General features: G+C 67.9%; 55 protein-coding genes and 2 pseudogenes. 23 read left to right on the top strand and 34 right to left on the bottom strand.

Annotated features, from left to right (window positions below):
• Positions 1–84: 84 nt before the first annotated feature.
• On the bottom strand, positions 85–1,701 hold the full coding sequence (locus ACFWZ3_RS16030) for a M48 family metalloprotease (RefSeq protein ID WP_439708691.1): 1,617 nt from the start codon (positions 1,699–1,701) through the stop codon (positions 85–87).
• A 126-nt stretch (positions 1,702–1,827) separates the two neighbouring features.
• On the opposite strand from ACFWZ3_RS16030, the gene grxC reads away from it, so the two are divergent.
• The 3 genes from grxC to ACFWZ3_RS16015 all read left to right on the top strand — a co-directional run bounded on the left by grxC (position 1,828) and on the right by ACFWZ3_RS16015 (position 3,813).
• The gene (gene grxC, locus ACFWZ3_RS16025; protein WP_439708677.1) at positions 1,828–2,091 is read left to right on the top strand and encodes a glutaredoxin 3; all 264 of its coding nucleotides are present in this window, start codon (positions 1,828–1,830) and stop codon (positions 2,089–2,091) included.
• On the top strand, positions 2,088–2,489 hold the full coding sequence (locus ACFWZ3_RS16020) for a carboxymuconolactone decarboxylase family protein (protein WP_439708676.1): 402 nt from the start codon (positions 2,088–2,090) through the stop codon (positions 2,487–2,489). Before grxC ends, ACFWZ3_RS16020 begins: the two co-directional genes overlap by 4 nt.
• Before the next feature lie 310 nt (positions 2,490–2,799).
• A complete protein-coding gene (locus ACFWZ3_RS16015) occupies positions 2,800–3,813 on the top strand; it encodes an isocitrate dehydrogenase (RefSeq protein ID WP_439708675.1) in 1,014 nt (337 codons plus the stop codon).
• Between the two features lie 254 nt (positions 3,814–4,067).
• Here ACFWZ3_RS16015 and ACFWZ3_RS16010 read toward each other — a convergent pair whose 3' ends face one another.
• From ACFWZ3_RS16010 to ACFWZ3_RS15975, 8 genes are all read right to left on the bottom strand, one after another.
• Entirely contained in the window at positions 4,068–4,526 is a 459-nt protein-coding gene (locus ACFWZ3_RS16010) for a carboxymuconolactone decarboxylase family protein (protein WP_439708674.1), read from the bottom strand.
• A gap of 41 nt (positions 4,527–4,567) precedes the next feature.
• Positions 4,568–5,467 carry an RNA polymerase sigma factor SigJ gene (gene sigJ, locus ACFWZ3_RS16005; protein ID WP_439708673.1) on the bottom strand — a complete coding sequence of 300 codons (900 nt, stop codon included), beginning with the start codon at positions 5,465–5,467 and terminating at the stop codon, positions 4,568–4,570.
• 57 nt (positions 5,468–5,524) lie between these two features.
• Positions 5,525–6,451, bottom strand: coding sequence for an aspartyl/asparaginyl beta-hydroxylase domain-containing protein (locus ACFWZ3_RS16000; protein ID WP_439708690.1), 927 nt, complete (start codon positions 6,449–6,451; stop codon positions 5,525–5,527).
• A 548-nt stretch (positions 6,452–6,999) separates the two neighbouring features.
• Positions 7,000–7,908, bottom strand: a complete 909-nt coding sequence (locus ACFWZ3_RS15995) for a cation diffusion facilitator family transporter (RefSeq protein ID WP_439708672.1) — start codon at positions 7,906–7,908, stop codon at positions 7,000–7,002.
• Positions 7,909–8,001: 93 nt separating this feature from the next.
• Positions 8,002–8,517, bottom strand: a complete 516-nt coding sequence (locus ACFWZ3_RS15990; protein ID WP_439708671.1) for a Slp family lipoprotein — start codon at positions 8,515–8,517, stop codon at positions 8,002–8,004.
• Positions 8,518–8,580: 63 nt separating this feature from the next.
• Positions 8,581–9,501 carry a 23S rRNA (adenine(2030)-N(6))-methyltransferase RlmJ gene (locus ACFWZ3_RS15985; RefSeq protein WP_439708670.1) on the bottom strand — a complete coding sequence of 307 codons (921 nt, stop codon included), beginning with the start codon at positions 9,499–9,501 and terminating at the stop codon, positions 8,581–8,583.
• Positions 9,502–9,616: 115 nt separating this feature from the next.
• Positions 9,617–10,543 (bottom strand): EamA family transporter, encoded by a 927-nt coding sequence (locus ACFWZ3_RS15980; protein WP_439708669.1) that lies wholly within the window; start codon positions 10,541–10,543, stop codon positions 9,617–9,619.
• A gap of 270 nt (positions 10,544–10,813) precedes the next feature.
• Positions 10,814–11,728, bottom strand: coding sequence for a peptidylprolyl isomerase (locus ACFWZ3_RS15975; protein WP_439708668.1), 915 nt, complete (start codon positions 11,726–11,728; stop codon positions 10,814–10,816).
• A 242-nt stretch (positions 11,729–11,970) separates the two neighbouring features.
• Here ACFWZ3_RS15975 and ACFWZ3_RS15970 point away from each other — a divergent pair, with 242 nt between their 5' ends.
• The gene (locus ACFWZ3_RS15970) at positions 11,971–13,113 is read left to right on the top strand and encodes an OprO/OprP family phosphate-selective porin (protein ID WP_439708667.1); all 1,143 of its coding nucleotides are present in this window, start codon (positions 11,971–11,973) and stop codon (positions 13,111–13,113) included.
• Between the two features lie 90 nt (positions 13,114–13,203).
• Here the strand turns inward: ACFWZ3_RS15970 and ACFWZ3_RS15965 are convergent.
• The 4 genes and pseudogenes from ACFWZ3_RS15965 to ACFWZ3_RS15950 form a co-directional block, all read right to left on the bottom strand.
• A pseudogene (locus ACFWZ3_RS15965) lies at positions 13,204–14,250 on the bottom strand (sulfate/molybdate ABC transporter ATP-binding protein); the annotation flags it as partial.
• A 181-nt stretch (positions 14,251–14,431) separates the two neighbouring features.
• On the bottom strand, positions 14,432–15,292 hold the full coding sequence (cysW, locus tag ACFWZ3_RS15960) for a sulfate ABC transporter permease subunit CysW (RefSeq protein ID WP_439708666.1): 861 nt from the start codon (positions 15,290–15,292) through the stop codon (positions 14,432–14,434).
• 14 nt (positions 15,293–15,306) lie between these two features.
• On the bottom strand, positions 15,307–16,113 hold the full coding sequence (gene cysT, locus ACFWZ3_RS15955; RefSeq protein WP_439708665.1) for a sulfate ABC transporter permease subunit CysT: 807 nt from the start codon (positions 16,111–16,113) through the stop codon (positions 15,307–15,309).
• A 1-nt stretch (position 16,114) separates the two neighbouring features.
• Positions 16,115–17,113: a sulfate ABC transporter substrate-binding protein gene (locus ACFWZ3_RS15950; RefSeq protein ID WP_439708664.1), complete on the bottom strand. Its 999-nt coding sequence runs from the start codon at positions 17,111–17,113 to the stop codon at positions 16,115–16,117.
• 706 nt (positions 17,114–17,819) lie between these two features.
• Between ACFWZ3_RS15950 and ACFWZ3_RS15945 the strand changes: the two genes are divergently transcribed.
• The 7 genes from ACFWZ3_RS15945 to ACFWZ3_RS15915 all read left to right on the top strand — a co-directional run bounded on the left by ACFWZ3_RS15945 (position 17,820) and on the right by ACFWZ3_RS15915 (position 24,495).
• Positions 17,820–18,230: a (R)-mandelonitrile lyase gene (locus ACFWZ3_RS15945; protein WP_439708663.1), complete on the top strand. Its 411-nt coding sequence runs from the start codon at positions 17,820–17,822 to the stop codon at positions 18,228–18,230.
• 58 nt (positions 18,231–18,288) lie between these two features.
• Positions 18,289–19,341, top strand: coding sequence for an NAD(P)-dependent alcohol dehydrogenase (locus ACFWZ3_RS15940; RefSeq protein ID WP_439708662.1), 1,053 nt, complete (start codon positions 18,289–18,291; stop codon positions 19,339–19,341).
• Positions 19,342–19,389: 48 nt separating this feature from the next.
• A complete protein-coding gene (locus ACFWZ3_RS15935) occupies positions 19,390–19,833 on the top strand; it encodes a DNA-3-methyladenine glycosylase I (RefSeq protein ID WP_439708661.1) in 444 nt (147 codons plus the stop codon).
• A 260-nt stretch (positions 19,834–20,093) separates the two neighbouring features.
• Complete coding sequence (locus tag ACFWZ3_RS15930; RefSeq protein WP_439708660.1) at positions 20,094–21,983, top strand: TonB-dependent receptor plug domain-containing protein; 1,890 nt, start codon at positions 20,094–20,096, stop codon at positions 21,981–21,983.
• Positions 21,984–22,046: 63 nt separating this feature from the next.
• Positions 22,047–22,634 (top strand): YfiR family protein, encoded by a 588-nt coding sequence (locus ACFWZ3_RS15925; protein WP_439708659.1) that lies wholly within the window; start codon positions 22,047–22,049, stop codon positions 22,632–22,634.
• Positions 22,631–24,118 (top strand): sensor histidine kinase, encoded by a 1,488-nt coding sequence (locus ACFWZ3_RS15920; protein WP_439708658.1) that lies wholly within the window; start codon positions 22,631–22,633, stop codon positions 24,116–24,118. Before ACFWZ3_RS15925 ends, ACFWZ3_RS15920 begins: the two co-directional genes overlap by 4 nt.
• A complete protein-coding gene (locus ACFWZ3_RS15915; RefSeq protein WP_439708657.1) occupies positions 24,118–24,495 on the top strand; it encodes a response regulator in 378 nt (125 codons plus the stop codon). Before ACFWZ3_RS15920 ends, ACFWZ3_RS15915 begins: the two co-directional genes overlap by 1 nt.
• Before the next feature lie 25 nt (positions 24,496–24,520).
• Here the strand turns inward: ACFWZ3_RS15915 and ACFWZ3_RS15910 are convergent, their stop codons facing one another.
• On the bottom strand, positions 24,521–25,477 hold the full coding sequence (locus ACFWZ3_RS15910; protein ID WP_439708656.1) for a hypothetical protein: 957 nt from the start codon (positions 25,475–25,477) through the stop codon (positions 24,521–24,523).
• 107 nt (positions 25,478–25,584) lie between these two features.
• Between ACFWZ3_RS15910 and ACFWZ3_RS15905 the strand changes: the two genes are divergently transcribed.
• The 3 genes from ACFWZ3_RS15905 to ACFWZ3_RS15895 all read left to right on the top strand — a co-directional run bounded on the left by ACFWZ3_RS15905 (position 25,585) and on the right by ACFWZ3_RS15895 (position 29,009).
• On the top strand, positions 25,585–27,597 hold the full coding sequence (locus ACFWZ3_RS15905) for a PAS domain-containing protein (protein WP_439708655.1): 2,013 nt from the start codon (positions 25,585–25,587) through the stop codon (positions 27,595–27,597).
• 96 nt (positions 27,598–27,693) lie between these two features.
• Entirely contained in the window at positions 27,694–28,092 is a 399-nt protein-coding gene (locus ACFWZ3_RS15900; RefSeq protein ID WP_439708654.1) for a PadR family transcriptional regulator, read from the top strand.
• A complete protein-coding gene (locus ACFWZ3_RS15895; protein ID WP_439708653.1) occupies positions 28,092–29,009 on the top strand; it encodes a sensor domain-containing protein in 918 nt (305 codons plus the stop codon). The genes ACFWZ3_RS15900 and ACFWZ3_RS15895 overlap by 1 nt, the downstream gene beginning before the upstream one ends.
• Positions 29,010–29,163: 154 nt before the next feature.
• Here ACFWZ3_RS15895 and ACFWZ3_RS15890 read toward each other — a convergent pair whose 3' ends face one another.
• On the bottom strand, positions 29,164–29,457 hold the full coding sequence (locus ACFWZ3_RS15890) for a hypothetical protein (RefSeq protein ID WP_439708652.1): 294 nt from the start codon (positions 29,455–29,457) through the stop codon (positions 29,164–29,166).
• A gap of 103 nt (positions 29,458–29,560) precedes the next feature.
• Between ACFWZ3_RS15890 and ACFWZ3_RS15885 the strand changes: the two genes are divergently transcribed.
• The 4 genes from ACFWZ3_RS15885 (at position 29,561) to ACFWZ3_RS15870 (ending at position 36,883) form a co-directional block, all read left to right on the top strand.
• Positions 29,561–30,169 (top strand): class I SAM-dependent DNA methyltransferase, encoded by a 609-nt coding sequence (locus ACFWZ3_RS15885; protein ID WP_439708689.1) that lies wholly within the window; start codon positions 29,561–29,563, stop codon positions 30,167–30,169.
• Positions 30,170–30,253: 84 nt separating this feature from the next.
• Positions 30,254–32,194, top strand: coding sequence for a PAS domain S-box protein (locus ACFWZ3_RS15880; RefSeq protein WP_439708651.1), 1,941 nt, complete (start codon positions 30,254–30,256; stop codon positions 32,192–32,194).
• Positions 32,195–32,348: 154 nt separating this feature from the next.
• Positions 32,349–35,141, top strand: coding sequence for a PAS domain-containing protein (locus ACFWZ3_RS15875; protein WP_439708650.1), 2,793 nt, complete (start codon positions 32,349–32,351; stop codon positions 35,139–35,141).
• 74 nt (positions 35,142–35,215) lie between these two features.
• Positions 35,216–36,883 (top strand): M28 family metallopeptidase, encoded by a 1,668-nt coding sequence (locus tag ACFWZ3_RS15870; RefSeq protein WP_439708649.1) that lies wholly within the window; start codon positions 35,216–35,218, stop codon positions 36,881–36,883.
• 203 nt (positions 36,884–37,086) lie between these two features.
• Here ACFWZ3_RS15870 and ACFWZ3_RS15865 read toward each other — a convergent pair whose 3' ends face one another.
• From ACFWZ3_RS15865 to ACFWZ3_RS15825, 9 genes are all read right to left on the bottom strand, one after another.
• On the bottom strand, positions 37,087–38,442 hold the full coding sequence (locus ACFWZ3_RS15865) for a hypothetical protein (protein ID WP_439708648.1): 1,356 nt from the start codon (positions 38,440–38,442) through the stop codon (positions 37,087–37,089).
• A gap of 127 nt (positions 38,443–38,569) precedes the next feature.
• Entirely contained in the window at positions 38,570–39,151 is a 582-nt protein-coding gene (locus tag ACFWZ3_RS15860; protein ID WP_439708647.1) for an alpha-ketoglutarate-dependent dioxygenase AlkB, read from the bottom strand.
• A 7-nt stretch (positions 39,152–39,158) separates the two neighbouring features.
• Entirely contained in the window at positions 39,159–40,124 is a 966-nt protein-coding gene (locus ACFWZ3_RS15855) for a cation diffusion facilitator family transporter (protein ID WP_439701653.1), read from the bottom strand.
• A 2-nt stretch (positions 40,125–40,126) separates the two neighbouring features.
• The gene (locus ACFWZ3_RS15850) at positions 40,127–40,864 is read right to left on the bottom strand and encodes a DNA-formamidopyrimidine glycosylase family protein (protein WP_439708646.1); all 738 of its coding nucleotides are present in this window, start codon (positions 40,862–40,864) and stop codon (positions 40,127–40,129) included.
• A 137-nt stretch (positions 40,865–41,001) separates the two neighbouring features.
• On the bottom strand, positions 41,002–41,718 hold the full coding sequence (locus ACFWZ3_RS15845; protein WP_439708645.1) for a DUF72 domain-containing protein: 717 nt from the start codon (positions 41,716–41,718) through the stop codon (positions 41,002–41,004).
• Positions 41,719–41,858: 140 nt separating this feature from the next.
• Positions 41,859–42,635, bottom strand: a complete 777-nt coding sequence (locus ACFWZ3_RS15840; RefSeq protein ID WP_439708644.1) for a class I SAM-dependent methyltransferase — start codon at positions 42,633–42,635, stop codon at positions 41,859–41,861.
• A 204-nt stretch (positions 42,636–42,839) separates the two neighbouring features.
• Complete coding sequence (locus ACFWZ3_RS15835; RefSeq protein WP_439708643.1) at positions 42,840–43,112, bottom strand: hypothetical protein; 273 nt, start codon at positions 43,110–43,112, stop codon at positions 42,840–42,842.
• A gap of 23 nt (positions 43,113–43,135) precedes the next feature.
• Positions 43,136–43,555: a CBS domain-containing protein gene (locus tag ACFWZ3_RS15830; RefSeq protein ID WP_209621474.1), complete on the bottom strand. Its 420-nt coding sequence runs from the start codon at positions 43,553–43,555 to the stop codon at positions 43,136–43,138.
• A gap of 434 nt (positions 43,556–43,989) precedes the next feature.
• Positions 43,990–44,487, bottom strand: a complete 498-nt coding sequence (locus ACFWZ3_RS15825; protein WP_439708642.1) for a hypothetical protein — start codon at positions 44,485–44,487, stop codon at positions 43,990–43,992.
• A 125-nt stretch (positions 44,488–44,612) separates the two neighbouring features.
• Between ACFWZ3_RS15825 and ACFWZ3_RS15820 the strand changes: the two genes are divergently transcribed.
• From ACFWZ3_RS15820 to ACFWZ3_RS15810, 3 genes are all read left to right on the top strand, one after another.
• Entirely contained in the window at positions 44,613–44,795 is a 183-nt protein-coding gene (locus ACFWZ3_RS15820) for an oxidoreductase-like domain-containing protein (protein ID WP_439708641.1), read from the top strand.
• Positions 44,796–44,863: 68 nt separating this feature from the next.
• Entirely contained in the window at positions 44,864–45,976 is a 1,113-nt protein-coding gene (locus tag ACFWZ3_RS15815; RefSeq protein WP_439708640.1) for an FAD-dependent oxidoreductase, read from the top strand.
• 201 nt (positions 45,977–46,177) lie between these two features.
• Complete coding sequence (locus tag ACFWZ3_RS15810; RefSeq protein WP_439708639.1) at positions 46,178–46,696, top strand: hypothetical protein; 519 nt, start codon at positions 46,178–46,180, stop codon at positions 46,694–46,696.
• Positions 46,697–46,702: 6 nt separating this feature from the next.
• On the opposite strand, the gene ACFWZ3_RS15805 is transcribed toward ACFWZ3_RS15810, so the two are convergent.
• A complete protein-coding gene (locus tag ACFWZ3_RS15805; RefSeq protein ID WP_439708638.1) occupies positions 46,703–47,650 on the bottom strand; it encodes an HDOD domain-containing protein in 948 nt (315 codons plus the stop codon).
• 254 nt (positions 47,651–47,904) lie between these two features.
• Between ACFWZ3_RS15805 and ACFWZ3_RS15800 the strand changes: the two genes are divergently transcribed.
• Positions 47,905–48,897 (top strand): LLM class flavin-dependent oxidoreductase, encoded by a 993-nt coding sequence (locus ACFWZ3_RS15800; protein WP_439708637.1) that lies wholly within the window; start codon positions 47,905–47,907, stop codon positions 48,895–48,897.
• A 55-nt stretch (positions 48,898–48,952) separates the two neighbouring features.
• Here the strand turns inward: ACFWZ3_RS15800 and ACFWZ3_RS15795 are convergent, their stop codons facing one another.
• The 8 genes from ACFWZ3_RS15795 to ACFWZ3_RS15760 all read right to left on the bottom strand — a co-directional run bounded on the left by ACFWZ3_RS15795 (position 48,953) and on the right by ACFWZ3_RS15760 (position 53,464).
• On the bottom strand, positions 48,953–49,384 hold the full coding sequence (locus ACFWZ3_RS15795; RefSeq protein ID WP_439708636.1) for a hypothetical protein: 432 nt from the start codon (positions 49,382–49,384) through the stop codon (positions 48,953–48,955).
• An 8-nt stretch (positions 49,385–49,392) separates the two neighbouring features.
• Entirely contained in the window at positions 49,393–49,728 is a 336-nt protein-coding gene (locus ACFWZ3_RS15790; protein ID WP_439708635.1) for a hypothetical protein, read from the bottom strand.
• Between the two features lie 75 nt (positions 49,729–49,803).
• Positions 49,804–50,532 carry a di-trans,poly-cis-decaprenylcistransferase gene (locus ACFWZ3_RS15785; protein WP_439708688.1) on the bottom strand — a complete coding sequence of 243 codons (729 nt, stop codon included), beginning with the start codon at positions 50,530–50,532 and terminating at the stop codon, positions 49,804–49,806.
• Between the two features lie 63 nt (positions 50,533–50,595).
• The gene (locus tag ACFWZ3_RS15780) at positions 50,596–50,901 is read right to left on the bottom strand and encodes a winged helix-turn-helix domain-containing protein (RefSeq protein WP_439708634.1); all 306 of its coding nucleotides are present in this window, start codon (positions 50,899–50,901) and stop codon (positions 50,596–50,598) included.
• Between the two features lie 64 nt (positions 50,902–50,965).
• On the bottom strand, positions 50,966–51,565 hold the full coding sequence (locus tag ACFWZ3_RS15775) for a hypothetical protein (RefSeq protein WP_439708633.1): 600 nt from the start codon (positions 51,563–51,565) through the stop codon (positions 50,966–50,968).
• 256 nt (positions 51,566–51,821) lie between these two features.
• Positions 51,822–52,091 carry a hypothetical protein gene (locus ACFWZ3_RS15770; protein WP_439708632.1) on the bottom strand — a complete coding sequence of 90 codons (270 nt, stop codon included), beginning with the start codon at positions 52,089–52,091 and terminating at the stop codon, positions 51,822–51,824.
• A 311-nt stretch (positions 52,092–52,402) separates the two neighbouring features.
• Complete coding sequence (locus ACFWZ3_RS15765) at positions 52,403–52,882, bottom strand: nuclear transport factor 2 family protein (RefSeq protein ID WP_439708631.1); 480 nt, start codon at positions 52,880–52,882, stop codon at positions 52,403–52,405.
• Between the two features lie 219 nt (positions 52,883–53,101).
• Positions 53,102–53,464, bottom strand: coding sequence for an HIT family protein (locus ACFWZ3_RS15760; protein ID WP_439708630.1), 363 nt, complete (start codon positions 53,462–53,464; stop codon positions 53,102–53,104).
• Between the two features lie 153 nt (positions 53,465–53,617).
• On the opposite strand from ACFWZ3_RS15760, the pseudogene ACFWZ3_RS15755 reads away from it, so the two are divergent.
• Positions 53,618–53,870, top strand: a pseudogene (locus tag ACFWZ3_RS15755) (integrase core domain-containing protein); the annotation flags it as partial.
• 609 nt (positions 53,871–54,479) lie between these two features.
• On the opposite strand, the gene ACFWZ3_RS15750 reads toward ACFWZ3_RS15755, so the two are convergent.
• Positions 54,480–54,839, bottom strand: a complete 360-nt coding sequence (locus ACFWZ3_RS15750) for a hypothetical protein (protein WP_439708629.1) — start codon at positions 54,837–54,839, stop codon at positions 54,480–54,482.
• Between the last annotated feature and the right edge of the window lie 248 nt (positions 54,840–55,087).

Genomic DNA, 55,087 nt, shown 5'->3' with positions numbered 1-55,087 from the left:
CACCTGCCCCCGCGTTCGCGGGGGAAGCTCGGGACCGCGCTTCTTGTGCAAGGCCCGGAGACGTGGCTCTCGTGAGGCGCCGGGCTACTGGCTCCGCCCGTCCGGATTGTCCACCGTCTGCACCTTGCGCTTGCGCAGTTCCAGCACCAGCGGCGTCAGGTCGGCGATGCGTGCCTGGATGCGCGCGCGGGCGTAGTAGTCCAGGTCGTCGCGCTTGAGCAGCCGCTTCAGTTGCTCCATGGCATCGAACGGGCGGCCGGAGAGGTAACTGGCGTCCGAATAGGCCTCGCCGGCGCGTACGCTGTCGCCGGCCTTGTCGCTGGCGCGTGCGTAGCTGCGGTAGATGTCCGGTTCGTCGGCGTTGTCCAGCAGCGGGCGCAGCAGGGAGGCGGCGAGCGTCGCCTGGTCGGTATCGCCCCCGGCGGTCAGCGCCTTGGCGTAGGCCAGCGCGACCGCGCGATTGTGCGGCGAGCGGGTGTTGAGGCGGGCGTAGCGCGCCAGGGCGTCGGCACGCTGGCCATCCTGCAACTGCGCGTCGGCCATCGCCAGGTTGAGGATCAGGTTGTCCGGGTGGGCCGCGAGCAGGGGCTTGAGCTGCGCGATCGCCGGCGCGCCGGCGCCGCTGCGGGTCAACGCGAGCGCGTAACCATAGCGGGTGGCGGGGGTATCGAAGCCAGTCGTGCCGAAGCTCGCGTCGTAGAAGTGGACCAGCTTGGAAGCGTCGCCGGCCAGCACGCGGGTGCGCTCACGCATCATCGCGTAGGTATCCAGCCCACCTTTGGCCGGGGCGGCGGCAAGCAGCGCGGTCGGGTCCTTCACGTAGGCGATCGGCGCGGTGGTCTTCTCCCAGTCGCCGCGTACCAGCGTGGTACCGCTCGGGCGCAGCTTCTGCGCGGCCAGCAGCGTGCCCGCACGCGACTTGGCGTCGCTGATGCGCGCGAGCGTCACCGGGTGGGTCTGCAGCAGCGCGGGCACGTCGGTACCGCCGGAACCGGCGCGCAGGGTGTCCTGCATGCGCTCGAAGAAGCTGGCCATGGCGCGCGGGTCGAAGCCGGCGTTAGCCAGCGTCTGGATGCCGACGCGGTCGGCCTCGATCTCGTCCTTGCGGGTAAAGTTGATCGAGCGTTGCGCGATCAGGCCCTGGCCCGCAGCCAGCACCGCCATGGGCGAGTCGCCGCTGTGCGAGCTGGCGCCCGCGGCGACCGCGCCGAGCAGCACCAGCGCCATCAGCGGCGCGTCCTTCTTCGAATCCTCGAACGCGCGTTGCAGATGGTTCTGCGTAATGTGGCCGATCTCGTGGGCGATCACGCCGGCCAGCTCGCTTTCGCTGCGGGTGATGGCGATCAGGCCGGAATTGACGGCGATGTACCCGCCGGGTGCGGCGAAGGCGTTGATCTCCTCGTCCTTGACCACGAAAAACGTGAAGCGGTCTTTCGGACGGTCGCTGCTGGCCACCAGACGGTAGCCGAGGTCGTTGAGGTAGTCGTCCAGCAGCGGGTCTTCGACCACCATGTCCAGCGAGCGCATCTCGCGCAGCATCGCGGCGCCGTAGTCCTGGGCGTCCTGCGGAGAAATCAGCGCGTCGGCCGAGCTGCCCAGGTCCGGCAGCCGGATGTCCTCCTGCGCGCCCGCGCCGAAGGCGAGGCAGGCGGTGACCAGCGCGGTGAGCAGGCGGGGGGCGAGTCGTGGTGCCATGGCCATAGGTGGGCGACAATACATCAGTACAGACCGCCGGTACCGGCGTCGGTTCATCGCCCGTTGCTTGCAAACGGACGGCCCGGACCTCATGTAAAGGCCCGGTTCCAAAGTTCCCCCGGAGCGTTCGTCATGCCCAAGATCGAGGTCTATTCCACCGCCGTGTGTCCCTACTGCGTGGCCGCCAAAAACCTGCTCAAGTCCAAGGGGCTGGAGTGGAACGAAGTACGCGTGGATGCCGACCCGGCCCAGCGCGAGCTGATGCTCCAGCGCAGCGGCGGTCGCCGCACGGTGCCGCAGATCTTCATCAACGACCAGCACGTCGGCGGCTACGACGACCTGGTCGCCGCCGACCGAAGTGGCAAGCTCAAGCAACTGCTGGGCGAGGCCGCATGAGCGACGCCGAGAAGAGCAAGGACCGCGTGGCGGAATTCACCGCGTTCCGCCAGCGCATGAACGAGCGCATCCTGTCCGAGGACAACCAGGTCGTACGGCGCTTCTTCGCGCTGGACACGCAGACCTACAAGCCAGGCGCGCTCGACGTGAAGACCAAGGAGCTGCTCGGCCTGGTCGCCTCGATGGTGCTGCGCTGCGACGACTGCATCAGCTACCACGTGGCGCAGTGCAAGGAGGCCGGCGTCACCCGCGAGGAGTTCTTCGAGACCTTCAGCGTGGGCCTGGTGGTGGGCGGTTCGATCGTGATCCCGCACCTGCGTCGCGCCGTGGATTTCCTCGATCGACTGGAAGAGGGCGAAGCACCCGGCGAGGGTTGCACAGACCACGCGCAGGCCTGAGTAGGGTGGGCTTCAGCCCACCTCCCCCGGTTGCCGTGGATTTCCCGATCGGCTGCAAGGCGCCGCCAGTGTCGATCGCCCTTAGTTTCAGCACGGTGGGGCTTCGGCTTACCTTTCCGGCCGGTTTCGATGGGCTGAAGCCCATCCTACGCACCCACGGTGCGATGAACCGCAACGCTCCATGCGAGGATTTGCAACGCCCTGGCGCGCCCTGCCTGCTGCCGGCACGGGGTCGCATCGGCGATAATGGGGCTCTTTGCCGCGCGCATTTCCCGCCGCACGGCCGCGATCAGTCCCCAAGGAGTCTCCCATGAGCAAAACCATCGCCGTGATCCCGGGCGACGGCATCGGTCCGGAAATCATGACCGCCACCCTGCGCGTGCTCGACGCGCTGGACTGCGGCCTGAGCTACGACTTCGTCGACGCCGGCATGGTGGCGCTGGAGAAGCATGGCGACCTCCTGCCCAAGCCGACCCTGGACAAGATCGCTGAGCACAAGGTCGCGCTCAAGGGCCCGCTCACCACGCCGATCGGCGGCGGCTTCACCTCGATCAACGTCACCTTGCGCCGCCATTTCGACCTGTACGCCAACGTGCGTCCGGCGACCAGCTTCCCCGGCACCAAGGCGCGCTACGAGAACATCGACATCATCACGGTGCGCGAGAACACCGAGGGCGCCTACCTGGCCGAAGGCCAGAGCGTGTCCGAGGACGGCGAGATCGCCACCTCGATGATCCGCGTGACGCGCAAGGGCTGCGCCCGCATCGTGCGCTACGCGTTCGAGATGGCGGTCAAGAAGGGCCGCAAGAAGGTCACGGCGGTGCACAAGGCCAACATCATCAAGACGGCCTCGGGCATGTTCCTCAACGTGGCGCGCGAGATCGCCAAGGAATACCCGCAGATCGAGTTCAACGAGATGATCGTGGACAACACCTGCATGCAGCTGGTGATGCGTCCCGAGCAGTTCGACGTGATCGTGACCACCAACCTGTTCGGCGACATCCTGTCGGACCTGTGCGCCGGCCTGGTCGGCGGCCTGGGGCTGGCCCCGGGCGACAACATCGGCGAGCACGCGGCGATCTTCGAGGCCGTACACGGTTCCGCGCCGGACATCGCCGGCAAGGGCATCGCCAACCCCTGCGCGCTGCTGCTGGCCGCGGCCGACATGCTCGATCACCTGGGGATGGTCGACAAGGGCACCCGCCTGCGCAACGCCATCCGCGAGGCCATGGCCAACGACCATGACCACGTCACGCCGGACTTGGGCGGCAAGGGCAACACGCAGAGCTTCGGCGAAGCGATTGCGAAGCGCGTGACGGGCTGAGTTTCGCTACGCAGTGATTGACGGCCGCGGCTCATCCGCGGCCGTTTTTCGTTTGGGTTTCCGCAAGAGCCTGGGATCGCTCGCTCCGGTTGCCCCCATCCGCCTGTCGGCACCTTCCCCCGCGATGCGGGGGAAGGCTCGGATTGAGGTACAGCTCGGGCTGGGAGACGCGAGGCGGCCTGCATCTGAGCCATCCCCCGCATCGCGGGGGATGGTGCCGAAGGCGGATGGGGGCGCTTTCGCGCGCAACCGGCTCAGTGCATCCCGGGCTTGTAGTTCCCACCGACGGTGCGGCCGGCGATATTGATGCGGTTCCAGCTGTTGATCGTCACGACCAGTAGCGTGAGGTCGACCAGCGCCTCCTCGTCAAAGAGCTGTCGGGCCTGCTCGTAGAGCGAGTCGGACACTGCGTCGTGCGAGTTCAGTTCGGTCAGCTCCTCGGCCCAGGCCAGGGCGATGCGTTCGCGCTCGCTGAACAGGGTGGTTTCGCGCCACGCCGGCAGGACGTACAGGCGCTGCTCGGTTTCGCCCGCGGCGCGGGCGTCCTTGCTGTGCATGTCCAGACAGTAGGCGCAGCCGTTGATCTGCGAGACGCGCATGAGCACCAGGTCGATCAGGCGCGGCTCCAGGCGGCCGGCGTCGTGGACCTGCTTGCCGAGCTGGACCAGCGGCATCATCGACTTGTAGTGGCGTTGGATGGCGAAACGGGACATGGATGACTCCTTGGCTTGAAGGGCGGCCCGGAATGGGCCGTTCAATGCAAGGACGCGGTGGCCGCCGATTTCGTGACCGCCAGCAGGCGCGCCAGCTTGCCGGGGTGGCGAAGCCCGTGCATGGCGGTGATGCGGTCGCCCTCGCACTCGACCCAGACGACCGAGCTCAGCGTGTCGCCCGTGAACATCAGCAGGGCCGGCGCGCCGTTGAGGGTCGTCAGTTCGTAGCGCGGTTCGTAAGGCTCGAGGTTGCCGGCGATCTGCAGGTACAGTCGGGCCAGCCGCTCGGCGCCGTACAGCGGCCGCAAGGTGGCGCGCACCACACCGCCGCCGTCGCTGATCTGGATGGCATCCTCGGCGAACAGGGCGCGCAGCGCGTCCAGGCTGGGCTGGGCCATCGCCGCCACGAAGCGCTCGAGCATCCGTCGCTGCGCCGCCGCATCGACGTTGAAACGCGGCCGGCCTTCGCGCAGGCGTGCCTTGGCGCGGTGCACGCGCTGGCGGCAGGCGTCCTCGGCGATGTCGAGGATCGATGCGGCCTCGGCGTGGCTGTAGTCGAACACTTCGTGCAGCAGGAAGGCGGCGCGCTCGTCCGGGCTCAGCCGTTCGAGCAGCAGCAGAAACGAGAGCGTGATCGACTCGCCGCGCTCGAGGGTCGCTTCGGGGTGATCCTCGTCCGGTACCAGCGGTTCGGGCAGCCAGGGGCCGGTGTAGTGTTCGCGTTCGGACTTGGCACGCCGCAGGCGGTCCAGCGCCAGGCGCGTGGTCACGGTGACCAGCCAAGCCTCGGGGTCGTCCAGCACGGCCGTGTCCTGCGCGTGCCAGCGCAGCCAGGCGTCGTGCAGCACGTCCTCGGCATCGGTCGGCGTGCCGAGCATGCGGTAGGCCAGGCCGAACAGGCGGGGGCGGTGTTGCTGGAAAAGTGCGGTCTGGGCATCCATGGAGTTTCTCCTGTGGGATGTGGCCAGGACGCGCGAGCGGCGCAGAACGTGACCGGCTTAGCGCACCAGCGGCCAGGGCGCCAGGAACACCAGCCACATCAGCAGCACGATGCCGGCATACTTGAGCGCGCGAAACAGCTTCGGGTGCCGGCGCTTGAACGCCTTGCTGCGCTCGCGGCTGCGCTGGTTGAGCGCGAACATGCGGTTGACGAAGCCGACCTTTTCCACGCCGTTGTCCGCGTTCGGCGAGGCGGTGATCTTGCCCATGAACGCACCCACGCGATGGTTGATCGCGCCCATCCAGCGCGTGCGCAGTGGGCGCTCGACGTCGGCGAACAGGATCACGCGCGTCTGGTCGGTCTTGTTTTCGACCCAGTGCACGTAGGTCTCGTCGAACACCACGTCCTTGCCGTCGCCCCAGGCGTGCTCCTCGCCATCGACGAAGATCCGGCAGTCGCGCGAGTTGGGCGTGATCAGGCCCAGGTGGTAGCGCAGGGAACCGGCGAACGGATCGCGGTGCGGGTTGAGCTTGCTGTGCGGTGCCAGCGTGGCGAACATCGCCGCCTTGATGCTGGGGATGGCGTTGAGCAGTTCGACCGTCTTCGGGCACAGCGCCTCGGCCGAGGCGAGCGGCTCGCCGTACCACTTGAGGTAGAAACGCTTCCAGCCCTGCTTGAAGAAGCTGTTGAAGCTGGCGTCGTTATGCTTCCCGGCGGCGCGGATGTGGCCCTCGTCGAACAGGCGCAGCGCCTCCTCCCGGATGGTCTGCCAGTTGGCCTGCAAGAGGTCCAGCTGCGGGAAGCCGCGGCGGTCCAGGATCGGCCGCGCCGGTACCGCCGAAAAGGCGTACATCAGCAGGTTGTACGGCGCGAAGATCGCCGAATGGTCGACCAACTGGCGATCGAAGCGCAGCCGCGCCCGCCCGCGCAGGTGCACCAGCAGCACGCAGAGCGCGAACAGCAGGAGCAACAGCAGGACGATCAGGCGGGGGGTGAGGATCATGGGGCTGGATCGCGGATGGGTCGGTTCATTCTACGCCGGCGAACGCCTTTGGACGGAGCGCCGGCCTGTCCCTCCCGCTGCCGGGGAGAGGGCTGGGGTGAGGGGGCGACCTCGCGGCATGAGCGGGTCGAAGCGCGGCTTTGCTCCCTCTCCCCCCCCCCGGGGAGAGGGTTGGGGTGAGGGGACACTCTTGCGTTGGGAATCGATCGAAGCGTGGCTCTGATGGATTCCTTGCGAGCCCCGGCCCCTTACCTCAATCCTCTCCCCGGAGGGGAGAGGAAGCGAATGCAAAGAGCCATACCCAAGCCCTCACCTCAATCCTCTCCCCGGAGGGGAGGAGGCGAATGCAAAGAGCCATACCCAAGCCCTCACCTCAATCCTCTCCCGGGAGAGGAGAGGAAGCGCATGCAAAGAGCCATACTCAAGCCCTCACCTCAATCCTCCCCCGGAGAGGAGAGGAAGCGAACGCAAGGAGTCATTCCCGAGCCCCCACCTCGATCCTCCCAGGCCGGAGGGAAGCAGGGTCAGGTTTAGTCGACCAGATCCGGCTCGAAGAAGCTCCAGCGGATGTCGGGAAACTGCGCTTTCATCGCCCGCTCCACGGTGTTGATCGCTTCGATCATCGCGCGATCGCTGGCGCACGCCTCCATCTTCGCCTTGACCGACACCATCACGTCCGCGCCCATCTGCAGCGTGATCAGGTTGAGCACCTTGGCCACTTCCGGGCGGTTTTCCAGGAAGGCCATCAGCTCGGCGCGCCGGCGCGGTTCCACGCCCTGGCCGATCAGCAGGGCCTTGACCTCGACCGCCAGCGCCACGGCCACCACCACCAGCAGCACGCCGATCGCGATCGTACCCATGGCGTCGAACAGCAGGTTGCCGGTGAGCATGGTGGCGCCCACGGCCAGCGCAGCCAGGCACAGGCCAATCAGTGCCGCGAGGTCCTCGCCGAAAATCACCAGCAGCTCGCTGGAGCGGGTCTCGCGGAACCAGGTCCACAGCCCCTGCTCGCCGCGCGCCTTGTTGACCTCCTGCATGCAGCCGCGCATGGAGATGCCCTCGGCAACGATGCCGAACACCAGCACGCCGAGCGCCAGCCAGGGCCACTTGAGCGGTTCCGGATGGCTGAGTTTGTGCACGCCCTCGTAGACCGAAAACATGCCGCCGACGCTGAACAGCAGGATCGCCACCAGGAACGACCAGAAGTACAGCGCGCGGCCCCAACCCAGCGGGTATTCGTCCGACGGCGGTTTCTTCGCCTGGCGCATGCCCAGCAGCAACAGGCCCTGGTTGCCGCAGTCGGCCAGCGAGTGCACCGCTTCGGCCAGCATCGCCCCCGAGCCGGTCAGGAAGGCGGCGACCAGTTTCGCGATGAAAATTGCAAAGTTCGCGCCGAGCGCGAGGAAGATCGCCTTGAGCGAATTGGCGTGGCCGGACATGCGTAGGTTCCTGCGGGTGGCCGGTCAGTTTAAGGGCATGCGCCCGCGGCTGGGGCGAACGGCCATCCCCACCGTTCGTCCCGGGCGGGCAGCTCAGCGGATCCCGACGCCCACGCCCACGCCGAAGTGCACGTTGTTCTTGCCCTTGTTCATCTCGTCGGCGGTCCACACGTGCGACTGGTTCACCTGCACCAGCGGGAAGACGTAATCCGCCTGGCCGACCTTGCCCGCGCGGCTGCCGTTGAGCTCACCGTTGACCGTGATCAGCCCGCCGGAGGGATAGTCGAGCGATTCGACGTAGCCCGGCATGACCGCGATGAACCGGCCATTGCCGCTGTCGTTGGCCTGCGGCCGCTGCGACTTGTCCAGCGGGTAGGCGAGGATTTCCACCTCGCTATGGTCGGCGAGGTTGGTCACGCCAACGATGCGGCCGCCCCAGATCACCTGTTTGCTGGCGAACTGTTCGGGTGATTGCGCGACCTGGTACGGCGCGGCGCTCACCGCGTCGGCGACGGGCTTGTAGATCGGCGCGGGGGCGCAGGCGGCGAGCATCAGCAGCGTGGCGGGCACGAGCGAGCGGAACGTGATCGAAGCGAGGCGGATGCGCATGGCGGGCTCCTGACCTTGGCGAAGAAAGGGCGCGGCGGGATGTCGCCGCGGTCCGGAGCGAGCTTAGCGGCGGCCGTGTGAACGCGGTAGCGGCGAGGGCGGCGGCGCGGCGCCTTCCTCGAGCAGCCAGTCCAGCCGCCATTCGGCTGGGCGCTCCTGCGCCAGCAGCCGGGACAGCGCGCGCAGCGGCTCGCGCAGGGTCTCGTCCAGCTTCCAGGGCGCGTTGAGGATGACCATGCCCGAGCCGTTCAGGCGCAGCGGCGAGTCGTCCGGGTGCACCAGCAGCTCCGCGCGCAGCACGCGGCGGGCGCCGCAGTGGCCGAGCCAGCGCAGGAACGGCTGCACCTGGCTGCGCAGCTTGATCGGGTACCACACGGCATAGACACCGGTGGGCCAGCGCGCGAGTGCCCCCTTGAGCGCCTGCTCGATCAGCCGGTACTCGGCCTCCTGCGCCTCGTACGGCGGGTCGATCAGCACCAGGCCGCGTTTCTCCTGCGGCGGCAGCAACGCCTTGAGCGCCTCGTAGCCGTCGCGCTGGTGCACGTGCATGCGCTTGTCGCCATGGAACAGCTCGCGCAGGCGCGACGCCTCCTCCGGCTGGAGCTCGCACAGTTGGGCGCTGTCGCTCTGGCGCATGGCCATCGCCGCCTGCAACGGCGAACCGGGGTAGAGCTTCAGGCCATGCTCGTTGCCGGGCATGGACAGCAGGCCATCCAGCCAGTGCCGCAGCAGCGGCGGCAGCGGGCCACCGCTGCTCGCGTGCGGGCCGACGTCCGGGAACAGCAGCCGACCCACGCCTTCGCGCCACTCGCCGGTCTTCTCCGCCTCCTTGCCCTCGAGCGCGTAGCAGCCGCTGCCCGCATGGGTGTCGATCACGGCGAACGGCGTGGGCTTGGCCTTGAGCGCATCGATCAGCGCGGACAGCACGACGTGCTTCAGGACGTCGGCGAAATTGCCGGCGTGATAGGCGTGGCGGTAATTCATGGCCGAAGTATAGAGGCCGGCTCGTCCATCTACCTGCAGGAGCGCACCCTGTGCGCGACGTAGGCCTCCAATTCGGTCGCCCGGTCGCGCACAGGGTGCGCTCCTGCAGGCCGATTCACTCGGCGGTGTTGTGGGACTCGCTCACGCCCAGCAGCTCCGGCTGCGCCGGCTCCTTGCGGCGGCTCAGCCAGGGATGCACGAACACCGCGGCCAGGATCACCGCCACGCCCAGGTAGAACGGCCAGGCCAGCTCGCGCTGTTCGCCCAGCAGCACCACGGCCAGCACGATGGCGTACACCGGTTCCAGGTTGGTCACCATCTGCGTGCCGAACGCGCTCAGGTGGCGCAGCGCCACCAGCGCCAGTGCGAACGGCAGCAGCGTGCAGCCGAAGGCCAGCAGTACCAGCAGGACGGCGTCATGCAGGCCGGGCAGCACGAAGGCGTTGCCGGCATGCGGCAGCAGCGGCGCGAGCAGGCCGAGGAACAGCGTGCCGGTACCCAGTTCCAGGCAGGTCACGGTAAGCGGGTCGCCGTGTTCGACCAACCGCTTGTTGCACGCGCTGAACAGCGCCACCAGCAGCGCCGAAGCGGTGCCCACCACGAGCCCCAGGCGCATCGCGACCGGCACGCCGCCGACCACCATGGCCACGCCCGGCACCACCGCGACCCCGAGCAGCAGCTCGCGCGGATCGAAGCGCCGGCGCGCGATCCACGGTTCCACGAAAGCCAGGAACACCGGCCCCAGCGCGATGCAGGTCGCACCCACCGAAGCGTTGGAGAGCTTGATCGCCGCATAGAAGGTGAGCCAATGCAGCGACACCAGCACGCCGATGCCGGCATAGGCCCAGCGCAGCCGCGCGGGCATCGCCTTCAGTCCACGCCAGACCCGCGGCGTGGCCACCAGCGCGAGGGTCACCAGCAACATGCGCCACCACACCAGCGACGCCGCCGGCAGCGTGATCAGCTTGCCCAGAATCGCGGTGAAACCCCACAGCACCACGCAGAAGTGGATCTGCAGGCGGGCCTTGGCAGTGGCTTGCATGGGGAGTGTCGCGCGAGGGGGAGGCGCGCATTGTAGGTGGACGGGCGCGGGAATGTTCCGGCTTTTCGCTGGCCGCTTTTGAGGGAGGGCAGGGGTGTCGGCGGCGCCGAACCCTCACCCAACCCCTTTCCCGGAGGGAGATGGCCGGTCGCTGCGTTGCCCTCAAACCACATTCAAATCCCCCTCCCTCCGGGAGAGGGGGCGGACAGGCGGGTGAGGGGTCGGGCGGAGCGTCGTGCGCGCGCACCCGAGTACCGCCCACTCTCTGAGCTACTTACCTTCGCGCGACGGAATGCCGATGCTGCACAGGTCGATCGCGCCCGCCGGGTTCGTATAGAACGCATCGCGCCGATTGCGCTTGGCCTCGACCAGCCTGGCGAAGGTGGGGCTGTCCGTACGCAGCACCTCGATCTTCGGCCGCTCGGCCTTGGGCATGTCCGCTGCCAGGCGCAGGGATTCGATCTTCACGCGCTGCGACTTGTCCGTATAGAACCCCATCGGCGCCGGCCCGCGGGGCAAGGCCGAGAGCAGCTCGATGCCGTCGATGACGCGGCCGGCGACCGCCAGGTTGCGGTCCAGCCCGCGCGGTGCCTGGCCGATGATCGCGTAGAGCGCGCTGCCGTTGCCGGTTTCCGGCCCTATGTCGCGCGCCACGCCGACCGTGCCGTAGCAATGCGCGATCCACTCGCGGCCGGACGCCGGATCGCGCGCCACCGGGAAGCCTTCGGAGAAGCCCACCTGCGGCGCATAGACATCGCCATCGGGCAGCGGCGTCCATTCGAGCTTGGCATCGATCGCGCGGGTGAACTCCGGCGGCAGGGTCTTCTTCGCGCTGCCCAATGGCTTGATGTGCGCCTTGTCCTCGTCGTCGGCGGCCGGATCGTCCCATTGGGTGACGAAGTTGTCCTGCACGCGCACGATCGCCAGGCCGTCGAAGTAATGCTCGTGCGCCATCGTGCGGATGTTGGCTGCGTGCAGCGGGGTGAAGTCCGGCGCCAGCTCGATCAGCACGTGGCCGCCGGGCAGCTTCATGTCGAGCAGGTTGGCCGGGTCGGGCGTGCGCCATTCCTGCGGCCGGGACTGGGCCAGCAGTTCCTTCGTGGTCGGCGTGGGCTTGGCTTCGTCGGCCAGCGCGGGCAGGGCGAGAAGGCTGGCGAGCGTGAGGGCGAGAAGCGTACGGCGCATGCTTGGGTTCCCCTGCGTAGATGAGGTCCGGAAGCTTATAGCGTTCCCGCCACGCATGCGGGCGCCAACGGCGAAGCGATCAGCCGGAGGCGTGGGACAATGCGCGCTTTCGCCGGCGCCCGTTTCGCTTTCGTCAATCACTTGCGTCACCGCCGGCGAACGCGGGGTGGATCGCAAGCTAACCAGCGTCCTGTTATTCCTGCCTCCGAAAGCCAAGGGCTTCTCTTTCGATGGGAGCAATCATGCGTCTACGTATCCTGGCCGCCGCCGCGCTGGCCTGCGGGCTGGTCCAACCGGCGCTCGCGGGTGATTCGGACTCCTGGCCCACCAGCGTGGAGCTGGGCAACGGCGTCAACGCCGGCCTGAAGGGTCTGCTGCAGTACGACCTCAACCAGTTCACCGACGACCGCATGCCCGACGGCAGCGACCGGTTCGACGACGCGCACACCTGGCGACGACAGGAGTTCAATCTCTACGTCGAGAAAAAGGGCGTCTTCACGATCAACGCCGGCTACGACTTCCAGTCCAACAGCTGGGTCGACAACTACATCGGCCTGGAAACCAGGGCGGGCCGCTTCCGCCTCGGCCAGTTCAAGACGCCGGTGGGCTGGGAGGACGGCAACACCTCCACCAGCAACGTGACCTTCATGGAGCGCAGCCTGCCCGAGCAGGCGGTGCACGAAGGCCGACGTGTCGGCGTCGACTGGTTCTACCAGGGCATCCCGCACTGGTTGCTGCAGGTGGGGTTCTTCACGCGCCACGATCTGAACGACGATGCCGCCGGCGAAACCTTCGCCGGTCGCGTCGTGTACAACCCGGTGCAGGAACAGGGCGAGGTGGTGCACCTGGGCCTGACCGCCTCGCGCGAGTTGCGTGACGACCGCACCGGCCGCATCCGCGCGCGCCCGGAGGTGAACCTGACGCCGGTGCGCCTGGTCGACACCGGCACGCTGCTGGGTGTCGACCGGCTCGATCGCCAGGGCCTGGAAGCGGCCTGGATCCACGGCCCGATGCTGCTCCAGGGCGAATACCTGGCGATGCAGGCGATCCGTCCCGGCCTGCGCGACTTCCACGCCCGCGGCTATTACGTGTTCGGCACCTGGGCGCTGACCGGCGAATCGCGCGGCTACAAGACCGGCTCGGTCGCGGGCCTCACGCCGCAGCATCCCTGGGGCGCGCTCGAGCTGGCACTGCGCTACGCCACGCTCGACCTGGACGACGGAGCGGTGATGGGCGGGCGCGAACACGACTGGACGCTGGGCCTGAACTGGTACATCAGCACCCACTTCAAGCTGCAGGCCAACCTGATCCGCGCCTTCAGCGACCGCGGCAACCTACCGCTGGATCCCACCATCTACGCGATGCGCGCCCAGCTCAGCTTCTGAGCGCTTGATCGGCAGGCGGACCGGCGGGCTCACGACGCCGGCCCGCCAGAGCCAGCGGTCTTCGGCGACCGGCTTGCCGTCATGGTCCAGCGGGAAGATCACTGCGTGGCTGGGCGAAACATACAGCTGCGCCCCGGCCTGCAATCCCATCCGCGCCAGGTCTTCGCTGGCGATGTCGGCTTCCAGTGGTTGGTCCAGCGCGGCCACGTCCAGGTCCAGGTGTGCCACGCTGCCGGCGAGATAGACGTGGCGCAGGCGCGCGCGCCACGCGCCGGGTACTGGCGTGGTCGACAGGGTCAGGTGTTCCGGGCGCACGTAGGCCATCGCCCGGGTGTGCTCGCCGGCCCACGGCTCGTCGGCGAAGATCCAGCCGCCGGCGAGGAAGCGCGCTCCCTCGCGGCGCAGGGTCAACCGGTTCGCCTTGCCGATGAACTCGCACACGAACGGCGTGGCCGGTTGCTGGTAGATCTCCCGCGGCGTGCCGACCTGCTCGATGCGCCCGCGGTTCATCACCGCGATGCGGTCGGCCAGTTCCAGTGCTTCTTCCTGGTCGTGGGTGACGAACACGGTGGTCAGGCCCAGCTCCTCGTGCAGCCGGCGCAGCCAGCGGCGCAGCGTCACGCGCACCTGCGCGTCGAGCGCGCCGAAGGGTTCGTCGAGCAGCAGCAGGTCCGGCTCCACCGCCAGCGCGCGGGCCAGCGCCACGCGCTGGCGCTGGCCACCGGACAACTGCGACGGGAAGCGCTTGCCGAAACCGTCAAGCTGCACGCGCTTGAGCAATTGTTCGACGCGCGCTTCGATCTCGTGGCGCTTCGGACGCGTGCGCCGCGACCGCACGCGCAGGCCGAAGGCCACGTTCTCGGCCACGGTCAGGTGGCGGAACAGCGCGTAGTGCTGGAACACCAGCCCGACGTTGCGCTCGCGCGGCGCGGCGGCCAGATAGTCCTTACCGTTGAAATTCACCTGTCCGCTTTCCGGATAGTCCAACCCGGCGAGGATGCGCAGCAGCGTGGTCTTGCCCGAGCCGGAAGGACCGAGCAGCGCCAGGAACTCACCCGGCGCGATCGACAGGCTGACGTCGTTGAGTGCCGGGTAATCGGAGAAGCGGCGGTTGAGGCGGGTCAGTTCGAGGGTCATGCGTCGTCTCCGGGAAAGCCGATATCGAAGAAGGATTCGGGCGTCGTCCACGCACCTGTAGGAGCGCCCTTGGGCGCGACCGTGCTGTCCGCGGTCGCGCCCACGGCCGCTCCTACAAGGGAGTGACGATGCAGGAGCGCACCTTGTGCGCGACCGCCATCTGCGTGCATGCGAAGGCCCATCACCGCCCACCCGGCGCGTGCGAGGCGATCTCGTCGCCATAGCGCCATTCGAGCGCGGTCTTGATCGCCAGCGTCACCAGCGCCAGCAAGGCCAGCAGCGAAGCCACCGCGAAGGCACCCACGTAGTCGTACTCGTTGTAGCGCATCTCAACTTCCAGCGGGATGGTCGTGGTCAGCCCGCGGATGTGCCCGGACACCACCGACACCGCGCCGAACTCGCCCATCGCGCGCGCATTGCACAGCAGCACGCCGTAGAGCAGCGCCCAGCGGATGTTCGGCAGCGTCACGCGGAAGAACATCTGCCAGCCGTTGGCACCGAGCACGCGGGCCGCTTCCTCTTCCTCGTTGCCCTGCGCCTGCATCAGCGGGATCAGCTCGCGCGCCACGAACGGCAGGGTGATGAACATCGTCGCCAGCACCAGGCCTGGCACGGCGAAGATGATGCTCACGCCATGCGCCTCCAGCCACGGCCCGAACCAGCCCTGCGCGCCGAACAGCAGCACGTAGACCAGGCCGGAGATCACCGGCGAGACCGAGAAGGGCAGGTCGATGAAGGCGCCGAGCAGCGACTTGCCGCGGAACTCGAAGCGCGCCATCACCCAGGCCGCGGCAATGCCGAACACCAAGTTCACCGGCACGGCGATCGCCGCCACCAGCACGGTCAGCCAGATTGCCGAGCGCGCCTCGTCCTGGCCGATCGCGTCGAAGAAGGCGCCCGCGCCCTGGCGGAAGGCCTCGACGAACACCGCCGTCAGCGGCAGCAGCAGGAATACGATCAGGAACGCCACCGCGGCGAGCGTGAGCAGGGTCCGCCCGAGCAGGCGCGGCCAACCGAACGAACGCGAAGGCCGCCGGCTCATGGCGCCACCGCCGCTCAGCGATGGCTCCAGCGCTGCAGCAGCGTGATCAGCAGCAGCAGCACGAAGGAGAACGCCAGCATGGCCACGCCCAGCGCCGCCGCACCGGCGTAGTCGAACTGCTCCAGGCTCTGCACGATCAGCAGCGGCGCGATCTCCGACTTCATCGGGATGTTGCCCGCAATGAAGATCACCGATCCGTACTCGCCCACCGCGCGCGCCAGCGCCAGCGCGAAGCCGGTCAGCAACGTCGGCACCAGCATCGGCAGGATCACCTTGAGGAAGATCTGCCAGCGCCGCGCGCCCAGCGTCTCGGCCGCTTCCTCCACGTCGTGCTCCAGCGTCTCCAGCACCGGCTGCAGCGTGCGCACCACGAACGGGAAGCCGACGAACACCATCGCCACCAGCACACCCCACGGCGTATAGGCCACCTTGAGGCCGAGCGCGGCGAGCCACTGCCCGATCCAGCCATTGGGCGCGTACAGCGCGGTCAGCGCGATGCCGGCCACGGCCGTCGGCAATGCGAAGGGCAGGTCGACCGCGGCGTCGAACAGGCGCCGCCCGGGAAAGCGGTAGCGCACCAGCACCCACGCCACCAGCAGGCCGACCACCACGTTGATCGCCGCCGCCAGCGTGGCGCCACCGAAACTCAGTTTCAGCGCCGCCAGCGTGCGCGGCACCCGCAGCAGATCGATCAGGCCGCCGATGCCCAGTCCCGAGGCCTTCCAGGCCAGCGCCGCCAGCGGCAGCAACACGATCAGGCCGAGATAAGTGAGCGAGTAGCCGAGGCTCAGGTTGAAGCCGGGAAGGATGCGCCGCCTCATGTCAGGTCCCCGGGCCGATCTGGTCGAAGATCGCGCCGTCGGCGAAGAATTTGCTGTTCGCCTGGTCCCAGTTGCCGAACATGTCCTTCAGCGTGAACAGGTGGATCTTCGGGAACTGGTCGGCGTACTTCGCCATCACCTGCGGCGAGCGAGGGCGATAGTGGTTCTTCGCCGCGATCTCCTGGCCCTGCGGCGAGTAGAGGAACTTCAGGTAGGCCTCGGCCACGGCGCGGGTGCCGTGCTTGTTGACGTTGCGGTCGACGACCGCCACCGTGGGCTCGGCCAGGATGCTCATCGATGGCACCACGATCTCGACGTCCGCGCCGCCGATTTCCTGCCGGGCGAGGATCGCCTCGTTCTCCCATGCCAGCAGCACGTCGCCGATGCCGCGCTGGACGAAGGTGTTGGTGGCGCCGCGCGCACCGGTGTCCAGCACCGGCACGTGCTTGTACAACTCGTGTGCGAAGGCCTTCGCCCTGGCCTCGTTGCCGCCGGGCTGCTTGAGCGCGTAGCCCCAGGCGGCCAGGAAGTTCCAGCGCGCGCCGCCGGAGGTCTTGGGGTTGGGCGTGATCACCTGCACGCCCGGGCGCACCAGGTCGGACCAATCGCGGATCTTCTTCGGGTTGCCCTTGCGCACCAGGAACACGATGGTCGAGGTGTAGGGCGCGCTGTTGTCGGGCAGCCGCTGCTGCCAGTTGGCGGGCATCAGGCCACGATCGGCCAGCACGTCGATGTCGTGCGCCAGCGCCAGCGTCACCACGTCGGCCGGCAGGCCGTCCACGACCGCGCGCGCCTGCTTGCCGGAGCCGCCGTGGGACATGCGGATGGTCACGCTGTCGCCATGCTGCGCCTTCCATTGCGCGGCGAAGGCGGCGTTGGCGTCGCGATAGAGCTCGCGCGTCGGGTCGTAGGACGCGTTGAGCAGGGTCACGGTTTTCGCCGCGGCGGTACCGGCGGCCAGCGCGCCGAGCACGGCGCAGATCGCAATCAACTTCTTCATGGAATCTCCCTGACGAACGATGGCTGTGGCACGCGATGTCCTCGCCGCAGGCGCAGACACCCGTTCCTGCGGTGGGGCCGCAGGCTGGCGTGGTGATGTGTTTCCCCCGGGAGCGGTTACGCCGGATCAGGCCGGCGCAAGCGCGCGGTGGCGGGAGCTGTCCCAGTCATCGAACGCTTCCCTCGGGAAGCGCCGGCGAGTGCCTGGACGACGGGCCCTTGCCGCGGTGGACGTGTCGGCACGGCGCCGGGGAGCGGTGCGGATGTCGAGTGCGTCGTGCATGGCTTTCACCTCGGGGAGTCGGCGTACTCGAGGCAAACTGCAACACAGCTCCCGTTAAGCATCCGCTAGGCATTCGTGGCATTTGGCGTAGACAATTTCGTCCACTTTTCAATAACAAACGCGCACCCCAGCCACGCTTCCTCCTTCCTCAAACCAATGCGAGCAACCCGGTCGTGCTTCCGGCCCGCTGACGGCGTGGCTCAGCGCCGATTGAGATACGCCCGGCCGCGCCGCCGCGGTCGAAGCTGCGCTCACGCGCCACCGATCCGAAGGCGAGTAGACGGTTGTAGTTCCGCCGGCCCATCGCGCGCGCGTAACGCGATTCATGAGCCTGGATCATAGGTGCATGCACATTGCGTCGGCTAATCATGGGCGTCCGCCATCCCCACACTAGCGGGCGGCCCTCACGGAGTACCCCCAAACCATGCAGATCAAGCGCAACGGGTCCCAGCCATCGATGCAGGGGGCGGCCGAGTGGTTCACCGGCCAGGTCCGCATCGATCCGCTCTTTACCGCGCCCGAACCGGGACGCACCGCTTGCGCCAGCGTCACCTTCGAACCGGGCGCGCGCACGGCCTGGCACTCTCACCCGCTGGGCCAGATCCTCATCGTCACCGCCGGCTGCGGCTGGACGCAGTGCCAGGACAGCCCGATCGAAGAAATCCGCGCCGGCGACACCATCTATTGTCCGCCGGGCCACCGTCACTGGCATGGCGCCACGCCGACCACCTCGATGACCCACATCGCGATCCAGGAAGCACTCGACGGCAAGGTCGTCGACTGGATGGAGCACGTCAGCGACGCGCAGTACCTCGCCGGCGTTGGAAAGCGCTGAGGCGCCTTTGCTACCGTCCACCGGTTGCCACACCTCCCCACCCGCACAGGAACCCTCCATGAAGACCAAAGCCTACGGTGCCCACGCCAGCGACAAGCCGCTCGAAGCGATCGATATCGAGCGCCGCCAGCCTGGCCCGCACGACGTGCAGATCGACATCGCCTATTGCGGCGTGTGCCACTCGGACCTGCACACGGTCCGCTCCGAGTGGGCCGGCACGCTGTACCCCTGCGTGCCCGGCCACGAGATCGTCGGCCACGTCAGCGCGGTCGGCAGCGAGGTCGCCGGCTTCAAGGTCGGCGACACCGTCGGCGTCGGCTGCCTGGTCGACAGCTGCCAGCACTGCGCGTCCTGCGGGGAAGGGCTGGAGCAGTTCTGCGAGAACGGCTTCACCGGCACCTACAACGGCAAGACGCCGGACGCGCCCGGCCACACGCTGGGCGGCTACTCGCAGCAGATCGTGGTCAGCGACCGCTTCGTGCTGAAGATCCGGCATCCCGAAGACCAGCTCGCCGCGGTGGCGCCGCTGCTGTGCGCCGGCATCACCACCTACTCGCCGCTGCGCCACTGGGGTGCGGGCCCGGGCAAGAAGGTCGGCATCGTCGGCATCGGCGGGCTGGGCCACATGGGCATCAAGATCGCCCATGCGATGGGCGCGCACACGGTCGCCTTCACCACTTCGGAGTCCAAGCGGCAGGATGCGCATGACCTGGGCGCGGACGAGGTGGTGATCTCGAAGAACCCCGACGACATGGCCAAACATGCCGGCAGCTTCGATTTCATCCTCAACACCGTGGCGGCCAGCCACGACCTGGACGCCTACACGCGCCTGCTCAAGCGCGACGGCACGCTGTGCCTGGTCGGCGTGCCCGAGCATGCCCATCCGAGCCCCAGCGTCGGCAACCTGATCTTCGGCCGCCGCTCGATCGCCGGTTCGCTCATCGGCGGCATCGCCGAGACGCAGGAGATGCTCGATTTCTGCGCCGAGCACGGCATCGTCGCGGACATCGAGATGATCCCCGCCCAGCAGATCAACGAGGCCTACGACCGCATGCAGCGCAGCGACGTGAAGTACCGCTTCGTGATCGACAACGCCTCGCTGGCCGCCTGACGCCATCGCAAGGTCCTGCGCGCGGGCCGCGCGCAGGACCGATCCGCCATGACGCTCCCGGTCGTCGAAGGCTGGAATCCGTTGGGCGGCCAACCGGCGCGCAGCGACGACGAGATTTTCGAGCTGCTCACCGCCGCCGTGTTCCAGGCCCGCTTCCGGCCGGCCGTGGTCCGCGCGCGCTGGCCCGCCATCCGTCATGCCTTCGCGGACTTCGCGCTGGCGACGGTCGCCGCCTGGCCGGACGACCGCCTGGACGACCTGCTGGCGGCCGAGGGCATGATCCGTAATCCCAAGAAGATCCGCGCGACCCTGCGCAACGCGCGCGACCTGCAGGCACGCAGCCGGCAGTTCGGCACGGCGGCCGCCTATCTGCAGTCGTTCGGGGGCGATGGCGAAGCGATGGTCCGTGACGTCGACACCTGGGCGCACTACATCGGCGCGCCTTCCATCCGCTGGTTCGTGCGCGCGCTGGCCGGTGGCGATGTGCAGTGATCCGCATAACTGCCGGCATTCTTGCCGGTCGACACGGTGCGTCCGCGCTGTTATCGGTACACTGTCCGGCATCAAAACCGAGCTCGACGCGGCCCGGCGGCGGTGACGATGCCGTTGCGGCCGATCGGCGGACCAAGAACAAGACGACGTTGGACAACTGCCCTGTAAGGATGGCCCTGATGCGCTGCCCGGATTCCCCTTCGCAAGGAAGCGTGCGAACGAGCGCGGGAAGGCGTGCGCTGGCGCGTGGCGCCCTCACGATGACCCTGCTTGCGCTGTCGACCCGCGCGATGTGCCTGGTGGCCCAGCCGACCGATCTGGGCAGTCTCACGCTGGAAGATCTGGGCAAGGTGGTCGTCTCCTCGGTGACCAAGAACCCGGAGCCGCTGAGCAAGGCGCCCGCGGCCGTCTACGTGATCAGCCACGACGACATCATGCGTTCGGGCGCCCGGAGCCTGCCCGACATCCTGCGGATGGCGCCCAACCTGGAAGTGTTCCAGACCAGCCCGGCCAACTACCTCGTCACCGCGCGCGGCTTCAGCGGCAACAGCGTCGCGCAGAATTTCCCCAACAAGTTGCTGGTGATGATCGACGGCCGCAGCGTGTACTCGCCGATCTTCTCGGGCATGTACTGGGACGACCAGTTCGTGCTTCCGGAGAACATCGAGCGGATCGAGGTGATCAGCGGCCCGGGCGGCGCACTGTGGGGCGCCAACGCGGTCAACGGCGTCATCAACATCATCACGCGCAACAGCGCCGAGTCCGACGGCGGCTTGCTGGCCGTGCGCGTGGGCAACCTGGAAACCAGCGCGGCCGTGCAGTACGGCGGTGCCCTCGGCAAGCATGCGCACTACCGGGTCTACGCGCGCGACGTGCGCCGCCATGAGCTGGACGATGCCAGCGGGCGGCCTGCACGCAACGGCTGGAACAGCCCGCAGGTCGGCGTCCGCGTGGACATCGAAAGCAGCCCCAGCGACACGGTCATGTTGCAGGGCGACCTGCACGACGGCCGTACCGACCAGCCCGGCGATTCCGATGCGCGCAGCACCGAGGCGGACGTGCTGGCGCGCTGGCGGCACACCATCAGCGACACCTCGGGCGTCCAGTTGCAGGCCTACTACGACCACGTGCATCGCCGCGACAGCAGCGATGGCGGCAGCGGCTTCGCGCTGGACACGCTGGACGTGGAATTGCAGCACAGCCTGGCCGTGGGCGATCGCCAGCAGCTGCTGTGGGGCCTGGGTGACCGCATCTACCGCTACGACATCACGCCCCGCATCGGGACGGCCGATTCGCTGCTGTGGGATCCGGCGCGGAATACCCAGAACCTGGCCAACGCCTTCGTGCAGGACCAGGTGGCGCTCAACGACAAAACCCAGCTCACGCTGGGCCTGAAGGCCGAGAACGATCCGTATTCGGGCGTGTCGCTGATGCCCAATCTGCGGCTGTCCTGGATGCCCGGTGCGAACAACCTGCTGTGGGCCGCCGCTTCGCGTGCGGTACGCACGCCGACCCCGTTCGACGAGGACGTGATCGAGAAGCTCGGCACGGTCGTCTTCCTGACCGGCAATCCGGCGTTCAGGCGCGAAAAGCTCACCGCCTACGAGGCCGGCTGGCGCGGCCAGGTGGCCACCCGCGCGACCGTGTCGGTGTCGCTGTACTACAACGTCTACGACGACCTGAGGACAGTCGAGCTTTCGCCCACGGGCCTGCCCCTGACCTGGGGCAACGGCATGAAGGGGCACACCTATGGCGTGGAAGCCTGGGGCAGCTACGCGATCAGCGACTGGTGGCAACTGGGCGCCGGCTTCGATGCGCAGCGCCAGCACCTGGGCTTCAAGTCGCCCAGCGCCGCGCTGCTTGGCGTGTCGCAGGCCGGCGACGACCCGCAGTACCAGGGTTTCATCCGTTCGATGATGAACCTGTCCGACAGCTGGACGCTGTTCGCCGACCTGCGCGGCGTGGATGCCTTGCCCGATCCGAAGGTGCCCGGCTACGTGGAGCTGGACCTGCGCCTGGGCTGGCTGGTGAACGACAAACTGGAGCTTTCGCTGTCCGGCTCGAACCTGTTGCATGCCTGGCACCAGGAATATCCCAACGGCAATCGCATCGGGCGCGGCGTGTCGCTCGACGCGCGGCTGAATTTCTGACGCGCGGCCGGACGCCCTTAGGAGATGTCGATCCGCAACCACCGCACCCCCGCCAGGACCCGCGTGCCCGGACTGCTTGCCCGGCTCCGCGCGCGTACGCCGGCCCGCCTGCTTGCGCTGCTGCTGGCATGCACGGCCTGTGAGGCCTCGCCGCAGCCCGGGCCGCACCCGCCGCCGGCCGTTTCGCTGGAGTACGCGGTCAAGGCGACGTACCTCTACAAGCTGGCACCGTTCGTGAACTGGCCGCCGGCGACGTTCGAATCGCCCGAACAGCCCTTCCGCATCTGCGTGGCCGGCGATGCCCCGTTCGATGCCTACCTTCAGCAAGCGATCGCCGGGCGCAGCCTGGGCACGCACCCGTTCGAGGTGCATCGGCTCGAAACACTCACGCCCGATAGCCAGTGCCAGATCGTGTTCATCAGCCGCCTCTCGTCGCAGACCGTCCAGCAGGCGCTCGACGCGGTCAGCGGCAAGCCAGTGCTCACCGTGGTCGACTCTACGGAACCACACGCCGATGGCGGCATCGTGCAGTTCGTCATCGATCACGGCCGCGTGCGCTTCGTGATCGACACCGGCGCCGCCGCGCGCAACCACATCACCATCAACTCCAAGCTGCTCAACCTCGCCCTGGCGGTGAGGGAGGCGTCGTGAAACGGCAGGGCCACGGCCAGCCCTTCGTGTTCCGGCCCGTGATGTCGCTGGTCGCCGCCGGCCTGCTGCTGTTGGCCGGCGCGCTCGCGGCGGGTTATCAGTACCACTCCTCGCACGGAGAACATCGCCGCCAGCTCACCGTGCAGGCCAAGATCCTGGCCGCCAGCGTCACTGCGGCGATCGCATTCAACGACCACGCCACCGCGCAGGAATACGTCAATGCGCTGATGCTCGATCCGCGCCTGGACGCGGCCGCCGTCTACAACGAGGCGCACCGCCAGGTCGCCGGCTTCCAGCGTGCAGGCAGCAAGCCGCTGGCCGACAGCCTCGCCAACGGTGGACGGCTGCCGCGCGATGGCCTGGTCGTGGCGGTGCCGGCGCAACAGGGCAGCACCATGGTGGGCAGCGTGTACCTGCGCGCCGCCGAAACGCCGCTTATCGTTCAACTGGCGCGCTACAGCGGCGTGGCCTTGCTGACCCTCATGGCCGTGTTGATGCTGTTCGCGCTGGCCGTTGCCCATCGCGTGCTCATGCGCGCCAACGCGGCCCTGGAACGACGCGCGCGCGAGCTGGCCACCGCCAACGAGCGTCTCAGCAACGAGATGGAGCACCGCGCGCGTACCGAGGAGGCGCTGCGCCAGAGCCAGAAGATGGAGGCGATCGGTCAGCTCTCCGGCGGCGTCGCGCACGACTTCAACAACCTGCTGATGATCATACGCGGCAGCCTGGCGCGCCTGAACAAGCAGTTGCAGCACAGCGATCCGCTGGTCGAGCGGGAGGTCCAGCTCGAACGCGAAGGCGTCGCTGCCGGCGCGCAGGTGCACGCCATGCCGGCGGGCGACCGCGAGCTGTTCGAGCAGCGCCAGGCCCGTCATCGCCAGATCCAGCGCTACCTGGACATGGCCCAGGACGGCATCGACCGTGCCGCCAGCCTGACCCAGCGCCTGCTGAGTTTCGCGCGCCGCCAGCCGCTGTCGCCTCACTCGCTGCGGCTGGACGAACTGGTCCGCAGCATCCAGCCGTTGCTGGATCATTCGGTCGGCTCCAGCTGGCGCATCGACTATCGGCTCGATTCGCAATGGCCGGTGCTGTGCGACTCCAACCAGATGGAGAACGCGATCCTCAACCTGGTGATCAACGCACGCGATGCAATGCCCGACGGCGGCCCGATCTGCATCTGCACCGACGACCTGACGGTGGATGCGGCGCACCCGGTGAACGGACTGGAGCCGGGCGACTACGTTCGCCTGCGCGTGATCGACACCGGCGTGGGCATGAGCGAGGACGTGCGCCGAAAGGCGTTCGACCCGTTCTTCACCACCAAGCCGGTGGGCAAGGGCACCGGCCTGGGCCTGAGCACCATCCTGGGCTATATCGAGCAATCCAACGGCGTGGCGCAGATCGAGAGTCGCGTCGGCCATGGCACGACCATCCACATCATCCTTCCCCGCGTCCCCCGCGAAACTCTCCCCGAGGAAGCGTAATGCCCGCTGCAGACACCGCCCCCCACATCCTGCTGGTCGAAGACGAGGCGTTCCTGCGTGAACTGGTCATGGAAGGCCTGCAGGACGCCGGCTTCAGCGTCGTGGAAGCCAGCGACGGCACCTCCGGCGTGCAGGCCCTGCAATCGGACCTGCGCATCGACGTGCTGCTGAGCGACATCAAGCTGCCGGATATCGACGGCTATCAGGTGGCCGAAGCCGCCCGCACCCTGCGCCCGGGCCTGAAGGTCATCCTGATGACCGGCTACGCCCCCTCGCCGCTGCCGCCCACGCTGCAGACGGTGGTCTATCGCGTGCTGCAGAAGCCGTTCTCGCTGGAGACCTTGCCGGGCATGGTCAACGCCGCGCTGGAAGCCTGAGCGCGACGCATCCGGCCGTGGGCGGTCAGGCAGTCATGGCTCGCGCCTGCGCGTACAACCGGGCCAGCAGCGGGGCCACGTCGCGCAGGCTGGCGTTCCAGACCTGCACGTTCACCTCTGTGCGGTTGGCCAGCTCGAACGAGGTCCAGCAGGTCAGCGCGTGGCTGTCGGGCAAGCCGGGGTCCACCGCGGGGACGATGTACCTGTCGCTGTCTTCCCAGCACCGGACATAGCCGATGTAAGGCGACTCCATCGCGAAGTAGTGCTCCTTGGCCGTGGAGCCGAGGTACTTGAGCCCCGGGAAGTGTTCCGAGCGCAGGCGGGTCGGGGTCAACGTGAACCCGAGGTCCGAGCCATCACGGTGGCTGCTCGACAGCCGGCTTGGTGCCCTGCCGGGATCGTCATGCCGAGAGCCCGGGATGATTCTCACGAAGCTGCCGCATGGTGGTGGGCTCTTCCGCGCTTCCCGACAAGGACCGAGCGACTGTCCATCCCAATATGCGTACATTTCCCAATCGCGGTTGTGTCCCCGCCCTGCGGGTGGGAGCAGGATCTCGAAGCGGTCAGGCACGGTCCAGGTCAGGCCGTCGGCCGTAAAGCGCACGGAGAAATGCCCGCCGGTCGTGTCCGCGAGGATCGCGTTATAGGCGCGCGCGTAGGCGCGTGCCGCGTAGACCAGCCGGTCATGCGCGGGGAACCCGGGGCGGAGCGTCGCGCCCCGCAGGCACCGCGTGCCGAGGCGGGCCTGCAGCTTGACCAGCCGCGCGTCCTTGCCGGTGTAGCCAGCGCAGGTGCCGTGATCCCGCAGCCCGATGGGACGAAAATCCAGGCGCGCCACATTTCCCCTGACGTCGCGGGCGGGATCGTCCAGATGCAGGGGCGCCACCGCAGCCTTCAGCGCCCGCACGTCGGCGGTGCTTTCCAGGTCGGAACATCCGGCCCATGCCAGGATCAGCCCGAAGCCAAGCAATATACGGGACATGGACACTCCGCTGTCGCACGTGAGGGTGCTTCTTACCACGCCGATACCTGCGGCAGCGAAGTCGCCGGTTCACCGCGGACCTACACGCCCTTGACTCCCGATCCACCATGTTGCGTGAAGCGCGTCCAGCGAATCCTGCGCCTGCAGGCTGCGCATGGACCGCCCTGGCAAGCCTGGAGGAAGCCAAACACCATGCGCTCGTTCTGGACAACATCACCCGCGCCATGCGCCGGCGCGATGGCACGATGATCCGGCCACAGGCTCAGCCGAGTGCGACGACCGATCCGTCGGGTCATGCCTCCGACGGATCGGCCGCCGGGGTTGCTGGCCTGGATATCCTTCAACAAGTGATCGACGCCGAGCAGGCCATGGTCCAGGTCGTCGGCCTCGACTACCGCTTTCTCGCCATCAACGAGGCTAGCGCCAAGGAGTTCGAGCGCGTCTATGGCCTACGTCCCCGACGTGGCGATTCGATGCTGGAGCTGCTGGCGCACATGCCTGCGCAGCAGGCGGAAGTCCGCGCCATATGGAGTCGGGCGCTGGCGGGGGAGTCCTTCGTCGAGATCGGCGAATTCGGCGACCCGGCGCGGGAGCGCCGAAGCTACGAAATGAAGTATTTCCCGCTTCGGGACGCCGACGGACAACGGGCGGGCGCGTTCCAGTTCGTCTACGACACGACCGACAACGTGCGCCGTATCCGCGAACCGCCCGCCCCCGGCCGGCTCGATCGCGCCGGGGGACCGGTCAGCGCGGGGCTCGACGACGGGCAGTACCGTGAGCTGTTCGCCCGCATCCGGGAGGGCTTTTTCATCGGCGAAGTCATCCGCGACGACCAGGGCCAGGTCGTCGACTTCGTGTTCCTGGAGGTCAACGAGGCGTTCACGCGGCAGACCGGCCGACGGCCCGGGACGGTGTTGGGACGGCGTGTCAGCCAGGCGATACCGGGCTTCCCGGCCAGCGTGGTCCAGCGCTACGGCGCCGTGGTCGACAGTGGCGCGCCATCGGCATTCGAGGTCCAGGTGTCCGCGCTGGGTCACCGCGTCTACGAGGCCCGCGCCCATCCGCTGGAGGGCGAGCGGTTCGTGGTGCTGTTCCTGGACGTCACCGGGTACAAGCACACCGAGCAGGCGCTGGAGGAAAGCCGGGCGTCGCTGCGCGCGATCGTCGATTCGGTCGATCAGATCATCTGGACGGCCAGCCCAGACGGCTACCACGACTTCTTCAACCAGCGCTGGTACGAATATACCGGCGCCGTGCCGGGAACCACCGACGGCGACGACTGGGCCGAGCTGTTCCACCCGGACGACCGCGAGCGTACCTTCGCCCGTTGGCGGCACAGCCTTGCCACCGGCGAGCCCTACGAAATCGAATACCGCCTGCGCCACCACACCGGCGTCTACCGCTGGGTGCTCGGCCGCGCGCATCCGGTGCGCAACGAAACCGGCCAGATCCTGCGCTGGATGGGCACCTGCACCGACATCCACGAGCAGAAGGCCACTGCGGAGCAACTGGAACTGGCCGGCAGGGAACTCAGCCACCGCATCAAGAACATTTTCGCGGTGGTCTCGGGGCTGGTCGCGCTGACGGTCCGGCAGTTTCCCGAAAGCCGCGCCTTCGCCGACGAACTGCTCGCCCGCCTGCTGGCCCTGGGCGAAGCCCACGACTATGCGAGCCCCCACGGGCCGGACGCAGGACCGGTCGAAAAGGAGGCCACCGTGCTGGGCCTCACCCGCCGTCTGCTCAGGCCCTATGCGCTGGCGGGATGCGACCGCATCGAACTGGTCGGGGACGACATTGTGCTCGGACCGCGTGCGCTCACGCCGTTATCGCTGGCGATCCACGAGCTGGCCACCAATGCGGCCAAGTACGGCGCGTTCGCCGTGCCGGACGGAAAGGTGCAGATCCGCGGCGAGCGCTTGGCCGACCGCTTCGCGCTGCACTGGCGCGAGCAGGGTGGGCCGGCCGTGCAGGAGCCGGAGCGGACAGGCTTCGGCAGCCGGCTGGTGGACCTTACCCTGCGCGACCAACTGGCCGGCGAGCTGACCCGCACCTGGCACCCCGAAGGACTCGAGGTGCGGGTGTCCGTACCGATCGACCGGCTCACCGGCGACCGGGCATAGCTACCGCGGCCCTGCGGCAGCTCGCCCGTAGGTGACGGCCGGGGCGCGCGCCGCCATGACTTCAGGCCCATGGACTAGTACTAACTTCGCAATAAGATGCACACCAACCCAAGTGGCAGTGCAGGCAAGCGCGTGGACGATCGGGTCAGCCATCTGAAGAAATTCCAGAAGGAACTCTCCGCCGGCACCGTCTCGCTGGTGCTGCTGGCGGTGCTTGAGCAATCGAAGCAGCCGCTGTACGGCTACCAGATCGCCAAGCGGCTGGAGGAACTGGGCGAGGGCGTGCTGGCCGGCAAGCAGAGCGCGCTCTACCCGGTGCTGCGCAACCTGGAAGCGGCCGGGCTGCTGGCCAGCGAGGTCGAGCCTTCGGTGAGCGGGCCACCGCGCCGCTATTACCGCGTTACCCCACCGGGGCGGGAAGTGCTGCGCGAATGGGTCGCGGCCTGGAACGCCACGCGTGATTCCGTCGACAAGGTCCTTCAAGGAGAGGTGTGATGAACGCACCGCGCACGATCAACGAATACCTCGACCAGCTGCGTGCCGCGCTGCGGGGCGCCGACCCGGCACTGGTGCAGGATGCGCTCTACGACGCGGAGGAACACCTGCGCGCCGAGCTCGCCGAACAGCCCACGCGCAGCGAGGCGGACATGCTGGGCCACGTCGTGGGCAGCTACGGCGCACCGGAGGAGGTGGCCGAGCTCTATCGCGACCAGGAGATCCGGATCCAGCGCGCGCTGCGCCCGCCGCCGCCGCCAAAGCGCCGCTCGCTGGCCGGTCGCTTCTTCGGCGTGGCAGCCGATCCGCGCACTTACGGCGCGCTGTTCTACATGGTGCTGGCGCTGGCCACGGGCATCTTCTATTTCACCTGGGCGGTCACCGGCGTGTCGCTGTCGGCGGGGCTGTCGGTGCTGATCGTCGGGCTGCCTTTCATCGTGCTGTTCTTCGGCTCGGTGCGGCTGCTCTCGCTGGTCGAGGGGCGCATCGTGGAGGCCATGCTGGGCGCCCGCATGCCGCGCCGCCCGCCGTATCCGACGCGTGACCTGACGTTGCTCAAACGCATCGGCGCGATGTTCACCGATGCGCGTACCTGGACCACGCTGCTTTACATGCTGCTGATGCTCCCGCTCGGCATCGTCTACTTCACGATCGCGGTGACGCTGGTGTCGGTGTCGGTGGGCTTCATCGGTGCGCCGGTGGCCTGGATGGTGAACGGCGGCGACCTGTCGCGGCTGTTCGTCGACCACCGGGTGATCATCGACTGGGGCTTTGGCGAGCACGTACCGGGTTGGGGCGATGCCATCGCACTGTGCGTGCTGGGCGTGCTGCTGCTGTTCGCCACCCTGCACCTGGCACGCGGGCTGGGCCGCATGCACGGGCAGGTCGCGCGGCACCTGCTGGTGCGCGGCGGCTGAGCGAACCCTGTTGGAGCCCGCTCGCGGGCGACGCTCTACGTTGGTTTTGCGGCGCGAAAGGCATCGCCCGCAAGCGGGCTCCTACATCAGGTCGGACGCTGCCGCGCGTCCTGCACGGAGCCTTGCGCGCACGCGGTCTCCTGCATTGGGCGACTCAGAAATCCTCGCCGTCGACGATCTCCAGGCCGGCGTCCAGACGCCGCGCCTCGGCCTCGGCGACCACCCGCACCGCGTCGGCGCGCATGTCGTCCGGCGCATCGACCTCGACCATGAAGACGCGGCCTTCGCTGTCGTCCACGAGGTTGGCGGAGCTGGAATCGTCGCGCACGCCGAGCATGAAGTCCTCGATCTCCTCGACGTGCTCGATGCCGTCGATGCCATGCAGCATGGTGATGATCGAGTCGGCGGCGTCGCGGTTGCCGATCAGGCGCAGGCGGATCATGGACATGTCGGGCTCCAGGCGGGGCGGTTGGAAAAATGCTGGAGTGCCCCATGTATGCGTCGGGTGATTGCCAGGCCGTACCATGGGCTTTTTTCGCAACCGCCAGCCCATGCCCAAGACCTACGACCGCGCCTATTTCGACAAGTGGTACCGCGACCCGCGCCACGCCGTCGCCTCCGCCGCCGAGCTGAAGCGCAAGGTAGCGCTGGCCGTCGCGCAGGCCGAGTACTACCTGGGTCGCCCGCTGCGCAACGTGCTGGACGTCGGTTGCGGCGAGGCGCCCTGGCGCGCGCCGCTGCGCGGCCTGCGGCCGGGCGTGGCGTATCGCGGGCTGGACGCGAGCTCCTACGTGGTGGCCCGCTACGGGCGCAGCCGCAACGTCGGGCTGGCAAGCTTCGGCCAGCTGGAGCACCTGCGCTTCGAGGAGCGCTTCGACCTGATCGTGTGCACCGACGTGCTGCATTACCTGCGGCCGGCGGAAATCCGCGCGGGCCTCGCCGGCATAGGCGAGATGCTCGAGGGCGTGGCGTTCCTGGAGGTGTTCACGAGTCGGGACGACGTGGTCGGCGACCGCGAAGGCTTTTTCTCGCGTCCGCCCGCTTGGTACCTTCGCCAGTTCGCACAGGCGGGTCTGCTTCCCTGCGGTTCACATTGCTATCTGGGGCCGCGTCTGGAGCGCCACGTGGCGGCGCTGGAGCGGGCGCAGATCGCGGGCTAGGCATTCACGGTGTCGATGAGGGCAGGCCGCATAATCCGCGGTCTGCCTGCGCGAGTTGCAGGTCGTTTCGTTCGAGAGGTAGGCATGTCGACAGGTGGGGAAAATTGCAGCCGGATGGTGCAGGCGCTCGATGCGCTTGCCATGGTTTTCCTCGACCCGCAGGGCCGCATCGCCACTTGGAACGTGGGCGCCGAACGTATTTTTGGTTACACCGCCGACGAGATCGTCGGCCAGCCGTTCGCGACACTCCACACCCCCGAGAGCCGCTCCGCCGGGCTGCCCGAACAGGCACTCCAGGCAGCGAGGGACGAGGGGCGCGACGAGGAGACAGGCTGGCGCCTGGGCAAGCACGACCAGCGGGTGTGGACGCGAACCATCCTGGAGGCCGTGCGTGACAAGACCGGCCAGCTGGAGGGGTACGCCTATCTCGCCCGCGACATTCCCTGGCCGCACCAGTCCGATGACATGCTCGGCAGCAACGAGCAGCAGTTCAGCCTGCTCGTGCAGGGCGTGCGCGACTACGCGATCTACCTGCTCGATCCGGATGGCCACGTCGCCAGCTGGAACGCCGGCGCCCAGCGCATCAAGGGCTATCGCGCCGACGAGGTATTGGGCAAGCATTTCAGCCATTTTTACGCGGACGAGGACGCCAGCGCCGGCAAGCCATCGCGCAACCTGGCCATCGCGCGCGCGCAGGGCGTGTACGAGGGCGAGGGCTGGCGCAAGCGCAAGGACGGCACCCTGTTCTGGGCGCACGTGGTGATCGATCGCCTGACCGACGCCGAGGGCCGGGTCGTGGGCTTTGCCAAGATCACCCGCGACGTCACCGAGAAAAAGCGCGCCGAAGAGGAGCTGGCGGTCGCGCGTGAAGCACTGTTCCAGGCGCAGAAATCCGAATCCATCGGCCATCTCACCGGCGGCGTGGCGCACGACTTCAACAACCTGCTGATGGCGGTAATGGGCAACCTTGAACTGTTGCGCAAGTGGCTGCCGCCGGCCGCGCGACCGCAACTGCTGCTGGACAACGCGATGGCCGGCGCACAGCGTGGCGCGGCGCTGACCCAGCGCATGCTCGCCTTCGCGCGCCGGCAGGAGCTGCATCCGCGGCCGGTCGATGTGCCGCTGCTGGTGCACGGCATGGCGGAACTGATCCGCCGTTCGCTGGGCCCGGAAATCCGCATCGGCACCAGCTTCCCGCTGCAGCTCCCGCGGGTGCTGATCGATCCGAACCAATTGGAGCTCGCATTGCTCAACCTGGCCGTCAACGGCCGCGATGCGATGCCGCAGGGCGGCCGGCTGGAAATCGGCGCGCGCAGCGAGCACGTGGGCGAAGGCCACTCGACCGCGCTTCCGCACGGCGAGTATGTCTGCCTGTGGGTCGCCGACGAGGGCCACGGTATGGACGAGGACACGGTCAAACGCGCCACGGAGCCGTTCTTCACCACCAAGGGCGTGGGCAAGGGCACCGGCCTGGGCCTGTCGATGGCCTTTGGCCTGGCCGAGCAATCGGGCGGACGCCTGCTGCTGCAGAGCCAGCCGGGCAGGGGCACCACGGTCGAGATCTGGCTGCCGGTGGCTCCGGCGAAGGCCGATGCGCCGAGGACTGCCGAGGCGAGCGATGACGCCGATGCACCGCTGCACGAAGGCGAGCCGCTGACGCTCCTGATCGTGGACGATGACGAACTGGTCCTGCTGAGCACGATGGCGATGGCCGAGGATCTGGGCCACGTCGTCCATGCCGTGCGCTCGGCCGAGGAGGCCTTGGCATACGTCGATGCCGGTGGTGACGTGGACGTGGTCGTCACCGACCAGGCGATGCCGGGCATGACCGGCATCCGGCTGGCCGGGCTCTTGCGCGAGCGCGTCCCGGGCATGCCGATCGTGCTGGCGTCCGGTTATGCCGACCTGCCCGGTGCGCCGCTTCCGGACCTGGTGCGACTCAGCAAGCCTTTCACCCGGCGCGACCTGCATCGGGCCATCGGCGACGCGGCGGGCCAGCTCGGCATCACGGAAGAGGCTGGCTGAACTAGCACCGCGGCGGGTTCACGTTCCGTCCGCTTCCGGTCGGGCGTGAGGGGCATGGCGGACGCAACGGCCACAATCCCACGCCAAGCCTCACGTCGTCCGTGCCCAGCCTGCGCTACAGTGCCTTGGCTGGCCCTAGGTACGAGGGATTGTCATGCAGCACCGCGCGGGTCCGATCTCTGCCCAGGCGCGCGCCGAGTTGCCGTTTGGCAGCGAGGCACGCCGGCTGGAGCTGGCGACGCGCGCCGCCAGGCTGGGCGTCTGGGACTGGAACCTGCTCGACAACACCTTCGTCTACTCGCCCCGCGCCCGCGAGATCTGCGGCCTGCCGCCGGGCGACGCGCCGTTGAGCCTGGAGCAACTGCAGGCGTGCACCCATCCCGACGACCTGCCGCGCACCCACGGCATGCTGCTGCGTGCGCTTGATCCGACGATCCGCGAGAGCGTGCCCTACGAGTACCGCGTGGTGCACCCGGACGGCCAGGTCCGTTGGGTCGTGGCCCACGGCGAAGCGTTGTTCGCGCCGGTCGACGGCGAGGTGCGCGCGGTGCGCTACACCGGCACATTGCAGGATGTCAGCGAATGGCGGCAACTGCGGGCAGCGCTGGAAACCAGCGAGGCGCGGCTGCGCCTGGCGATCGAGGCCGGGCGCATGGCTGTGTGGGAAGTGGACCTGCGCAACGAAACCATGGTCGGTTCGCCCGAGCTCAACCGCCTGCTCGGTTTTCCCGAGGACGCCACGCCGACGGTCGAACAGATCCGCGCCGGCTACCCGCCGGGCGAGCGCGAGCGCGTACAGACCGGCATGGTCGACGCGCTGGCGCGCGGCGAGCGCTTCGTCGAAATGGAGTTTCGCTACAACTGTCTCCACGGTGAGCAGCGCGCGCTGCTGCTGCGTGCGGAAATCCACGTCGTGGACGGCCAGCCGGCGACCGCGATGGGCGTTCTGATGGACGTCACCTCCCGCCGCCAGGCCGAGGACGCGCTGTGCGCCAGCGAGGCGCGGCTGAAGCTGGCCCAGCGGGTGGGCAAGATCGGCGTGTGGGAGTGGGAGCTGCCATCGGGGGATGCCAGTTGGTCGCCGGAAATGTACGTGCTGTTCGGGCTCGACCCCGACGCCGGGATCACGCCCGAAGAGGCCTGGCTCGCCACCGTCTTCCCGGAAGACCGCATCGCTGTCGACGAGGCCGTGCGTCGCAGCACTGAAAGCGGCCAGCCGGTGGATATCGAGTTCCGCATCCGCGCCCACGGCCAGACCCGCTGGATTCTTTCCAAGGGCACGCCCGTGACCGACTCCGACGGCCGGCGCCGGATGATCGGGGTCAACCAGGACGTCACCGGCGCGCACCAGCAGCGGACCGCGCTGGAGGACCGCAATCGCGCGTTGCAGGAGGAGGCCTTCAAGATCGGGCGCGAGCGCGAGCGCGTGTTCGAACTCAGCCGCGATCTGTTCGCGGTGGCCGGATTCGATGGCTACTTCAAGGTGATCAACCCGTCCTGGACGCGCATCCTCGGCTACGACACCGAAACCCTGCTCACGCGGCCGTTCCTGGATTTCATCCACCCGGAAGACCGCGCGGCCGCCAATGCCGTGCTGGCCTGCCTGCGCCGGGGGCACCAGGCGCCGCCGTTCGAGAACCGCATGCGCTGCCAGAGTGGCAGCTGGCGCTGGATCGCGTGGACCGCGGTCGCCGAGTACGACCGTATCTACGCGGTGGGCCGCGACATCACCCAGGAAAAACTCGCCGCGCAGGAACTGGAGGCGGCCAACCGCCAGTTGCGCAACCAGATCGAAGGCCGCGAGCGGGTTGAGGCGACGCTCCGCCAGATGCAGCGGTTGGAGGCGGTCGGCCAGCTCACCTCGGGCGTCGCGCACGACTTCAACAACCTGCTGACCATTGTGCTGGGCAACCTCGACCTGATCGAAATGACCGTCGACGAGCCGAAGGTGCGTCGCCGACTGGAACTGATGCGCCAGGCCGCCCTGCGTGGTGCGACGCTCACCTCGCAGCTGCTCGCGTTCTCCCGCCGGCAGCGGCTGGAGCCCAAGGTGGTCGACCTCAACGGCACCGTCCAGGGCATGAGCGAATTGCTCCGCAGCACGATGGGCGGCAGCGTCGCGGTGGCGGCCCACCTGCAACCGGGATTGTGGAGCGCGCTGGTCGATCCCACCCAGATCGAGCTGGTGATCCTGAACCTGGCGATCAATGCGCGCGACGCCATGCCGGTGGGCGGCAGCCTGGCGATCGAAACGGCCAACGCCACGCTTGCCGGCGAACCGCGGCAGCCGGGCGAGCCGGCCGCGGGCGATTACGTGGCCATCTCGGTCACCGACACCGGCACCGGCATGAGCGAGGAGGTGCGGGCGCGCGCGTTCGAGCCCTTCTTCACCACCAAGAGCGTGGGCAAGGGGTCCGGCCTCGGGCTGGCCCAGGTGCTCGGGTTTGCGGAGCAGTCCGGCGGCGGTGTGCGTATCGAGAGCCGTCCCGGCGCGGGCACCACGGTCCGCGTCTACCTGCCACGCGCGCAGGCGGGTGCGGCTGTCACGGAGCTCGCGTCCGACCACCACACCCATGCCGAACCGTTGGCGCAGCGCCGGTTCGCGCTGCTGGTGGACGACGACTGCGCCGTCCGCGACGTCACCGCCGCACGGCTGCGACAGCTCGGCTTCGAGGTGCTGGAAGCCGGTTCCGGCGGCGCGGCGCTGGATCTGCTCGATCGCTCGCCGCAGGTGGACCTGCTGGTTGCGGACTTCGCCATGCCCGGCATGAACGGTGTGGAGGTCGCCCAGCAGGCGCGCGCGCGCCGGCCGGACCTGCCGGTGTTGTTCGTCACCGGCTACGCGGACCAGACCGCACTGGCCGGCGTCGGCGAGGAGCGGGTGGTGCAGAAGCCATTCCGCGACGACGAGCTGGAGCGCAAGGTGCGGACGGTGCTGGGCGGCTAGTACAAGGCCGCGGTAGGAATCCGCCGCCAGCCTGCCTACCATGCAAGGGGTGTCTCCTCGCAAAGGTGCTCGCCTTGAACCGATCGCTCGCTTACGCCATTGCCGCGGCCCTGCTCGTGCCCGCGCTCGCCAGCCCCGCGTGGGCCACCGACCTGCCCACCTTCGACCCGCACCGCCTGTCGCAGGAGGTCAGGACGCTCTCGTCCGATGCCTTCGAGGGCCGCGGCCCGGCCACGCCGGGCGAGACGAAAACGGTCGACTACGTGGTCGCGCAGTTCAAGGCGGCGGGCCTCGAGCCCGGCGGTGCGATCGTGGACGGCAAACGCACCTGGACGCAGCCGGTGCCGCTGGGCCGGTTCGAAATCGTCGGCACGCCCAGCTTCTCGCTCACCGAGGACGGCAGGAACGTCGCGCTGACCCAGGGCGAGCAGATCGCCGTGCGCGCATCGATGGATGGCAGCCGCAAGGTCGACATCAACCACGCGCCACTGGTGTTCGTCGGCTACGGCGTCGATGCACCCGAGCGGAACTGGGATGACTTCAAGGGCGTCGACCTCAAGGGCAAGATCGGCGTGGTGCTGGTCAACGACCCCGACTTCGAGAGCGGCAAGGGCGATTTCGGCGGCAAGGCCATGACCTACTACGGCCGCTGGACCTACAAGTACGAGGAAGCCGCCCGCCAGGGTGCGCTGGGCATGCTGGTGGTGCACGAAACCGCGCCGGCCTCCTACGGCTGGGCCACGGTGAAGAACTCCAATACCAACGTGCAATTCGACATCGTGCGCGACCAGCCGGCCGCGGAGCACCCGACGCTCGAGGGCTGGATCCAGCACGACCTGGCGGTGCGGATGTTCAAGGCCGCGGGGCTGGACTTCGCAACGCTGAAGAAACAGGCGCAGACGCGCGACTTCAGGCCGGTGACGCTCGACGGCGTCACCTTCTCGGCGCACTACGACGTCGATGCCAAGGTGATCACCTCGCAGAACATCGTCGGCCGCGTCGAGGGCGCCAAGCGTCCGGACGAGACCGTGATCTACAGCGCGCACTGGGATCACCTGGGCGTGGGCGCACCCGATGCCAAGGGCGATCGCATCTATAACGGCGCGGTCGACAATGCCACCGGCACCGCCGCGCTGATCGAGCTGGGGCGGGCCTTCGCGCACGCGTCCCGGCCGGAGCGGTCGGTAATCTTCCTGGCGGTGACCGCGGAGGAAAAGGGCCTGCTGGGCTCGGAGTACTACGCCACGCATCCGCTGTACCCGGTCGGGAAGACCGTGGCGGACATCAACACCGACGCGCTCGACCCGGGCGGCCCCGCGCGCAACTTCTCCATCTCCGGCAACGCGAAGCTCGGTCTGCTCGACCGCCTGATCGCCCTGGCCAAGACCTACGGCATGAGCTATGCGCCCGATCCCCATCCGGAAGCGGGCAGCTTCTTCCGCTCCGACCACTTCTCCTTTGCCAAGCAGGGCGTACCGGCGATTTCGTTCGAGTCGGGCAACGACCTGGTCAAGGGCGGCAAGGCGGCCGGCGAGGCCGCGGGCAAGCGCTACAACCGCGAGCACTACCACCAGCCCTCGGACGAATGGCAGGCCAGTTGGACCTTCACCGGCATGGCGCACGATCTGCGGCTGCTTTACCAGCTGGGCTACCAGCTCGCCGATTCGGATGCCTGGCCGGAGTGGTCCAAGGATTCGGAATTCCGCGCGGTGCGCGAGAAGACGGCCGACCAGCGCAAATAGCGCTGGAGGGACCGCCCCCATCCGCCTGTCGGCACCTTCCCCCGTGAACGGGGGAAGGCTCGACCCCGGAACCGCGCGCTCGATCTTTCCTTCCCTTCGCGGAGTAAGGATGACCCACTGAAGCCGCACACTCGATCCTTCCCCCGTCCCACGGGGGAAGGTGCCCGAAGGGCGGATGGGGCAGCCTTGCCCCAGCCCACACGCTAACGCCCTCGCACACGGATCGACCGGCGCCCGAGCACACGCCCTTGGGCATCCGTCGCCACCAACCGATAGCTGCCCTCCCGCAGATACAGCTCGCTCACCGACGCTCCCCCCGTTGGCCGCAGTCCGCGGCCTGCCGGCCCGGAGGAGGGCGGCGGATCGAACACCAGCCGGTCCGCGGGAATCGCTGCATCCGGCTCGTCGGCGTAGCGCGCCTCGACCAGGCAGGGATAGTCCGCCCGGCAGAGGCCTTCGCCATCCACGCGGTACGGCGTGCGCAGGTCATCCAGTGCCAGCCAGGTCGGCCGGCCGCGGCGCAGGGCCTCGGGCGGGAACAGCACGCTCACGTCGTAGCCCTCGCGCAAGGCCCACGGCTTGCCGTCCCCGCCGATGAACACCAGCGGCCGGGTCGGCTTGAGGCGTGTCACCAGGTCCGTGTAGTAGGGATGGTCGTGCGTGGCATCGGCATGTGGCACCAGCATGGTCTGCTCGACCGTGAGCGGGTCGATGTCGACCAGTTTGCGCAGGTGCTCGGCCATCGACTGCCCGCCGAGGTACTTGCCGCTTTCCTGGATGTGGCCGTAGCCGGCGTCGACCACCAGCCGCGCTTCAGGGTGGGCCTTGAACACGCGCTCGTAGAGGTTGCGCGCCTGCGAACGCTCGCGTGCGTCGCCGCCGTCGCCACGTTCCGATTCGTACGGCACCACGCGGTAGCCCAGCCTGAGCGCGGTACGCACCATCTCCGCGCATAACGGCTCGTTGGTGTAGAAGCCGCTGCCCTCGATCGGGTAGCCGCGCGCCTGCAACTTGTCGTCGCGTGCGTAGAGGGTCTCTGCGGCGAAGGTGTCGAACCCTTCCTCGCGCAACCGCGCCAGCAACTCGATGGTCAGCGTGCGGGTCAGCGGCAGGTGGTGGGCCTCGTTGAAGAAAACCGCCTGCCGGCCGCGGGCGAGCCTGGCGATCGCGTCGACGGCTGGCTGCGCGTGCATGCCCGATGCAAGCGGTGGCGCGTGGTCGTCTGGCTGCTGGACGCCTTGCGCCGAGAAGCTTGCCGCCGCGTTCGGGTAATCGCCGATGTAGGTCTGGTACCAGGCCAGATACTGGCTGAAGATCACCGGGAAGGCGGGATTGCGGTCGCCTTCGAACATGGCCGACAGCATGGTCTCGTAGCGCCCCAGCAAGGTCTTCTGGCGATCGGCCTGGCGCATGATGCGGTCGGCCTTGTCGGCCGCCTGCATCTGCAGGGCATACCAGCGCTCGGGCGTCATCGCCGGCTGCTCCTGCCTGGGCATGGCGGCCATGCCGATCGGGAGCAGCAGGCAGGCGACGCAGGCGGCAAGGCAACAGGAGGGCATGGTCGGAAGCTCCGTGCGTGTCGCAAGTCTGTACCAAAACCGTGCCGGTGTAGCAGCCTGGACGGCTGTGTAGGGTGGGCTTCAGCCCACCGTTACATCGCGCAAAACCGGTGGGCTGATGCCCACCCTACGGGGGCGGCCGCACGCGGAAGGCCAGGCTGATCCGCGGCTCCATCGGCGCACGCTGCTTGGGGATGCCGTGGTCGTAATGGAACTGGCTGGCGTAGTCCATCAGCAGCAGGCTGCCGGCCGCCAGGTCCAGGTGCAGCACGCGCCGTGGCGGGTGTTTGGCGCGGATGACCATCTCGCGCGTGGCCCCCAGCGACAGCAGCACGATCGGATGGCCGCGCACGAGGTCTTCCAGCTTGTCGTTGTGCGGGGCCACGCTGTCGTGCTCGTCGCGATAAAGATTCAGGCCCACGCTGGTGAACGGCGCATCGACTACAGCGTGCACCGCCGCGAGCGCCTCGTGCAGCGGCGCGGGCAGCGCGGGATCGGCTAGCTCGAAGTGCGCGCGCAGGCGCGGCACGTCGACCTCGCGCTCGTACATCATGCGGCGGCCGCCGCGCCAGGCGATGCCTTCGAACAGCTGCGCGAACCATGCCTGCGCGGTATCGGCGGCCACCACGTCGGGGATGTACACGACCCGGCCGCTGGGGTCGTCGAAGAGCACCTGCGGGCCGGCAGCGAACAGCGAGAACTGGGCCATGGCCGCCTCACTCCCGCGGCGCGTTTTCCCGCGCGATGGCATGCTGGCGCGCGCGCCAGGTTTCGGCGGTCTGCGGCTTGACGAACAGCGACGTGACTTCCGCGTGGCAGCTCTTGACGGCCTTCTCGATGCGATGGATGCACTGCTCGATCTGCGGCGTGGTCAGCTCGTCCTCGAATTCGGCGCTCAAGGCCGCCACCACGGTGTGCGGCCCCATCTGCACCGTCAGCACGCCGTTGACGCGTCCCACGCCCGGATCGTTGGCAGCGATCTCCAGCAGCGATTCGCGCAACTGCGGATGCGCCGGTTCTCCGATCAACAGCCCCTTGCTCTCGCGCGCCAGCAGGCTTGCGGCAATGGCCAGCACGATCGCGATGCCGATCGAGGCTGCCCCATCGAGCTCGGGCATATCGAACACGCGCGCGCACACCACGCCGGCGAGCGCAATCAGCAGGCCGAGCAGCGCCGCCGAATCTTCCAGCAGCACGGTGAAGGTGGTCGGGTCCTTGCTCTTGCGGAAGGCCTCGAAGTAGCCCATGGAGCCCTTGGCGGCGCGAAACTCGCGCAGCGCCAGGTACCAGGAGGTGCCCTCGAACACCATCGACACGCCCAGCACGATGTAGTTGATCAGCGGATCGCTCATCGGCTCGGGATGGCGCAGGTGGTTCACGCCCTCGAACAGCGACACGCCCGCGCCCAGCGCAAACACCAGCAGCGCCACGATGAAGCTCCAGAAATACAGCTCCCGGCCGTGGCCGAACGGATGGACGGCGTCGGGCGGTCGAGCGGCCTGGCGCATGCCGTAGAGCAGCAGCAGCTCGTTGGAGGTATCGACCAGCGAATGCACGCCTTCGCTGAGCATCGCCGAACTGCCCGACAGCGCAGCCGCCACGAACTTGGCGATGGCGATGGCCAGGTTGCCGGCGAGGGCGGCGTAGACGACCAGCCGCGAGTTGGACGATGACGAGGACATCCTCAGCTCTCCACGTAGCGCCGCTGGCACAGTTCGCAGAAGAAACTGCGGCGGTTGGTTCTGCCCAGATAGGCGCGGTGGAACTTCACGTGGTCGCGCGGGCAGATGCTCTTGTTGTGCGCCAGCCAGTGCTTGCGCAGTACGAAGGCCCGCTTCCACTGAAGAAACTCGAAGCTGTACTGGCGCGCCTGCTCGACGAGCTCGCGCAGCTTGCGCGCCGGCAGGGCGCCGATGGTCGAGAGCGGATGCGTGCGGATGCGGAACAGCACCTCGTTCTTGATGATGTTGCCTACGCCGGCGAAGACGTCCTGGTCCAGCAGCGCGTCGCAGGCGAGGGTATCGGGCATCGCGCGCAGGCGCTTGCGTGCGAGCGCCGGGTCCCAGACGTCGGACATCACGTCGGTGCGCCAGTCGTAGAGCTCGTCGAGATCGCCCTCCAGCAGCCGTACCGAGCAGCTGTAGAAGTTGATCTCACCCTCGTCGAACTGCAGGCTCAGTCGCGGCGCAGCTTCCTTGCGCTCGTCGATGCGGTAGCTGCCGAACATCAGCAGGTGGATCCGGATGGTCACGTCCGGCAGCTCGATCAGCGTCTGCTTGCCGAAGCTGCGGAAGGCGGCGACCGGCTGGCCGACCAGCCGTCCCATGTCGATCTTGGCGTTGCCTTCGGCACGCCGGATCGTGCGCCCGGTGAAGGGCGCCACCTCTTCCCGCAGGATGACGATCGAAGGGCCTTCGGGCACGAATCACCTGTCGCGGCTGCCTTGGGCTGATTCTGGGCGGCCCGGGGGCACGTCGGAGTGAACGCCGCGTTGCAGGAGCGCACCTGTGCGCGACCGTGGGGCACGACCGGGCATGGCGGTCGCGTACAGGTGCGCTCCTACAAGGAGCCGAGCATGCGCTTCAGGTCGAGGGCGTTGGCCGTCGCGTGGCCCAGCGTCGTGTTGTCGAAGATGCACCAGGCGTGCGGCGCCCGGCGCAACCGTCGCGCCACGCGTTCGAGCGCCTGGGACGCGTAGGCGTCGTAGTACGTGCGCGGCGATCCGTGCAGCCGCAAATAGATGCGATGGCGGTCGCCGCCAGGCAACGCCGCGCGCGGCACGCGCGCCGGGTCGGCCGCGACGCGCGATATCGACAGACCGCGCAACGCCTGGTCGACAGCCGCCGTGAACCACGAGGCATGCCTGGGCTCGCATGCCAGCGCACCGTCGTAGCCCTCCCGCAAACGCTCGAAGAAGGGCAGGGCGACCGATGCCTCGAACGCCAGGCTCGGCGGCAGTTGCAGCAGCAGCCAGCCCAGCTTGTTGCCCAGCTCGCCGACCTGGTCGAGGAACCGCGACACCAGCCCGTCGCACGAGCGCAACCGGCATTCGTGGCTGATCGCCTTGGGCATCTTGGCGGCGAACCGGAAATCCGCCGGCACGCTGTCCGCCCAGCGGCGCCAGGTCGCCGGGCGGTGCGGGCGGTAGAAGCTGGAGTTGATCTCCACGCAGTCGAAGACCTGCGCGTAGCGTTCCAGCGTGCTGCCTTCAGCCGGGAAGGCAGCGGCGTGCGCCTTCGGGATCGACCAGCCTGCGCAGCCGATGCGGACGGTCACGCCATCACCGACGCCCCGGCCGGGCTTTTTGCCTCTGTAGGAGCCCGCTTGCGGGCGATGCTCTCCAGCAGACCGCAACCGCCAAAGCATCGCCCACAAAGTGGGTTCCTACGAAGAGCGCACCGCGGCATGTGGCGACCTCAACCTTTCGGCTTGCGGAACCGGTACATGAACTGGTCCGTATGCCCGCGGATCGACTTGTCGAACACCTTGATGTCGTGCGGATCGGCCGGGTTGCGCAGTGCGTCGCTCTCACCATCGAACACGAAGCCTGCCGATTCGGCCTGCTTGCGGACGATGGCCGGGTCGATGCGATGCAGGGTGTCGGTATCGCGCATGCCCGATCCGGCGGGCGCCACGTGGTCGATCACGACGAACACCCCGCCGGGCTTGAGCACCTTGAACACCTGCTTGTCGAGCACGACCGGGTCGACGTTGCCCATGAACTTGTCCGGGTAGTCGTGGTAGTTCTGCGAGGTGAACACCACGTCGACCGACTTGGGCGCATCGAGCTTCGCCGCCGGCTGCGTGAGCACGCTGACGTTCGCGTAGTGCGGCTGCTGGGCGAGCTTGCGCAGGTGGGTCACGTCCGACTGCGCCTCGGCGGCGTACTCGTTCGGCCACAACGCATAGACGTGCCCCTTGGGCCCGACCACGCCACTGAACACGCGGGTGAAGTAACCGCTGCCGGGAATCAGCTCCAGCACCTTGTCGCCCGGCTTGACCTCGGCGAAGGCCATCACCTGGGCGATCTTGCGGCGGGCGTCGTCGGCGCGATCGGCCTGGCGGTCCGGGTCGTTGATCGCGGAGGCGAGATAGGGCGGTTGCGTGTGCTGCGCGGCATCCTGCGGGGCAGGTGCCGCGTGGGCGGCGGGCAAGGCGAGGGCGATCACGGCGGCGAGGACGAGCGTGCGCATGTCAGGCTCCTTCGGGTTGGGTCTGCGATTGTGCGCCTGGCCTGGCGACAGGGAGCCGTGACTTCTGGGGGAGCTGGCGCCCGCGGGCCAGCCGCAGCCCACGACGAACGGGCCCGGTTGGTGCCAGGCCCGCGTGCTTTGTCCGATCCCGCTTCAGGCCGTCCCTGGCCCTGCATGCCTCCCTGCCAGTCGCCCGGCGTGCGCTCAGTAAGCGCCGCCGGAGGAATTGGGCGTGGTCGAGGTCGGCGCCGGCATGCCCGAGGTCGACGAAGCCGGCGGCATGGTGGCCGGTGGCGTCATCGCGGTGGATGCAGGCGGTGGCGTCATGGGCGTGGTCGGCTGGGATGGCGTGGTGGCCGGCGCGGTCGACGGGGTCGCGGCGCCCGGTTCGGCGTTGTCGTTGGTGCCGTTGTTGCAGGCGGCCAACGCGAACGAGGAGGCCAGCAGCAGGCTCCAGCACAGCAGGCGGATCTTCATGGAAGGACTCCTCCGATGAACGGTCAGTGTGGTTGGGATACGGCGCGGGTGACTTCCTGCTGCAGTGAGCGGGCGTCCGTGCGCTCCAGATCCGCCAGCGAGACGATGCCGCAAAGCGCACCCTTGGCATCGACTACCGGCACCCGTCGGATCTGCTGGCGTTCCATCAGCCTGGCGCAGTCCTCCAGGCTCGCGTCCTCCTTGATGACGATCGGCGGTGCGGTCATGCAGTCCTGTACGCGCACTTCCAGCGGGTTGCGCCCGGCGGCCAGCGTGCGCACGACGATATCGCGGTCGGTGATCACGCCCACGGGCTGACGATCCAGGTCGACCACCGGAATCTCGCCGACGTCCTCGTCGCGCATCGCGCGGGCGACCTCGTCCAGCGGCGAGGTGGTCAGGCAGAACTTCGGGTTGCGGGTCATCACGCGGTCGAGGTCCATGGGTACTCCGGGGCGGCAGCGGGGAAGCGGAACAGAAGGCATGTTCCTCGCGCCCGGTTGAATGCGATGTGCGCGGATCATGAAAGGAGCGTGCAATGCACGCGTCGAGCAACCTCGCCCCTCCGGGGGCAAGGCAGGGCTCGCGGGAAAAAGACAGCGCGCGACTGCTCTGCTTGAGCTCCCTCTCCCCTCGGGAAGAGGGCTGGGGTTAGGGGCCGGGGCTCGCGGGAAAAGACAGCGCGCGACTGCTCTGCTTGAGCTCCCTCTCCCCTGCGGGGAGAGGGCTGGGGTGAGGGGTCGGGGCTCGCGGGAAAAGACGGCGTGCGACTGCGGCGCTCCGAGTTAACAGGACGCGCGCGGCGAAGGGGCATCGACAACACACACCGTGTCGCGAGCCCCAACTCTCCCCTGAGGGGCGAGGGAGCGGATTCGCGCTACGTCAGCGCCGTCGGCTCATCGAACGGCAGCGGCGTGCCGCCCGCGCGTGCAAGCGCCGGCGCGGCACGCGCCAGCAGATCCTTGTCACCGTCCAGCACGACCAGGATGCGGCCTGACGCGATTTCATCCTCGAACTTGCGTCGCACCGGATCGGGCACGGAGGCACCCACCAGCGCGCCGGTCCAGCCACCGGTCAGCGCGCCGGCGACGGTCAGCCCGGCCACGCCCGCCACCGTGATCCCCACCGGCGGGATCGCCACCGCCACCAGTCCGGCCAGCAACCCGACCGCGCCCCCGCCGACCACGCCGCGCAGTGCGGCCGGATAGAAATCGCTGCCGGCTTCCTTGTGCTGCTCGGGGGCCGCTTCCAGCTCGATGTCCGAGCGGGCAATCAGCGAGATGTCTTCCTCGGGCACGCCGGCGGCGCGTGCGGCCTGCATGACGGTCTTTGCAGTCTCGACATCGGGCGTGCTGAACACGTGGCGGGTCTTCATGGCGCTCCTCGCGGGGTGGGGATGGCGGGCGCGGGGACGGCCCGGCACCATCCTTGAGGAACGCGGGTAGGCGGGGCGTGGGCCGCGGGTGTCCATGGCGTGAGCGCGGCCTTACCATTGATTCCATGGCGCTTCCTTTCCCTCCTGATGATCCACCGCCCGCGCCCCCGAGCGAGCCCGATCCGGCCGACTGCTGCGGCGAGGGCTGCGTGAACTGCGTGCTCGATCGCTACGACGAGGCGCTGGAGCGCTACCGTGCCGCGCTCGCGGCCTGGCGCAGACGCCACCCGGACGCCCCGCCGACCTGAGCGCCGGACGGACATCGCCATGACGTCGGCACCGATGCTGCTAGTCTTCGGGCATGCCGTCGGACGCCATGCCCGTGATGATCGCCGGCGCCGGTCCCACCGGACTGGCGGCTGCCCTGTTGCTCGCCCGGCGCGGCATTGCGGTGCGCATCGTCGACAAAGCGACCGCACCCAGCCGCAACTCCAAGGCGCTCGCCGTCAACCCGCGCACGCAGGAGTTGCTGGAGGACACCGGCGTAACCGCGCGCATGCTGGCCGAAGGCTGGACCGTGCGCGGGCTGTCGCTGCACCAGCGCGGGCACGAGGACGTGGCCGTGCCGATCTCGCCCTTGCTCGATACCGACCGGTCACTGCTCGCGCTGCCACAGTCGCGCACCGAAGCGCTGTTGGCCGACGCGCTGGAGGCGCAGGGCGTCGTCGTCGAGCGCGGGGTGAAGCTCGACGCGCTGACGCAGGGCGACGACAGCGTCACTGTCCAGCTGGTGCACGCCGACGGCAGCGTCGAGTCCGCGCAGGCACCGCTGCTGTACGGTGCCGATGGCGCGCACAGCACGGTGCGCCAGGCATTGGGGCTGGCTTTTCCGGGCGACGAACTGCCGGAGCCCTGGCAACTGTGGGACCTGCACCTGGCCGTGCCGCTCGATCCCGACCGGGTGCATCTGTTTCTGCTGCCGGACGGCTTTCTGTTCGCGCTGCGCGTGCGCGACGACATCTGGCGCCTGATCGGCAACAGTGTCGAGCCGTTGGCTGCGCTGCCGGCCGGCACCGTGTGCGGGGACGTGCTGTGGCAGTCGCACTTCCATATCGCGCACCGGGTGGCTGAGCGCGCCGGCGTGGGCCGCGTGCTGCTCGGCGGCGATGCGGCGCACATCCACTCGCCGTTGGGCGCACGCGGCATGAACCTGGGCATCGAGGACGCCTACGTCTTCGCCGACTGTGCGGCGGATGCGCTCCACGGACGGCTCTCGCGCCTGGCCAGCTATGCGCAGCTGCGCCACCCGGTGCATCGCCAGGTGGTGCGGCGCGTGGGCGCGCTGACCCGGCTGATGCAGGGACGCCCTTCGACCCTGCGCGAATTGCGCGACGTACTGGTGCCGCGCCTGATGCACTTCGGCCCCGCGCGGCGCCAGTTCCTGCGCGTGGCCGGCGGCCTGGATCACCCCGTGCGCACGCGCGGCTGAGCGTAGGGTGGTTCAGCCCACCACCTTCGCGCACGACGGGCCCCGGAAACGCCATTCGCGGTTAGGGCGATGCCCCGACCCATCCGCTCGGCAATCAGACGTCCAAACGTGCACTGGCTCGCGTTTGCCGCCTGCCTGCGTTGATCAAGCGCCGTGGCGCCTGTAGATTCGTTCAGGCAATTTGCTCTTGGGGGAGTCCATATGAAGAAGTTTGCATGGGTAGCCGGTGCAGCCTTGTTGCTGGCCGCGTGTGGCGGTTCGCAGGACACGCGCGTGCCGGTGGCGCTCGGCAGCCTGGTGTCGCCGGCGTCGGCGCCGTGGCTGCAGGTCGAGCAGGATACGCAGGACGTCGAGGTCCGCGGCCTGGAGGATTCGTTGACGCTCAAGCCCACGCCTCCGGTATCCGAGGTACTGCAGGCGCGTCTGCGCCAGGCGCTGGAAGGAAGCTATTTCACCGATCTGGTGGTGCAGTGCGAGCAGGTTTTTGCGGAGATGCGCGTGGACAGCGAGGCCACGCCGGCCAGTGTCACGCTCGAGCTGGGCACCCACTGCGCCATCCACGCGCGCGGCCTGGGTTCGGACAAGACCTACCACGTGTCGCCATCGATGCCGGCCCCCGCCCGCGCCGACTACGCCAAGGCGCTGAGCTCGTTGCTGGCCACCGGCGCGGACGACATCGCCTGGCAGCTGCGCGCGGACGTGGACGCCACGCCGCACTGACAGCGCTCAGTCCTGCGCCGGCATGAACTGTCGGCGCAGGTCCAGCTGCCCGCGCCGCATGACCGGTTCCGGGAAGCAGCTCGGCCACGTGCCGCTGTAATCCAGCTCGGCATCCAGCAGGCCGCGTTCGACCAGCAACTGCACCATCGCCAGCGGGTCGGCGCAGGCCAGCACCTTGCCCAGCGACGAGGCCGGCGCCTGCGGGGCGTCGACGCGTTCGACCAGTGCCCCGATCACCTTGGCGGGCATGTCCCAATGGCGCACCGCACGCAGCGACAGCCGCGCGCCGATGCGCATGCAGCCGGCCAGGAACACCGGCGAAAACGGCCCCAGCGATGGCGGCGCTTCCTGGTCCAGCAGGCGCACGATCGCACCGGTGCCGGTATGGCAGACCATTCCGGCCAGGAACGCCTCGAACGGATCGCAGCCGCCATGGCGGCCGAGGAACGCCGCCGCGTGCGCGCAACGCTCGGCGTGTTCCCACAACCACGGCCCGGCCATGTGCCCGCGCATGCCTGCGCTGGCCTGCAGGATCGGTTTCATCACGTGCAGCGTGGCGACCTGGCGCAGTGCGTCGCGGCCCAGCAGCACCACGGCATGTTGCAGGCTGTGGATCGGCTGGGCCGAACGAAAATGCGCGCTGCCCGCCACCCGCATCACCTCGCCGACGAGCACCGGATCGCGACCGATCATCGCGGCCAGCTGCGAGCCGGCCAGGTTGTCGTTCCTCAAGGCACGCAACAGCTGCGGCAACACGCTGGGCAGGCGCGGCAGTCCGCTGACGTCGAAGCGCTCCCCGATCGCCTCCAGCCGCCGCAATGTCGCCTGCTCGGCGGTGCTGGCCGCATCGGTGACGGCCGCTGGCAGCCCCAGCACGAAGCGATGGAAGCGGTCCTCCACGTCCGCCAGCGGCGGACCGGCCTCCCGGGCAGGCACGTCGGTCGCCACCGTCACGACGGGCGGTGCAGGGGCGGGGCGAAGCGGCGTTTTCCTTGCGGCGAAAAGTCGCCGCCACATGGCAATCATCCGGATGCAGGTCCCATGGCGTGCTTCGCGCTGTATCGGCAGCACCGCGCACAAATGTAGCCAGCGTCCCGATGCTCCCAGAGGCGCGGCGAAGTCGAAGCGCCCCCAAGGCCCGTCTCCTGCGCACTGGCAAAGGTCGCCCTGCGGCCCCACATCCTGCGAACGCCGTGCAGGACCCTCGCATGATTCCCTTCTCGATCCTCGACCTGGCCCCCATTACCGAAGGCAGCGATGCCAGCGCCGCGTTCGCCAACACGCTGGATCTGGCGCGGTTGGGCGAACAACTGGGATACCGGCGTTACTGGCTGGCCGAGCACCACAACATGCCCGGCATCGCCAGCGCGGCCACGGCGGTGCTGATCGGCCACGTCGCCGGTGGCACCTCGACCATCCGCGTCGGGGCCGGCGGCGTGATGCTGCCCAACCACGCCCCGCTGCAGGTGGCCGAACAGTTCGGCACGCTTGCCGCGCTGTATCCGGGCCGCATCGACCTTGGCCTGGGCCGTGCGCCGGGCACTGACCAGGCGACCATGCGCGCGTTGCGCCGCTACGCCGACGGCGCCGAAACCTTCCCCGACGACGTACTGGAACTGCTGCACTATTTCGAGCCGGCCCGGCCGGGCCAGGCCGTGCGCGCCGTTCCCGGCGCGGGCCTGGACGTGCCGGTCTGGTTGCTCGGCTCCAGCCTGTTCAGCGCGCGCCTGGCCGCCGCGCTGGGGCTGCCATTCGCTTTCGCCTCGCACTTCGCACCCGATGCGATGGACACTGCGCTGTCGATCTATCGCAGCGAGTTCCGCCCGTCGCCGCGTCTCGCCCAGCCCTATGCGATCGCCGGCATCAACGTGGTCGCGGCCGAAAGCGACGCCGAGGCACGCCGCCTGTTCACCACGCAGCAGCAAAGCTTCATCAACCTGCGCCGCGGCCAGCCCGGGCCGGTGCCGCCCCCCATCGACGATATCGAGGCGTACTGGACGCCCACCGAAAGGCTCGGCGTCGAGCGGGCGCTCGCCTGTGCGGTGATCGGTGGCCCGGCCACCGTGCGACAGGGTCTGGCCGATTTCATCGCCCGCCACCAGCCGGACGAGCTGATGCTCACTGCCAACATCTTCGACCACGCCCTGCGGCGGCGCTCGTTCGAACTGGCCATGCAGGCGCGCGCGCAGTTACCGGGCTGACGTCCAACCTTGCAAGCGCAGTGCGTGACCGGCTCACTGCGCTATCGCATCCCGTTCAAACCCGCCCCCGCTCCGGCTCGCCCCGCGCCGCCTGCGCAAACATCCACGCCGAGCCGGCGAACAGCGCCACGAAAAAGCCGTTCAACAACACCAGTTCCACCGGCCCGCTCCAGGGAAGCCCCAGCCCCTCGACCAGCGCGAATGCGCCAATCAGTGCCTGCGTGAAGGCCATGGCCGCCAACGCCCGCGCCATGCCGGTCGGATGGAGGCGCGCGATCACCGCGCCGGCGGCGCCGATTGCCACCACGCCGAAATACATACGATTGGCCGGGTCGCCATCGGCTCCGATGATGCCCACGCCGAGGCTGAGCCACACGAGGAGGATCGTCGCCACCAACGCCACGCAGGCGGCGGATAGATAAGTGTTTCGATGAAATGGTGTTTGCATGACGTTGCCTCCGCTGAAAACATCCGCCGGCTTTCCCACGCCAGAGCTCAGGCGTGTTCGCCCAGCAAACCGCGTGCAATGAACTGCGCGAGTGTCGCCGCGAACCCCAGGCCAATCGCAAAAACAATCCAGCGCACCCGTAGCCAGGGCGTGCGCAGCGTGGACCACTGCACGGTGAAGTCGACCGGGTAGGCGGCGCAATAAGCCACGTTCGCCATCACCGCAAGCAGGAACAGTTGCAGGAACAGGTCGAGGGAAACGACCCGATCGAAAGCGTTCGCGTTCGCGCCGAAGATGGCTGCGACCACCACGAGCAGGACGAGGTTGTAGACGATCCGGTGACGCTCCCAATAGCGGATGGCGTCGCCGATGACATCGCGCATGTCCGGGCAATTCATGAATGCAACCTCACGCTTGGAATAGGAGGGCAGGGCGATCCCGCCCGTTGACCGGATCGTTCATCGGAAGGCGGTCTTGCGTTCCGGTTCGGCCATGCACGCCTCCGGCAAGCGGCCGAACCGTCGGTTGCGGCGGCCGAACGTTTCGACGGCCTGGCCCAGGTCCTCGCCCGTGAAATCCGGCCACAGCACGTTGGAAAAGAGCAGCTCCGCATAGGCGCACTCCCACAGCAGGAAATCGCTGAGCCGTTGCTCGCGGCCGGTGCGTATCAGCAGGTCCACGTCGGGCGTAGCCGGATCACCATGCTGCGAGCGGGCCAGAAGCGTGCGGAACGCCTCGCGGCTGGCCACCGCGCCCTGGTGCAGGGCTGCCGCAGCGGCGATCGCATCCCGCGAGGAGTAGTCCACCGCAAGCCGCAGGTTCAGCACCTGGCCCGCGGCAGTCGCCGCTTCGGCCTGCTCGATGGTTGTGACCAGCGCGGCGGAAAGACGGTCGCGTCGCCCGATCACGCTCAGGCGCACACCCTCGCGGCGGCAGGCACCCGCCTCCGAATCGAGGAAGTTGCGAAACAGCGCCATCAGCGTGGCCACTTCCGGCGCCGGCCGGCGCCAGTTGTCCGACGAAAACGCGTACAGCGTCAGTGTGCCGATTCCGAGCCGCGGCGAGGCCTCCACCACGCGCCGCACCGCTCCGGCGCCTGCGCGATGCCCTCGGCTACGAGGCCATCCCCGCTCCTCGGCCCAGCGGCCGTTGCCGTCCATGATGATCGCCACATGCAGGTTTTCCATATCCATCAAGCACTCTGCAGTACAAAGTTGAGGCTCGCGCCAAGGCGCCGCGCGCGGGGTCGGCTACTCGCCGGTCCGGGTCGCGGCGATCAGTGCTTCCATATGATTGAGGTAGGCCTCCAGTGCCTTGCGGCCCTTCGGCGTGATGCGGAACTCGGTGCGCGGGATGCGTCCTTCGAAGCCCTTGTGGCAGGCGACATAACCGGCGTCCTCGAGCTTGCGCGCATGCACGCTCAAGTTGCCGTCTGTCGTATTGAGCAGGCTCTTCAGATCGGTGAACCCGAGCCGGTCGTTCACCGCTAGGGCGCTGATGATCCCCAGCCGCAGCCGCTCGTGGATGAGCCGGTCAAGGTCCACCGTGCGCTCCACCGCACCCTCCACCGGCACTAGTGCCGGGCGGGCGTGCCGGGCTTCCACTTTCGCGGTCGATCGCTTAACCACCGTACTTTCTCGCAATGAGCACGCCGAATACCACGTGCAGTCCACCGAACCCCAGACCCAGGCAGATCGCCGGCACGGGCGGGGCGGTAAAGAGCGCGACAGCGCCCAAGAAAAGAAAGAGCACGCCCATCAACGGCACGATGCGGATCGAGAACGTGCCGCCGGCAATCACGGCCGTGCCATAGAGCAGCAGCCACATGCCTGGCAGCAGTGCATCCAGCCCCGCGCGGTACAACACGATGGTGAGGAGCGCCGCCACGAAGATCGCCGGCACGAAGCCCAACGCAAACTGCCGCGCCGGGCGGGACAACAGGGGGACACCCTCGTTACGCGCCTTGAACAGCACCCCTAGCAAGCCCACGCCCACGGCGACCGCCGCCGTCGCCAGCCAGGTCAGCAACCACGCCAGCCGGCTGGGCTGCACCGGCGCGATGATCGCTGCCGCCAATCCTGCCAGGCCCATGACGACGCCGCCCCAGCCAGGCACGGCGGTAAAGGAACTGGCGCGCTCCATGGCGTCGCGGATATAGAGAAGATTCTCCGCGGCATGCTCGTGGAGTGAGACCGTGCTTCGAGGGCGGCGGTTGTCCATGGCGCGAAACTAGGCTTGTCCGATGCGTGCGTCAAGTACTTTATTGTGAAAAGTCGGTGCCGGCGCGCGCGTGAGGTAGAGCGCGTGGGCATCGTGGCCGAGAAGCAATCGCTCCCGCGGCAGCGCTGGGCGGAGCAGATTCGTGCGGTGTTGGAGATCCCCGTCGCAGTGGTTCCCACCCGGGGAGGAGCTCTCGGGAACGCCGGGTGCTGCGACAACCCGATCTGGCAGGTGGCGCGACTCTAGTGCTGCGCGGCTACCCGCCTCTTTTGGCGCGCATGTAAAAAATGCGGAACGCGATCAGCCATAACACCATGGCAACCAACGACCACGCCGCGGCGCTCAAGACAAAGAAGCCATTGAGTTCATGCCCCAATCCCGGGACGCCAGCGCTACTGAGCATCCACAGGGGAAACATGAGCAGGAACAGGTACACCAGCATGCGAATCGGCGGCACCCACATGAGCGCCGCACATACCAGCAGGACGACGGTGGCTTTCAACGCTGCGCGGGCTAAAAGGCTCATGGGTAGTTCGATTGAGCCCAGCCGCTGAGCCGGGCGGTGATGAAACGTCTGCCCCGGGTTGTTGCCAATGGCGGGGCGGGTACCTGGCCTGGCTCAGGGTGCTTTCGATGCGGTAGCCGTCATGGGCGATGGTGATCAGGCCCGGTGAGCCTGGCGCTGGTTGGGTGGCATGCGGCAGGCACAGTGTGCCGCGAAGACCAGGACCATGGCCTTGCACGAGATCGCATGGCTGGCGTTTTCACGGGTGCCTGCCACCAAGCCAAGCCTGCGCAACGAAGCGACGCGGGCTTGGAGGAATGGCCAGGCTCGACTTATTTCTCCAGAAGAGCGTTATCCCAATGCTCGACAATCTTTCCGTGCTCGATCCGGAACATGTCGAACCACGTGGTGGAGTAGGACTGGCCTGTCTTGCCGGGAACCGGATGCGACTGTGCCAGCGCGACGACGACCAGATCGCCCTCCGCAATCATCGCCACGACAGGTGCCTGAATACGATCGGCGACGGGATGTGGCTTGCTGAACTGGCCGAAGAACCGGACGAACCCAGCGCGGCCGCTCGGCACGTTCGGGTTGTGCTGCACGTACCCCACGCTGAGGTATTTGTCGGCGTTTTCGAGATGACCACCTTCCAGAACGTCACGCCAGAAATCATAGACAAGCCGCTTGTTCGCCCGCGCCTGCGACGTCGCTGCCGAAAGCAGGGTGCTCTGATCCGGCGCCGGCACGACCGCGGACTGCGCCATGGCCGAAAGCGACGCGGCAGCGAGGATGGCGATGAGTAGTGACTTCATGGGCTTGGGGCCTTCCTTGGTGGTTTGACTGCTGAGTCGAGTCGCACCGCAAAGCGGTGTCGACGTGGATCGATGGCGCTGGAGCCACAGAGAACCGGTGAAGACGATGGACGCAGCGGTCGCGTGGCACGCCAGATCCAAGCGTCATAAATACGAAGCCATGTGCCTGAATATCGTCATGCCAACAGGAATGTCCAGGTCGCCGGCACGCAAAGGGAGTTACTGCAGTGCAGCCCGCAGACCGGCTGCCAACGCCATACGCTCCGCCGGGGTATAGAGCGCTTTTTGTCCCGCATGCAGCCCGTCGCTTGGGTAGCGTGGAAACACATGGAGATGGTAATGCCAGACATCCTGGTCGCCGGCTGGCCCGTTGTGCTGGCGAGTGGAGATTCCCTCACAGTGCAAGGCGGTCCGCATCGCCTGCGCCAAACGACGTGTGGCGTGAAAGAAATCGCGGCCAAGATCGTCGGGGATGTCCAACACGTTCTCGTAGTGGGTCCGGGGCACCACCAGACAATTGCCCTTGATCCCTGCGTAGTGGTGAGTCGGAACGAGAGCGAACACGTTGGCATCCAGCAGCACGACGGCTGATTCCGGAGCGGGCGACGGAAGCGTCTGGGCGATACCGCAGAACGGGCACTCGTATCCGGGCGGAGCATTCCTCATTGGCTTTATCCCCCTGAACTCAGCCGAGCGCAAAGCGGTTTCGGCTTGGATGGTTTGTCCGGGCCTGCGCCGAGCCAGAACGCCTACGTCGAGTCCTTCAACGGCCGCCTGCGCGACGCGTGCCTCAACGAGCACTGGTTCACCCACCTGCTGAACGCCAGAGCCGTGATCGAGAGCTGGCGACGCGAATACGACGAAGATAGACCAAAGGCCGCCCTCAGCGGGATGATGCCAGCGGCGGCATGCACAGCACTTGGCAAGCACAGCTACGACCAACTCCCAGGACGACAAGCAATCGCATGGTCTGCTTCATAGGGCCTAACGCTCAAGTTAAGCCGCATCGTGCAGCGGGGTGGACCAGGTGGCAAGCTTTACCTGCCGCCCGGGCCGGCCCGTGGAACGATGTCGGCTTGAACGCATTGTTAGGCCTGCGTACCTAGGTAAAAGACTGTAAGGACTGCGGCAGCTGCAGCTCGGATCGAGAACATAACCGCACATGACTTGCACAGGGAAGGAAGGCGCCGCTCAGCGATTGGGTCAACAAAGGCGGTCAAGAAGTAAAGAGATAGCGAAAGCCATGCTAGAACTACGGCTGCTTTGGGGATCAGAAAGGCAACGATTCCACAGGCGATCAATAGCGAAGAGCCAATGTACGCCAGATACTTGATCACGTCTCCCGTGAGCGGATTCCTGTCTTGGTATAGACAGGATTCCTGTATTTCTTCGTTTGCCGCAAGGCCGAAAATGAGGTATCCCGCGAGCGTGTGCAAAATGGCAGTTGCCTTAAATGCTAGTGCGAAGTAGTCCATGCGGGCCTAACGCCTAAGTTGAGCCGAATTGCAGCGCGTAGCTGGCAGCATGGCAAGCTGTACCTGCCGTGCTGACGGCGTAGCGATGCAATTTCGGCTTGAATGCATTGTTAGGCCGCCGCCTACCGTAGATCTATGACGCTGGACGGCTCGATGCCGACCTTTACTGGCAAATCCCTGACGTTTTCCGGGATGTCAGGTCCGAATGCGGGGTGGCACTCAAGGATGAGCTCGCCGTCCCCAAGGAACGCGACGAAGCCACACTCAGTTTCTCCGATGTACCCGGCAACATAAGGGTCGTCAAGCACTTGGGCCTCGGTCGGCAAACTAGGGTGAGCGACCGTGACGAAGTAGCCGCAGCCCGTGTACTCGTAACGGGTCGGCTCTTCTACCGCCGCGATAGCATCCAATTGCTCTATCGAAAGCGCGTGCGCGGCAAGCAGTTGGATCGCTTCTAGCTCGAAGTTGCGCAGTGCTGCCATGTGCGGCCTAACGCTGGAGTTAAGCGGCGGCGAAGCCGTCCGCCTTGAATGAGTTGTTAGGCATGGACGCCGAGAGTGTTGTTGTAAACGGCAACAACCGACCAAGCCAAGGCGAGTACAAGCGACGTCCCCCCAGTTTTGAGTAGCACCTCGGTTTGGAGTCCAATCCCCCATCTGAAGGAGATTGGACGTGAAGAAACGCTTTTCCGAAGAACAGATCATCGGCTTCCTGCGTGAGGCGGAGGCTG

Origin of the sequence: Frateuria sp. GZRR35 (genome assembly GCF_051900415.1) — a bacterium.
Classification (GTDB): domain Bacteria; phylum Pseudomonadota; class Gammaproteobacteria; order Xanthomonadales; family Rhodanobacteraceae; genus Frateuria_A.
The sequence above is the reverse complement of the archived record's forward strand: the minus strand, read 5'-3'. Positions and strand labels throughout refer to the sequence as shown.

What these genes read in the sequence shown, in the direction of transcription:
- ACFWZ3_RS16030 (WP_439708691.1), bottom strand. Translation starts at nt 1,701, where the DNA reads ATGGCCATGGCACCACGACTCGCCCCCCGCCTGCTCACCGCGCTGGTC.
- grxC (WP_439708677.1), top strand. Translation starts at nt 1,828, where the DNA reads ATGCCCAAGATCGAGGTCTATTCCACCGCCGTGTGTCCCTACTGCGTG.
- ACFWZ3_RS16020 (WP_439708676.1), top strand. Translation starts at nt 2,088, where the DNA reads ATGAGCGACGCCGAGAAGAGCAAGGACCGCGTGGCGGAATTCACCGCG.
- ACFWZ3_RS16015 (WP_439708675.1), top strand. Translation starts at nt 2,800, where the DNA reads ATGAGCAAAACCATCGCCGTGATCCCGGGCGACGGCATCGGTCCGGAA.
- ACFWZ3_RS16010 (WP_439708674.1), bottom strand. Translation starts at nt 4,526, where the DNA reads ATGTCCCGTTTCGCCATCCAACGCCACTACAAGTCGATGATGCCGCTG.
- sigJ (WP_439708673.1), bottom strand. Translation starts at nt 5,467, where the DNA reads ATGGATGCCCAGACCGCACTTTTCCAGCAACACCGCCCCCGCCTGTTC.
- ACFWZ3_RS15995 (WP_439708672.1), bottom strand. Translation starts at nt 7,908, where the DNA reads ATGTCCGGCCACGCCAATTCGCTCAAGGCGATCTTCCTCGCGCTCGGC.
- ACFWZ3_RS15990 (WP_439708671.1), bottom strand. Translation starts at nt 8,517, where the DNA reads ATGCGCATCCGCCTCGCTTCGATCACGTTCCGCTCGCTCGTGCCCGCC.
- ACFWZ3_RS15985 (WP_439708670.1), bottom strand. Translation starts at nt 9,501, where the DNA reads ATGAATTACCGCCACGCCTATCACGCCGGCAATTTCGCCGACGTCCTG.
- ACFWZ3_RS15980 (WP_439708669.1), bottom strand. Translation starts at nt 10,543, where the DNA reads ATGCAAGCCACTGCCAAGGCCCGCCTGCAGATCCACTTCTGCGTGGTG.
- ACFWZ3_RS15975 (WP_439708668.1), bottom strand. Translation starts at nt 11,728, where the DNA reads ATGCGCCGTACGCTTCTCGCCCTCACGCTCGCCAGCCTTCTCGCCCTG.
- ACFWZ3_RS15970 (WP_439708667.1), top strand. Translation starts at nt 11,971, where the DNA reads ATGCGTCTACGTATCCTGGCCGCCGCCGCGCTGGCCTGCGGGCTGGTC.
- cysW (WP_439708666.1), bottom strand. Translation starts at nt 15,292, where the DNA reads ATGAGCCGGCGGCCTTCGCGTTCGTTCGGTTGGCCGCGCCTGCTCGGG.
- cysT (WP_439708665.1), bottom strand. Translation starts at nt 16,113, where the DNA reads ATGAGGCGGCGCATCCTTCCCGGCTTCAACCTGAGCCTCGGCTACTCG.
- ACFWZ3_RS15950 (WP_439708664.1), bottom strand. Translation starts at nt 17,113, where the DNA reads ATGAAGAAGTTGATTGCGATCTGCGCCGTGCTCGGCGCGCTGGCCGCC.
- ACFWZ3_RS15945 (WP_439708663.1), top strand. Translation starts at nt 17,820, where the DNA reads ATGCAGATCAAGCGCAACGGGTCCCAGCCATCGATGCAGGGGGCGGCC.
- ACFWZ3_RS15940 (WP_439708662.1), top strand. Translation starts at nt 18,289, where the DNA reads ATGAAGACCAAAGCCTACGGTGCCCACGCCAGCGACAAGCCGCTCGAA.
- ACFWZ3_RS15935 (WP_439708661.1), top strand. Translation starts at nt 19,390, where the DNA reads ATGACGCTCCCGGTCGTCGAAGGCTGGAATCCGTTGGGCGGCCAACCG.
- ACFWZ3_RS15930 (WP_439708660.1), top strand. Translation starts at nt 20,094, where the DNA reads ATGACCCTGCTTGCGCTGTCGACCCGCGCGATGTGCCTGGTGGCCCAG.
- ACFWZ3_RS15915 (WP_439708657.1), top strand. Translation starts at nt 24,118, where the DNA reads ATGCCCGCTGCAGACACCGCCCCCCACATCCTGCTGGTCGAAGACGAG.
- ACFWZ3_RS15910 (WP_439708656.1), bottom strand. Translation starts at nt 25,477, where the DNA reads ATGTCCCGTATATTGCTTGGCTTCGGGCTGATCCTGGCATGGGCCGGA.
- ACFWZ3_RS15905 (WP_439708655.1), top strand. Translation starts at nt 25,585, where the DNA reads ATGTTGCGTGAAGCGCGTCCAGCGAATCCTGCGCCTGCAGGCTGCGCA.
- ACFWZ3_RS15900 (WP_439708654.1), top strand. Translation starts at nt 27,694, where the DNA reads ATGCACACCAACCCAAGTGGCAGTGCAGGCAAGCGCGTGGACGATCGG.
- ACFWZ3_RS15895 (WP_439708653.1), top strand. Translation starts at nt 28,092, where the DNA reads ATGAACGCACCGCGCACGATCAACGAATACCTCGACCAGCTGCGTGCC.
- ACFWZ3_RS15890 (WP_439708652.1), bottom strand. Translation starts at nt 29,457, where the DNA reads ATGTCCATGATCCGCCTGCGCCTGATCGGCAACCGCGACGCCGCCGAC.
- ACFWZ3_RS15885 (WP_439708689.1), top strand. Translation starts at nt 29,561, where the DNA reads ATGCCCAAGACCTACGACCGCGCCTATTTCGACAAGTGGTACCGCGAC.
- ACFWZ3_RS15880 (WP_439708651.1), top strand. Translation starts at nt 30,254, where the DNA reads ATGTCGACAGGTGGGGAAAATTGCAGCCGGATGGTGCAGGCGCTCGAT.
- ACFWZ3_RS15875 (WP_439708650.1), top strand. Translation starts at nt 32,349, where the DNA reads ATGCAGCACCGCGCGGGTCCGATCTCTGCCCAGGCGCGCGCCGAGTTG.
- ACFWZ3_RS15865 (WP_439708648.1), bottom strand. Translation starts at nt 38,442, where the DNA reads ATGCCCTCCTGTTGCCTTGCCGCCTGCGTCGCCTGCCTGCTGCTCCCG.
- ACFWZ3_RS15860 (WP_439708647.1), bottom strand. Translation starts at nt 39,151, where the DNA reads ATGGCCCAGTTCTCGCTGTTCGCTGCCGGCCCGCAGGTGCTCTTCGAC.
- ACFWZ3_RS15855 (WP_439701653.1), bottom strand. Translation starts at nt 40,124, where the DNA reads ATGTCCTCGTCATCGTCCAACTCGCGGCTGGTCGTCTACGCCGCCCTC.
- ACFWZ3_RS15840 (WP_439708644.1), bottom strand. Translation starts at nt 42,635, where the DNA reads ATGCGCACGCTCGTCCTCGCCGCCGTGATCGCCCTCGCCTTGCCCGCC.
- ACFWZ3_RS15835 (WP_439708643.1), bottom strand. Translation starts at nt 43,112, where the DNA reads ATGAAGATCCGCCTGCTGTGCTGGAGCCTGCTGCTGGCCTCCTCGTTC.
- ACFWZ3_RS15830 (WP_209621474.1), bottom strand. Translation starts at nt 43,555, where the DNA reads ATGGACCTCGACCGCGTGATGACCCGCAACCCGAAGTTCTGCCTGACC.
- ACFWZ3_RS15825 (WP_439708642.1), bottom strand. Translation starts at nt 44,487, where the DNA reads ATGAAGACCCGCCACGTGTTCAGCACGCCCGATGTCGAGACTGCAAAG.
- ACFWZ3_RS15820 (WP_439708641.1), top strand. Translation starts at nt 44,613, where the DNA reads ATGGCGCTTCCTTTCCCTCCTGATGATCCACCGCCCGCGCCCCCGAGC.
- ACFWZ3_RS15815 (WP_439708640.1), top strand. Translation starts at nt 44,864, where the DNA reads ATGCCCGTGATGATCGCCGGCGCCGGTCCCACCGGACTGGCGGCTGCC.
- ACFWZ3_RS15810 (WP_439708639.1), top strand. Translation starts at nt 46,178, where the DNA reads ATGAAGAAGTTTGCATGGGTAGCCGGTGCAGCCTTGTTGCTGGCCGCG.
- ACFWZ3_RS15800 (WP_439708637.1), top strand. Translation starts at nt 47,905, where the DNA reads ATGATTCCCTTCTCGATCCTCGACCTGGCCCCCATTACCGAAGGCAGC.
- ACFWZ3_RS15790 (WP_439708635.1), bottom strand. Translation starts at nt 49,728, where the DNA reads ATGCGCGATGTCATCGGCGACGCCATCCGCTATTGGGAGCGTCACCGG.
- ACFWZ3_RS15785 (WP_439708688.1), bottom strand. Translation starts at nt 50,532, where the DNA reads ATGGAAAACCTGCATGTGGCGATCATCATGGACGGCAACGGCCGCTGG.
- ACFWZ3_RS15775 (WP_439708633.1), bottom strand. Translation starts at nt 51,565, where the DNA reads ATGGACAACCGCCGCCCTCGAAGCACGGTCTCACTCCACGAGCATGCC.
- ACFWZ3_RS15770 (WP_439708632.1), bottom strand. Translation starts at nt 52,091, where the DNA reads ATGAGCCTTTTAGCCCGCGCAGCGTTGAAAGCCACCGTCGTCCTGCTG.
- ACFWZ3_RS15765 (WP_439708631.1), bottom strand. Translation starts at nt 52,882, where the DNA reads ATGAAGTCACTACTCATCGCCATCCTCGCTGCCGCGTCGCTTTCGGCC.
- ACFWZ3_RS15750 (WP_439708629.1), bottom strand. Translation starts at nt 54,839, where the DNA reads ATGGCAGCACTGCGCAACTTCGAGCTAGAAGCGATCCAACTGCTTGCC.